Genomic DNA, 57,671 nt, shown 5'->3' with positions numbered 1-57,671 from the left:
GGACTGTTCCCTCACACCGCTGCCGAGTTCACCTGTGGTATAGATATTGCGGCAAATTTCCTGTGCCTCAGAAACCTCAATCAACCTTGCCTGTGAAGCTATTTCGTTTTTCAGACGTTTCGAGAACGAGACAGGTACATAGACCTCAATTTCTGGATTTGTATTCAACAAAGCAAAGAGTCCCCCGGTGTGGTCTCCATGCTCATGAGATAATATTACTTTTGTAATCTCCTGTGAAGAGATGTCGAGCATTCTCAGATTATGAAGCAGTGCTCTGCCATCTCCACCGGTATCGAAAAGGATATTCTCTTCTTCTGTCTTGATATGGCAGGAAAATCCCCAACCTCTGATGAGGCCCTCTTCTGCTTCGTTATCATAAACTATTGTCAATTTCAGCTTTTCCACTCCCTATTGGATCTGTTTTTAAGATAATAATCGGGATATAGTGCGAACAATGGATTATGTGCAAGCAATTCCATCTTTAGCCGCTATAGTTGTCACAGGTGCATCCGAGTGTTGAGTAAAAAGGGCATCATGACCAATACACAATCCAAGTATGATATAAGTCGGTCCTTTATTTCCTCATTTGAACATATCATGTAAGCTTTTCCCTGACATTTTCCCAGATATTTTTGACCTTGTTCGAAAACTCACCATCAGAATATTCTATAACAGTCATCTCTTGAATCATAGCTTTGGTTGGTGCATCGTCATAAGGCAGTTTACCCACAACCTCAATTCCACGGTCTTTGCAATACTCCTCGATAATAAGAGAGTTCTTCTCGTTTATATCGTATTTATTTATACAAACCACAGCCGGAATATTGAAATGATCTGCCACATCCAGTATTCGTTCAAGATCATGAATGCCAGATACACTCGGTTCAGTAACGACCAGAACCATATCGACACCAGCAATAGAAGCAATCACAGAGCACCCGGTTCCCGGAGGCCCATCTATAATGATCAGATCTCTATCATATTTTTCTGCAAGCTTTCTGGCATTGTCCCTAACAACTGCGACCAACAGGCCACTTGCCTCCTCTGCAATACCAAGCCTTGCATGTGCCATTGGCCCGAATCTTGTTTCGGAATTATAGGCATCTCCTGCTTTTCTCTCGATCATACTGATTGCTCTTTCCGGACAGACATATGCACAGACACCACAACCCTCGCATCCGTAAATATCAATCCTGATATCATTGGTTATTGCATCGAACCTGCAGGCATCCTTGCAAATGCCGCATTTGATGCAGAGTGTTTCATCAATAGACGCGACTTTTAATCCGCTAAAATCGATGGTCTCAATTATTTCAGGCTGCAAAATAAGATGCATGTCTGCAGCATCCACATCACAGTCAGCAATCACAGCATTTTCTGCAAGCGAGACTAATGCCGCTGCAATAGTCGTTTTGCCGGTGCCACCTTTTCCACTTATTACCGTAAGCTCTTTCATATCCCTGCCTCTATGAGTTAAATCTGTGCCTGTATCTTATCTAATAGCTGTACAAATTTTACCTTCCACTCTGGCATCCTGTTAACAAAAGGGATTCCTTCAGAATACAACCGCGCAATCTTTCGGTCATGTGGTATCTTCATAAGAACAGGAATTCCCTCCGTATCGCAGTATTTCTCCACCCTATCATCACCGATGTCGCAGCGATTGATTATTATGCCAAAAGGTATTTCCAATTTCCTTAAAACATCAAGAGCAAGCAGCAGATCGTGGAATCCAAAAGGCGTTGATTCGGTAACAAGAATGCAGTAATCCGCACCTTGGACAGAGCTAATAACCGGACACGCTGTGCCAGGCGGCGCATCGAATATTGCAGTTTTGCTTTCATCGACATGTTTCTTCAAAGCTTTGATAACAGGAGATGCCATCGCTTCTCCGATATTTAACACTCCGCGATAGAACTCTATGTTCCCACCTTTGGATTTTTCAATTATTCCAATGCTTCTGTTCTCATAAACGATTGCGTCTTTTGGACAGACCATGGCACATCCACCACATCCATGACAGAGTGCAGGGAATACAAGTACATCTTCTGGCAGTACAGCGATTGCATTGAACTGGCAAAACTCAGAGCACTTGCCGCAGAAATCACATTTGGTCTTGTCCACGACAGGTGTTAAAATATTTATATCTTCAACCTTCTCAAGATTAAATCCCAAAAATAAATGACAGTTAGGCTCCTCCACATCACAATCAAACAGCTGCACATTTTCAATTGAAAGGACAAAATTAACAGCTACCGTTGTTTTCCCTGTCCCACCTTTCCCGCTTGCGATTGCAATTTTCATATACTTAACCCTTAATTTTTTTTGGTTGATTTACTCTGTAGGTGATGTGAGTGTACTCAATTCTGAAATCTTCCCCACAATCTTTTCAACATCTTCCACTGCCTCCGGCATTTGGAGCATCTTCACAAAACTATCGCGAAGCGTGTGGAATGGTCCCTCGCCAATTTCGCCCACGATTACGACATTGACACCCCGACTTTTCAGAAACTCTGCAGTCTTCACACCCCTTTTCCTATCCAGATCGGCAGTAGGGCTCTCGCTGACATCCCAGCTTTTTATTTTATCATCTTCAAGCTCTATAATGATATAATACGGTGCTTTGCCAAAATGCTGAACAACGAAATCTTCTAAACCATTTTGTCCCACTATAGGAGTAACTATTTTTATCAAATAACAGATTTAATTGATTGAAATTTTGTAGACATTGGTATTTTTTTATCTGCGACTACCCATTCCTCGGCCTCTGCCACGCCCCATTCCTCCACCTCTACCCATACCAGCATAGGCAGGTTCAGTTGGGCCAGTGGTTGCTTGCAATTCACCTTTATTGTACTGTTCGATTGCATTTGCAACCGAACCACTGGCTCTTGTTACCACTTTGATACCAGCAGCAGAGAGGATTGGTAATGCATTGGGACCAATTTCTCCTGTTATCAATATATCAATGCTTTTGTTCACTATAGCCTGTGCCGCCTGTACTCCTGCACCACCTGGTGCTGAAATACTTGGATTCTTAAGAGCTTCGAATTCCATTGTCTCAGAATCAACGATGACAAAATACTGGCATCTTCCAAAACGCGGGTCAACGACAGCATCTAAACTGCCAGCCGTAGCTGTTACACATATTTTCACTTATTTACCCCTAATGTATTATTCAGGTAGTTTTTGTTATAGTTTTTGATTGCCACCTACATTGTATTGAATTTTTGTTGTCATTTATAGAGGAATTCTACAGAGCTGAAGTCTCTTAACAATATAATGGGAAAATATTTAATTGGAACATTTATCAATTCTAATTGGGGTACAAGATGGAAAAGATAAGAAAAAGGGACGGTAGAATCGTAGCCTTTGATTCTGCAAAGATTACTTTAGCAATACAGAAGGCCATTTTGGCGGTGAGGGAAAATAACGGCGACCTGGCCAAGAAAATATCCCGGCAGGTGGTGGAAGCTCTTGAAGATAAGTTCAAAGACAGGGTTCTTGGTGTAGAAGATGTACAGGATATAGTTGAGGAGATTTTAATCAGGAATGGATACGCCAAGGTGGCCAAAGCCTACATTCTGTATCGCCAGAAAAGGACAGAGGTGAGGGAAGCAAAGAAGCTTTTGGGTGTGGAAAAAGATGATCTCAAGCTTAGTGTCAATGCCATTAGGGTACTGGAGAGAAGATATCTACTGAAGGACGAGGAAGGCAACATCATAGAGACCCCTGCCGGGATGTTCAAGAGGATGGCCAAGGCTGTAGCCTCAGTTGATAAAAGATACGGAGGGGACGTGAAAAAGACAGAAGAGGAGTTCTACAGGATGATGGCAGATCTGGAGTTCCTGCCCAACACTCCAACCCTGATGAATGCTGGTACGGACCTGGGGCAGTTAAGTGCGTGTTTCGTGTTGCCTGTGGAGGATTCCTTGAAGAGCATCTTTGGGGCTTTGACTAACATGAGCCTGATACACCAGTCGGGGGGTGGAACGGGCTTTTCTTTTTCGAGATTAAGGCCCCGGGGGGACATAGTAAGGTCTACCAAGGGCGTGGCCTCGGGGCCGGTGTCCTTTATGAGAATCTTTGACTAGGCTACTGAAGTGATAAAGCAGGGTGGGAAGAGGAGGGGGGCTAACATGGGAATCCTGAGGGTTGACCATCCGGACATAATCGAATTCATAATCTCTAAGGAAAAGGAGGGTTTCTTGGACAACTTCAATATCTCCGTGGGCATTACAGACGAATTCATGAAAGCGGTTGAAGAGGACGGGGAATATAACCTCATAAACCCTAGGACGGGAAAATCCACAGAAAAGCTGAGGGCTAGGGATGTTTTTGACTTGATAGTAACCATGGCCTGGCGTACTGGGGATCCGGGGATGGTCTTTTTGGATGAGATTAATCGAAAACATCCCACCTCTCATGTTGGTATCATTGAAAGCACCAATCCATGCGGTGAGGTACCCCTCCTTCCATACGAATCCTGCAACCTCGGGTCTATCAATCTGTCCAAGATGGTAAGGGACGGTGAGATTGACTGGGAGAAGCTAAGGGAAACCACGAGGTTGTGTGTGCATTTTCTGGACAACGTGATTGATGCCAATAGGTATCCCTTGAAAGAGATTGACAGGATCGCAAAAAATAACCGTAAGATTGGCCTGGGTGTGATGGGGTTTGCTGAGATGTTCGCCATACTTGCAATACCCTACGATTCGGAGGAAGCCATAAACACCGCCGAAAAAATTATGAAGTTTATCAGGAACGAATCGGTGAAGAAATCAGTGGAACTTGGTGCGAAGAGGGAATCCTTTCCGAACTTCAAGAGTAGCATGTGGGAGAATGATTACAAGGCCATGAGAAATGCCACTGTAAATACCGTAGCTCCCACTGGGACCATAAGCATAATTGCCAATACGAGTTCCGGTATAGAACCCATCTTTGCCCTATCCTTTGTAAGAAATATCATGGGGACGCAGTTGCTGGAAGTAAACCCGGTGTTCGAGAAAATCGCAAAGGAGAGGGGATTCTACAGCACCGACCTCCTGATAGAGATATCCAAAACAGGGTCTATTAAGAACATCCCGAAGATACCCGAGGATATTAAGCGTGTATTTGTCACATCTTTGGACATTGCCCCGGAATGGCATGTCAGGATGCAGGCGGCTTTCCAGAAGTATGTGGACAATGCTGTTGCCAAAACAGTTAATCTGCCAGCCAACGCCACCCTAGAAGACGTCAGAAAAATCTATATGATGGCATATCAGCTGAAGTGCAAGGGAATCACGGTCTACCGCTACGGGAGCAAGACCAAGCAGGTTTTAGTGATAGGTGGTTTAAGAAAAGATAAGGAGGAGGGAATTGTGGCGGATTCAGAATTCTCTGGAGATTGTATTACCGGGGAGTGTCCCCTCTGAGGTGTTTAAGTGGGTAAAGGCATGGTATATCTTACACAGGGGAAGGTGAGGAGAAGACCACAAGCGCCTTTGGATTGACTCTTAGGACGGTGGGCCACGGGTACAAGGTCATAATTATCCAGTTCATGAAAGGTAGAAAATACATAGGGGAGTACAAGATAAAGGATAGATTGTCACCAGAGTATGAGATTCACCAGTTCGGGATGAAGGAGTTCATAAACTTCAAGAATCCTGATCCTGAGGACTATAAGCTGGCGGCAGAGGCCTTGGAATTCACAAAGAAAGCCATCAAGAGGGGACCTAGGCTCTTGATACTGGACAAGATGAACCTTGCGGCCCACTTCGGCATTCTGAAGACTGAAGACATCCTCAAACTGTTGGAGGATATCCCGGAGGAGACAACACTAGTTCTGACAGGAAGGAGGGCTCCCAAGGACAGTAGTTCACCAATATTCAACCCCTTATATAATAATCCTCCTTTATCTACAACATTCAACTGTTAACATCGGTTTTAGCTTCCGTCTCACCCATTCCGCAACAAAATGGATGAATATATCAAATCTGAACAAGTCACTTTTGATAGTATGAGGACCTCTTTTATCAATTATAAAATGTTTTCTTTGCAATGCTAACCACACGTTTTTAAGAAGAAATGAAATCAAAGCATAGAAATATCGAATTGGAGAGGCTTTCTTTTGCGATTGGAAATCCATGCGGAGGGAATTTTACCACATATAAATGTATTGTATGATGTCGTTTATATGAGTTTAAACTGATATTAGCGAACTGCTGTAATTGTCTTGAGTTTATTGTGCAGTTTCACTTTCTCTACAATTCGATGATGGTTGTTTGTTGTGATGGCTCTTCTATCCTTTTTGTACATTTCTGCTCCGAGATGCTTGTGTGGCAATCATATCTGGTTCGACATTAGGTGCGAGTGGGAGAGATTTATCTGGGTTTCGTATGCAACATAGAAAGAGTGAATCTAGAGGCACATGTGCGGATCGAATCCATGATAGGTTAACATTGAGTACATCAAGAGCAGACTCTGGTTTTAATTAAGTGCCTGCCGGTATACCTCTCCAGTCTTCTTTGCTATATCTTGCCAGTCAAATAATGATATAACCCTCTCACGCCCCCATTTTCCCATCAGGCACCTCCTTTCCGGATCATGATATAATCTATCGATCGCTTCTGCGATACTTGCACCGCTTTCCGGCTCCACCAGAAGCCCGGTCCTGTTGTGGTCAATGATATATGGTATCCCTCCGACCCGTGCCCCAATGCACGCGGTCTCACATGCCATGGCCTCCAAGAGCACAATGCCGAAAGGCTCGTAGATGCTGGGCAGCACGAACACGTCGGAGAGAGAGTATAATTTAATGAGTTCATGCTTCCCCACATGCGGAAGGCAGAGGATATGCCTGTCATGATATATATCCGGCTGGCCAACCATGACCAGCATTATCTCAGGAATGTGTCTCCGGAGCTTTCGCACGGCATCAACCAGATACCTCACACCCTTTTGCGGATCAGCCCTTCCAACAAACAGCACAACGAATCGGTTATCAAGTTTGTATTTTCTGAGGATGTCGTCCGCATTCTGGTGTTTGAATGTCTCAGTATCCACACCGTTTGGAATGATCGTGATCCTATCATGTTCGATTTCAAATGTTTGCTCAAGTTCTTCTTGTATGGACTTTGATACTGCAATGAACCTGTCCACCATACCCACCACATTTTTCTCCATCATAACACTCAGCCCGTCTGGCTTCGTTCTGTTGATATCTATACTGTGAGCTGTCATCACCAGTGGCAGCCGGGTGCTCTGCTTTGACAATGCAGCAGCTAACTGGATCAAACCACCATGCGAGTGCAACAGATCCAGACTGCCATTTAAAAACTGTTTCTTCACCATCGCAGCCACATTGATGTTGGTCAGTATCTTTTTATATACCGCACTGAAATCATTAGATGCCTGATAATGAAGTCCTAGTGGTCCATGTACCCATAAATTTCTGATCAACTGTTCGTTCAATCCCTGTACATTGGATGTAAACACATGTACCTGATCATTTCCGATTGCAAGACTTTTGGTTAGCTCATCTACATGGATACCCACTCCACCAAAAAAATTTGGCGGATACTCATAAGAAAGGATACCTATGTTCGCACCAAAGTCGGGCTTTTTTAGACTAAAACCCATACTTATACCCCCACACTTCATTCTGTTATAATATCACAGCTAATTGGATATCTTGACCCTTAAAATTAGAACCCCGATAATTTAATGGCGTCATTTCTCGTTTCCCATAAAGCAGGAAACTACTTTAGCTCATGATGTACATTTATACGTGTGAATTTATGTTAAAGGTGATGCTCAAATGCCTAAACCACTCGTTGTTGGAAACGGATCACTGCTGGTGAATCTTGATATGAATGCAAGCATCCGGGACATGTACTTCCCCCATATAGGAAATGAGAACCATGTGAATGGACGACATTGCAGGGTAGGGGTGAAAGTGGAAGGAAAAAATCTTGGTATGGTCTCTCTGATCGGGGATGATTGGAGCCACAAACTTGGTTACCAGAAAGATCGGTTGGTAACTGATACCTACTATCGCAATGATCGTCTTGAAGTTGAGTTGAGGCTCAACGAATGTGTACACCCTTTTGAGAATGTATTCATTCGAAAGATAGCAATAACCAATACCGACACCATAGATGTGGACCTGAAGCTACTTTTCAGCCATGATATTGCCCTTTACGAGAACCCGAATGGTGATACGGCTATCTTTGACCCTGCATTGCAGTCCATAATACATTATCAGGACTCGCGCTACTTCCTTATTAGTGGCTCACCAAACTTTGACCAGTATGAAGTAGGTCCAAAAGGGACGGATGAATCTGGTGTTATTAAGTCCGGAGAGCTTAACATGAACCCCATTCAAATTGGGGCGGTGAACAGTTTCATCAGTTTCTCCCGGCATCTGGCAGCGGGGGAAACAAAAACGATATATTACTGGATTGCAGCAGGTGAGACCTTCTTTGAAGTCAAGCGACTCAACGAACTTGTCCTTAACAGAACACCTGAAAAGATGATAGGTGAAGCAGGACAGTACTATTATTCATGGGTGAACAAGGAAAAGTACGATTTTTTTGATCTTCCACCAAAAGTGGTAGACCTATTCAAACACAGTCTGCTTATTATAAGGTCACAGATCGATAACGATGGCGCGATCATAGCTGCCAATGACAGTGATATTCTTGAAAGGTTCAACATGGATTCATACAGTTACATGTGGCCGCGGGACAGTGCATTTGTCGCCATGGCACTGGACATAACACGTTTCTCAGGGATTGTGCAAAAATTCTTTAAATACTCCCAGGGACTTCTCCATGATCACGGATATTTCCTGCAAAAATACAATCCTACAGGTACCCTTGCAAGTGGTTGGATGCCTTGGGTAACACCTGATGGACAGATCCAACTTCCGATACAGGAAGATAGCACAGCACTTATTATCGTGGCTTTGTGGAATCATTATAAAATTACAAGATCGATCGAGAACATCGATCCGGTTTATCACTCAATGATAATACCGGCTGCCGAGTTCATGACCAAGTACAGGGATCCTTCTACTGGACTCCCCAAACCCAGTTATAATCTGTGGGAGGAGAAAAGAGCGGTTCACAGCTATACATGTTCAACAGTGTATGCGGGGCTCATATGTGCTGCCAAGTTTGCAGCAATGTATGGAGACAATAACCTCGCAGAGAGCTACAACAAGGCTGCCATGGAAATAAAACGGGGGATCGAGAATCACCTGTATGATAAGGAACTGGGGAGGTTCCTGCGAAGCATCAACCCTAGGGATGAGACCGTCGATGCCAACCTCTACGCCGTATCCCAGTTCAGGGTGCTCCCCCCCGACGATGCCAGGGTGGTTAGCACTATGAAAAGTATAGAAAGCATACTATCGGTGAAGACTGAGGTAGGGGGTATCGCTCGCTTCTATAAGGATAAATATCAAGAAGTTGCGCAATACGATCCGGAGATCATTCCAGGTAATCCTTGGTTCATATGTACCTTATGGGTAGCACAATGGTATATACAGATGGCAAAGAGCATCAGTGACCTGCAAAAAGCAAGGGAGATAATACTGTGGGTCACAGATAGAGCCACAGAGACCGGTATGCTGGCAGAGCAGCTGAATCCGTTTGATGGGAGTCCTTTAAGTGTGAGTCCTCTCACCTGGGCACATGCCACTTTTGTACTAACTGTCATGGCCTTTGTCGAGAAAGCAAGATCACTGGAGTAACGACAGAGTTAAGCATCGATTTCCGATTAAAAATATCTATTTCCGAGAATTAATGTAAATAAGCTGGATATTGGAATCTTTAAATTGCTTTTAGGATTATTATTAAAGGATTAAATATTAGTGAACTGCTGACATTGCATTACATGAAGCAAAATGTCAAGAGCGATAAGCCGTTTACTCTCAATGCTCATGTGAGGGAAGGGGTGAAATTCTTCAGCGAAGGCATCTGAAGGTTGATGACTTTGAGTATGTTGGCAAGGAAGCAAACAAGGCATCTTTTTGATCATCATAAGAGTGCGACTACGATAACTGCACAAGTTATTGACATTGACATGCGATTTTTTTAAGTAGTATACTATTGATAAATATCAATAGAGGTTAATAGGGGGAGTTGATGTTGGCATTGATGAGTATCTGGATTTTTTTGCTCATGCTTTCAATAGGTATCTTTTCCGTTCTTGCGGTGCTTTTGCACAAGAACCTGTTTGAGGCATTGAAGCTTGGATTGTATCTTGCGATCTTTGATTTTTTTCTTCGAGAACCTGGGTGGTCACTTTGGCCTGTGGACCACCAAAAACAGTGTTCTTTTCCTGGGTTTTGTACCGATAGAGGTATTTTTCATTGCAACCCTTGCAGGAGCAACCTATTATCTCCTGTTCCCTAGGACCTGGGATACGGCTACCGCCCTATCTACAAGCTTTCTGATTGCTGTTGTGGGCGCAATGCTTGAAGCTGGACTTGTTTCTGTCGATTATTTGGAGTATATGAACTGGTGGAACTCGTATTTGGCGGTTGTTGCATATTTCCTGACATTTTTGATGATGTATAAGGTGAATCTGTTAATTACAAAAAGCTGAAGATTTTGATGATGATGAATTTGTTTTAAATGTTTTTTAGAAAATGTAATCCAAGACTGTTTAAAATAGAAATTAAACTTGCATAAATGCATGGAGGTTGGGAACAAAGATTTTCCATCGTTATAATTCTTTTTTTAATTTCTATGAAAATTTTTCGAAAGGCACTCCTATTTGTTTTGTAATATCTTTTCTGACAAAAAGACTGCAGTGAAAACATAAAGAATGGAACCTAAAACATCTACGACATTAGATTATAATGTTTTCCTGTAAAGGCAGACCTTTTACCGGAGCAGATACATGCAGCCTTTATCTGGGTACATATATACAGTACGGCTCTTCGGCCATGTAGTCGCCTGTAGCAGCATAAGCACGAGCACGGCAGCCACCGCACACTCTTTTATAGCTGCATTTCCCACACTTGCCACCCAGACTGTCAAAATCCCGAAGGTCATTGAACAATTTGGAATTTTCCCAGATCTCCCTGAAGCTCTGCTCCTTTATGTTTCCTGCAACAACAGGCAGGTAACCACATGGTTGAACGTCACCTGTGCTTGAAACAAAACAGAAACTTGTACCTCCAAGACAACCACGGGTCATTGCCTCATAACCATGGGTCTTGACGGTGACCTCTACGCCTTCCTTTTTAGCACGCTGGCGCATTATTCTGAAATAATGAGGGGCACAGGTTGCCTTTAGCTGGATACTGACATGCTTCTGCTGATCATAGAACCAGTTGAGAACACGCTCATATTCAACCGGAGGTATCTCTTCCTTTTCAAGGTTCTTGCCTCTGCCTGTGGGGACAAGGAGGAATATATGAAGAGCCTCTGCACCGATCTCAGTTGCCAGGTCAAGTATTTCAGGGATCTCGTTAATGTTCCTTTTTGTGATCGTGGTGTTTACCTGGAACCCAAGCCCACCTTTTTTGAGATATTCGATCCCACGCATCGCACCTTCGAATGCACCGGGAACTCCACGGAACTCATCGTGCGTCTTTGCTGTCGACCCGTCAATGCTAATGCTTACTCGCTGAACCCCGGCATCTTTGAGCTTTTTCACAACGTCCTCATCAAGAAGGGTACCGTTCGTGGCAAGAGCAACACGTAACCCCTTATCAGTCGCATATCTTGCGACCTCGTAAACATCCTTTCGGGTAAGTGGTTCCCCACCGGTTATAATGAGGATCGGATCGCCAATTTCAGCGATCTCGTCAACGAAGTGCTTTGCCTCATCTGTAGAAAGTTCACCTTCGGGTATTTCTGAGGTTGATGAGCCCCTGCAATGGACACAAGAAAGATTGCAACCCCATGTCAGTTCCCATGCGATAAGTCGTGGAGGTTTTACCATATCAGACAGTTCTCCTTTATGCAATATATATAATGTAAGAGTACAATAGAACATTCGTTCAATTTACTTAAATAGTATGGCAATATACTACACAGAACCCATATTAAACCGTGTCGTCAAGGCATGGATCACACATAGGAAACCACATATTTCCAACGACAAAAATCGATGCAAGGTGAACGCGCATGGCACTGGGAATACAGGCATTTCAGACAGCTTTTGTAATTACATGGATAGTGCTAATATCATACATTATTTATCTGATATACAACCGTTCACAATTGGTTTCCAAAATTCGGAAGCTTAAATGATAAAGGTGTTTGCACATGGATAAAAAACGAAAGACGATCTTCACCATAATTGCAATAATAGCAGTGATGGCGATCGGACTCTGGGGTGTAGATGTCGAGCAGGGATATTACACGGTATCTGACATCACAGCCAATCCACAGGAACATTTAGGCCAAAAGGTCAACACCATGGGAATTGTGAAGAATGGAAGCCTTAGCATTTCACCTGAAATGACCACATTCACACTGGCAGATGCAGAAGATGAGAACTATGAGATAAATGTAGAATATTCCGCAGACCTTCCTGCAAACCTGGCAGAAGGAAAAAGTATCAGTCTGACAGGAACCATGGTATCTGAAACAATGATCGATGCAGAACAGATAGTCATGGGCTGTCCGTCAAAGTACTCCGAATAAAATAAAATTCCAGAACAAAAACAAAATTTCCATATATGAGGGCATGCGATGAACATCGAAGAATGGGAAGAATACCAACATATCAACGATGCTATGAACGATATGATCAACAGTATGGACGATTCATCCCAGATGAAATCAGTGGTCGGTCATATTTGCAGATCCGGCGGCAAAAGGGTCAGACCAATTATACTGATGCTTTCTTCCCAAATATGCGGAAGCAATTCTGAAGATGCAGTTAATGCTGCCCTTGCCATCGAACTTATCCATTCGGCATCCCTTATACACGATGACATCCTTGACGAGGGAGTCATAAGAAGAGGTGTTGAATCCGCGCACAAGAAATTCGGACCCGCAGCTGCAATGCTTGCAGGTGACTATATGATCTCAAAGTCCATCGAGCTTATATCATCATATGATGCCCCGGTGGTCAGGGCATTCGGACGTGCAGGAATGGCAATGGCCGAAGGGGAGACCATTGACATAAAAAGCACAACCGGAACCTTTGAAGACAATAATTATTTTGACTGCATTGATAAGAAAACAGCATCCCTTTTTGCTGCAAGCGCAACCATGGGAGCTTATATCGCAGGAGCTGATGAAGCTACAGCAGAACTCTTAAAAGACTATGGGGGAAAACTGGGAATAGCATACCAGATCGTTGATGATCTGCTGGAATATACAGAGAGTACAGATGATAAAAGATCATGTCATGAATCCATTTCCCTGCTACAGATATATCAGAAGGAGATGACACAGGGGCAGGCTGTGCAAAAAGCAACCGAAATTGCAATGGAATATGTGAAAATGGCAAAAGAGATACTTTCAAACTTTGAGCCATCGGATGCAAGAAACAAACTTCTTGAGATCACCGACTACATAACCATTGAGATGCTTCCAAAATAAAATCAATCATAAAAACCCAGGTGAAGATATGCGGGTATATGAAAAATCAGTAATCAAAGTAAATGCAAGTACAGAGAACGGAAAAGTCGTTCTGGATATAGAAGGACCTCTTTCAACAATAGCAAGTCCTGTTATCAAAAGGATCAATAAGATATTCCAGGAAGAGAAACCGATCAGAGCAGATGAGGAGAACATCATTTTTTCCACATGGTCCCCACCGATACCAAGCACTGCGTTCAACAGGCTCATAAGTGCACAGATCGGTGCCATTATGAAAAAAAGAATTCCGGACCAGTTCTCGATCGGGATCACTGATAAATGTCCTTACAATTGCATTCACTGCGGTGCTGCAGGAATCGTTGCCGACCCTGAACTGAGCATTGATGAAATTAACAGGGTAGTAGGAGAAGCTATTGAACTTGGAACATATTCTGTACAATTCGATGGTGGCGAAACAATGCTCAGAACCGATATTGCGGACATGGTTGCCAGTGTCGATAAGACAAAGGCTATTGCCACATGTTTTACCTCTGGTTTCAGGTTAACAGCTGAAAGAGCACAGGACCTTAAGAATGCCGGTCTTTTTGCGACACATATTAGCATTGACAGTCCATTTGAAAGTGAGCATGACCGTGTTCGCGGAAGAGAGGGGGCATACCAAAATGCGATGGATGGAATTCAAAATAGTCTTGATGCAGGTATTCTTACAGATATGTTCGTTGTGGTTTCCCCGGACAATATTGACGACCTCGAAGATTTCTATGGCCTGGCAGAGAGCCTTGGAATGCATGAGATGTCCATCTACGAGATCATCGCTGTTGGCAGATGGCTTGAACGCGAAGATGAAACGATCAGCCAGAAGGATGTTTCAAGGCTGGAGAAGTTCCAGAAAGAAAAGAATATGGCAGCAGATGGACCAAGAGTTACAGCATTCCCTTATTTCATGGGACCTGACCAGTTTGGCTGTTTTGCCGGTAGAAGATGGATCCACGTGACATCCGGTGGCGACGTCATGCCATGTGCTTACACCCCACTTGCCTTTGGCAACATCAGAGAGGACAGTCTTGCAGACATATGGAAGCGTATGGGCAAACACCGTGCATACAAAGGTTCTGCAGAGTATTGTATGATGCGAAACCCGGAGTTCAGGAAGGAATACATCCATACGATCCCCAAGGATGCAAATATACCTTTAAGGATCGACCTCCAGGAAAAGAACTGAATCTAATTTTACCCCTATATTGAGAGACAGGAATCTCAAAAAAGGTTCTGACAAACTGAACATCAGGTTTGCAGATAGTCAGAACTTAAGTATTTTTTGCAAATATCCCATGATAAATTATTAACATTTCCACAATCAGAAAGACGGAACCGAATAACTTATATGCATGCTTGCTATAGGGGTGAGTAAATCGCGCTAAGTAACAGTTTATAGATATATTGAGGATTTATATGGCTAAAGACAAAATATTATCCGAAATAAAGGAAGCAGAACAAAGTGCGGCCAAAATGGTGGAGGAAGGGCTCAAAAATAAGAGCGAGCGTATAATGAATGCTCGTGCTGAAGCCAGAGAGATCATCAAACAGGCAGAAGCTGATGCAGCGAAATCTGCACAGAGTGCACTTAAGTCTGCTGAAGAAACAATTAAACAGGAATCTGAAGAAATTATTACTAACGGCAACGGTGAAGCAGAAAGCATCAGTGAAAAAGCTGAAGCTAACGTTCATAAAGCCGTTGATAATCTAGTCACAGAATTCGAGAGGGCAATTCATGCTTAAGCCAAAACAGATGAGTCGTGCCGTCATTGTAGGTCACAAGGACATTATGGAAGAAACAATTGAGGCTCTCCATAGCAGCAATCTATTCCACCTTGAGAATTACAATGAAGATGGTTCCGGACTCAAACTTGGCAGACCTTTCGAAAACGCAGGTGATGTTTCTAAAAAGCTTATTCAGTTAAGATCTATTTCATCCTTCCTTGGTGTCAAGAAATCAGATGCACCTAAACAGAAGGTTAACACTGTTTTAAATGACCTTGAATCCAAACTTGATAAACTGGATGAAGAGGTTACTGCGAAAACAGAACAGAGATCAGAACTGGAATCACGATTAAAGGAACTTGAAACACTGGCGAAAGACCTTGCGCCATTCTCAGCAATTCCAATTGAGATGGAATTGTATCGTAATTATGAGAACATCGCAGTCTTTGCAGGTACTGTCAAGGAAAATGTTGGTCCTGCTATCTCAAAGGTTACATCGACCTACGAGATGGAGTATGACCAGAATACCGGAACTGTAGCATTGTTTGTCAAGAAAGAGGATGAAGCAACAGTTTCAGAGATCCTTTCAAACTTTGAGTTCAGAGAGCTCAGGATCCCTGAAATAAGTGGCATACCACAAACCTTACTTGCAGGCATTGAAAAGGAAGAAGCAGACATCCTTAAACAGATCGAATCACTGGAAACAGATATTTCATCGATCAAAGAGAAATATTCTGAATTCATACTTGCCAGTGAAGAACTGCTTGCTATCGAATCCGAAAAAGCAGAAGCTCCAGTCAAAATTGCAACATCTGAACACACATTCATGATAGATGGATGGGTTCCGGAAGATGGTGTTGCAGGACTTGAGAGCATCGTTAACACTGCAACAAACGGACGAGCTTTTGTATCAGTGCAGGAAATTACCAAACAGGATACGGACATCATACCAATCGAGTATGACAATCCAAAGGTCGCAAGGCCATTCCAGGAAATAATGAACCTGTATGCACGTCCAAAATACAATGAGATCGATCCAACAACACTGATATTCATATCATTCCCACTTTTCTATGGAATGATCCTTGGTGATATCGGATACGCATTGATCCTTCTGGCACTTGCCATGGGAATCAAAAAGATGGTCAAATCAGATGCAGTCAAACCTCTGATGAATGTACTTATCTACTGTCAGGTATCAACATTGATATTTGGTATCCTTTACGGCGAGTTCCTTGGATTCCCACTTGCAAGTCTGCACACAGATCACGGTACAGTGCCCGGACTGATCGCAGGATTCGAAACAATAACACTGTTCGCCTCCCCGATCGCCGGAGAAGTGATCACATATCCAATCCACCGTACACATATTGTTATGACAATGATAGCTGCAACAGCACTTATCGGTGTGCTTCATATCAATTTCGGATACGTGATTGGATTCATAAACGAGAAGAGAAACCACGGTTTTGCTGCAGCAATGTTTGAAAAAGGTAGCTGGCTTGTAGTAGAACTTGGAATAATCTTAGCAGTACTTGGTTACACCGGTACAGCACCTACACAAATAATAGGGATCATAGTGTTCCTTATAGGATTCGTCATGCTCGTTAAAGGAGAAGGCGTAAAAGGACCTATCGAATTACCTGCACTATTAAGTAATGCACTTTCCTACACTCGTTTAATAGCAGTAGGATTGTCATCAATTTATATTGCATCTACTGTCAATCTCATAGCTTTTGATATGATCCTGCCTCAGGGCGGAATCATAGCAGCAGTAGGCGCAATACTAGTATTCATATTCGGACATGCGTTAAACACAGTCCTGAGTATAATAGCCCCTGGATTACATGCACTCAGATTGCAGTATGTAGAGTTTTTCGGTAAATTCTACGAAGGTGGCGGAAGAAAATACAACCCATTCGGATATATAAGAAAATACACGGAGGAATGAATAAATGGTAGACCCAGTAGCAACAACAGCAATGATGGACCCAGCAGGATTAAAAGCAATTGGAGCAGGACTCGCAGTAGGACTCACAGGACTTGCATCAGGTATTGCAGAAAAAGATATCGGAGCAGCAGCAGTAGGTGCAATGGCAGAGAACGAGAGCCTGTTTGGTAAAGGTTTGATCCTTACTGTCATTCCAGAGACAATCGTCATTTTCGGACTTGTCGTCGCACTGCTTATCAGCTAAGTTAATTTGAGAGCAATTATATTGCTCTTAAATTCTCTGAAGGTGTCAGAGCATGGGACTCGAAACAGTTATAAAAGATATCATGGATGCTGCGCAAGCAAATGTTACCATGGTCAATGCAGAAGCTGATGCAGAAGTATCTCAGATACTTGATGAAGCTAGGCAGTCTGCAAAAAAGATCATGGGAGACAGTCTTGCAAAAGCTGAAGATGATATCAAAAGATTACGCCAACAGGAGACATCCAGTGCAAACCTGGAAGTCAAACGTGCAACGCTTAATGCCCGCAAAGAAGTCCTTGATAAAGTATACGACAATTCAGTAGAGTCTATTGTAGCCCTGCCTGCCAAAAAACAGGAAGAGTTGTTGAAGGCCATCATTGAACAGAATGAAGGCAACGGCAGCAAAATATATTCTAACAAAGACTCTGAGGAACTTGTCCGAAAACTCTCTTCATTGGAATATGCTGGCAATGTTGATTGTATTGGTGGCGTGGTCATTGAGAACAATGATGGGACAATTCGTCTGGATTATACATATGACATAATCCTGAAGAATGTTAATGAGCAATCATTGAAACAAACATCTGATATCTTGTTCGGGTGATATCAAAATGCGGCTTTTGCAAAAATTAAAAAGGAAAAGTAGTCCGACTCACCGCGGAAGTGGCTCCAATTATGCTTATGCGACAGCACGTGTTCGAGCGATGAAGAGCAATCTTCTTCCAAGGGAGACCTATCCCCGACTTATGAACATGGGCATTGATGAGATCACACGTTTCATCGAAGAATCACAATATAAGCAGGATGTCGACGAACTGGCAAGAGTATATGACGGCGTGGATCTGTTCGAGCATGCATTGAACAGAAACCTAGGTGTCACTTTTACAAAGATCATCAATATATCAGAAGGCGAGTTGAACTACCTGATCTCTGAATATTTAAAGAAATACGATATATGGAGCATCAAAACGATCCTACGTGGAAAGTATTGTAATGCATCAGTAGAAGAGATCAACGATAGTCTCGTAGCAGCCGGACAACTGTCTTATACATTTTTGTCAAGCCTTGCAGAAAAAGAATCCTATGAAAGTGTCATCGATGCTCTCAGTGGGACCGATTATTACCCGACATTAAAAGGATATGATGGGACAAACCTCTCTGCTATTGAAAACCAGCTTGACAAAGAGTACTATAACGGAATGTTCTACGCGATCGGCACTCCGGGGTCCAATGACCGCAAGCTGTTCTCAAAGTTCATCCGCACGGAGATCGATATAAAGAATCTCAGTACACTTTTTAGGTTAAAGAAAGCAGGTGTCGGCGAGGACGAAATTGCAGACCTCATTCTTGAGGGCGGTCTTCATTTAAGCATGAAAGAGATCGAAAAGCTATTGCCTCTTCCTTTCAGTGAATTTATCAATTCACTTGAAAAATATCCATATTGGGAAGACATCTCTGACATAGTGAGCCCGGAAATGGATTCACTGGTCGATCTGGAAACTCAACTCACAAGACACAGCATCAAATCCGCTGCAAGCTTTTCACATATGTACCCACTATCCATTGTTCCGATCATGGACTATGTCCTGAACAAGAAGAATGAAGTGAACAACCTGCGCATTATACTGCGTGGAAAAGCAGCGAATCTTGATGAGGAAATAATCAGGAACCAGTTGGTGATCTAATGGAATTAGCAGTAGTAGGTAACAGCGAGTTTGTTACAGGATTCAGACTGGCTGGTGTCAAAAAAATATACGAAGCCAAAGATGATGAGCTGGAATCCATGGTCACAAAGGTCCTAAAGGATTCCGATGTCGGCATTTTTGTCATGCATGGCGATGACGTTAACAAACTACCGGAAATTTTGAGAGACACTCTAAGTGAGTCTGTTGAGCCAACAGTCGTTACTCTCGGAGGAACTGGTGAAAGCTCAAACTTAAGGGAAAAGATAAAACAATCGGTAGGTGTAGATCTGTGGAAGTAAATGGTGAAATTTATCGTGTGGCAGGACCGGTCGTCACAGTTACAGGAATTAAACCGAGAATGTACGATGTGGTCAAGGTAGGTCACGAAGGACTGATGGGTGAAGTAATCAAGATCCAGGGCGCAAAGGCCACTGTTCAGGTATATGAAGATACGTCCGGTATCAAACCGGGAGAACCTGTAGTGAACACTGGTATGCCTTTATCCGTGGAACTTGGACCCGGATTATTAGAAAGTATTTATGATGGTATACAGAGACCTCTCCAGGTGTTGCAGGAAAAGATGGGCAACTTCATTGAGAGAGGAGTAACTGCAAACGGACTTGACCGTGAAAGGACATGGGAGTTCAAGCCAACAGTAAGCAACGGCGATGCTGTAGAAGGTGGAAGTGTTATTGGTGTTGTTCAGGAAACTGCAAACATCGAGCACAAGATCATGCTCCCACCAACAGTATCCGGCACAGTAAAAGAGATCAAGAGCGGAAGCTTCAGGGTCGATGAAACTGTATGTGTACTCGCTGATGGAACCGAGCTTCCAATGATGCAGAAGTGGCCGGTACGAGGTCCACGTCCTGTAGCTAAGAAGCTCATGCCAACCAAGCCTTTGATCACAGGTCAGAGGATCCTTGACGGAATGTTCCCTGTCGCAAAAGGCGGTACCGCTGCAATTCCAGGTCCATTCGGATCAGGAAAGACAGTTACACAGCAGCAGCTCGCAAAATGGAGTGACACAGATATTGTGGTCTACATTGGTTGCGGAGAGCGCGGTAATGAGATGGCTGAGGTACTGAACGAGTTCCCTGAACTCGAAGATCCAAAGACTGGCCGTCCACTTATGGAAAGGACAGTTCTTATAGCAAACACATCCAACATGCCCGTAGCTGCTCGTGAAGCATCAGTTTACACTGGAATCACAATTGCAGAATATTACAGAGACATGGGATACGATGTATCACTCATGGCAGACTCAAGCTCAAGATGGGCAGAAGCAATGAGAGAGATCTCATCCAGACTTGAAGAGATGCCTGGTGAAGAAGGTTATCCAGCATACCTTTCAGCAAGGCTCTCAGAGTTCTATGAGCGTGCTGGTTCCGTGAACTCACTTGCAGGACTTGACGGTTCAATTACAGTTATTGGTGCAGTATCACCACCCGGTGGTGACTTCTCCGAGCCTGTCACACAGAACACACTTCGTATCGTTAAAGTGTTCTGGGCTCTTGACGCAAAGCTCTCACAGAGAAGACACTTCCCATCCATTAACTGGCTGACAAGTTACAGTCTATACACTCAGGGTCTTGCAGACTGGTTCTCCGAAAATGTCGCACCTGACTGGACCGACCTCAGGGACAATGCAATGGACCTTTTGCAGCAGGAATCCGAGTTGCAGGAGATCGTACAGCTTGTAGGTTCAGATGCACTTCCGGAAGACCAGCAGTTGACCCTTGAGATCGCACGTATGGTGAGGGAATACTTCCTCCAGCAGAATGCGTTCCACCCTGTCGACACATACTGTCCATTTGAAAAGCAGTACAAGCTTCTCAAATCTATCACAAAGTACGGTGAGATGGCAACAGCTGCACTTGAGTCAGGAGTTCCAATGAACAAGATCATTACTATCGAGTCAAAGGATGAACTGGCAAAAGTTAAATACGAAGAGGACTTCGATGCTGCACTGGATGTAGTCATGGCAAAGATGGATGAAGAATTTGCTCAGCTCGGAGGCAACTGAACATGACCAAAGAATACAAAACGATCGTAGAGGTTTCCGGACCTCTGATTTTCCTTGATAAGACAGAACCTGTAGGGTATGGTGAACTTGTTCAGATCAACCTGCCGGACGGAACCACCAAGAGAGGTCAGGTTCTTGATACATCTGCAGATATGGTAGTTGTCCAGGTTTTCGAAGGTACAGTCGGACTCAACGAAGAATCCGGTGTAGTCTTCAGTGGCGAGACTATCAAGCTGCCAGTATCAAAGGACATGCTTGGAAGGATCCTTTCAGGTGCCGGTGAACCACTCGATGGTGGACCACGTATCGTTCCTGATGAGAGAGTGGACGTCAACGGTGCAGCAATGAACCCATATTCCAGGATGCCTCCAGAGGACTTTATCCAGACAGGTATCTCCACAATCGATGGTACAAATAGCCTTGTGAGAGGACAGAAACTTCCTATCTTCTCCGGAGCAGGTCTTCCACACAACGAGATCGCACTTCAGATCGCAAGACAGGCAAAGGTCCCAGGAAGCGATGAAGATTTCGCAGTGGTTTTCGCTGCAATGGGTATCACCAACGAAGAAGCGCAGTACTTCATGGAGGACTTCGAGAAGACAGGTGCTCTTGAAAGGGCTGTTGTTTTCCTTAACCTTGCAGACGACCCTGCTGTCGAGCGTATCATCACTCCAAGGATGGCTCTTACAGCTGCAGAATACCTTGCTTACGAGCATGACATGCACGTACTCGTTATCCTGACAGATATCACAAACTATTGTGAAGCACTGCGTCAGATGGGTGCAGCAAGAGAAGAGGTTCCAGGAAGACGTGGTTACCCAGGTTACATGTACACTGATCTTGCATCGCTGTATGAAAGAGCAGGTGTTATCAAAGGCTTAAAGGGATCTGTTACCCAGTTCTCTATCCTTACCATGCCTGGTGACGATATCACTCACCCGATCCCTGACCTTTCAGGTTACATTACCGAAGGACAGATCGTGGTTTCCCGTGAACTTCACAGGAAGGGTATCTACCCACCGATCAACGTATTGCCATCCCTTTCCCGTCTTATGAACTCCGGTATCGGAGACGGAAAGACAAGAGATGACCACAAGGCAGTGTCTGACCAGATGTATGCAGCATACGCAGAAGGTCGTGACCTTCGTGGATTGGTTGCTATCGTCGGTAAAGAAGCACTGTCCGAAAGAGACAGGAAGATCCTTGAGTTCGCAGATCTGTTCGAAGACAGATTTGTTCGCCAGAGCAGGGATGAGGACCGTACCATCGACGATACATTAAGAGTCGCATGGGAGATCCTTTCAGAGCTGCCTGAAGCACAACTCACAAGGATCGATAACAAGTACATTGAAAAGTACCACCCTGCTCACCAGAAGACCAGTGAGTGATACTATAGTGAGGGATCTATAATGGGCGCAAAAGACGTTAAACCAACTCGATCAGAACTCATTGACCTGAAGAAGAAGATCAAGCTCTCAGAAGGTGGCCACAAGCTGCTGAAGATGAAGAGGGATGGTCTTATCCTTGAGTTCTTTGATATCTTAAGCAAGGCAAAGGATGTACGTTCAGAGTTGGATGCTGCCTATGAAAAGGCCAATGAGAAGATCGGTATCGCAGAATCTGTGGAAGGCAGGATGACTGTCAAATCCACAGCATTCGCAATGAAGGATGCACCACAGATCGAGCTCGAAAGCCACAACATCATGGGTGTAGTAGTGCCAAAGATCGAATCCTCAAGTGTGCGTAAACCCATAAACAAGCGTGGATACGGAATTCTCGGAACAAGCTCCTACATTGATGAAGCCGTCGATTCATATGAGATCCTGGTTGAAAAGATCATTCTGGCAGCAGAGATCGAGACAACCATGAAAAAGCTTCTTGATGATATCGAAAAGACAAAAAGGCGTGTCAATGCACTTGAGTTCAAGGTAATACCTGAACTGAAGGAAGGTATGAGCTTCATCAGTCTTCGTCTTGAAGAGATGGAAAGAGAAAACACGTTCCGCTTGAAGAGGATCAAAGCATAAGGCTTTCTCATGCAGCACAAATCCTCTGATCGGCCAAACCTGGCCGACAGACTTTTTTTTATTTTAACACAGCCCGAGAATCTGGCTCGCATATTGAGATGGGCATGGATAGTTTCACTTGGCATGCTGGTTCTGGGCTATCTTTTGATTTATTTCAACCTTAAGTCTTACATAAACCTGTAAGTAGTGAAAGTGTCAGTTAATGCAAAGAACTTGGACTCATCACCATCATTATAATCAGTAAGCCTTAAATAAAAATCAAACATATAATAAGCAGAGCTATGCAAATTTAACAAAATCGTTGTGTCTTCTGAGGAACATAAAGAGCTTACTTACAAGCTCAAAGGCTCCGGAGAGCAATTATATTAAACTCAAAAGTTGGTCTGCAATGAGTGAACTGCCGTGGGGAAATAAAAAAGAAAAGGAACAGACTTCTCCTTTTGGAACAGAAGCTACAGCGGACGCTCCTTTTCTGGCAAATACAACTGTTACCCCGATAGGCGACCCGAAAAATAAAGATCCAGGGACTGTTGCAGATAGTACTATCCATATTAATCCAGTAGATCAACACGATCTTAAACCAGAAGTTTCTATCATCGATGGAATTGAGAATCGAAGCTTGGACTCGGTTAATATTGACACACCACTTTTTATTAACGATGAAAGGGAAGACGAGGATCTAAAAAAAGCTATCAATATTCAGGAAAATACAGCTGAAGGTCCGATCAATGGGATCACTGCCACAGCTAATGAAGAAATCACTCCTGAAAAAGGCACTGGATCAAGGAAGAGGTCATTACCCTTGTTTGAACCGGAGTTCCCGGCAGAGGATGACAACAGCTGCCCAGTTTTACCTTACGCAGATCAAGTATCCATTGATACTGATTCAAATAAACCGCCTCAGGAATTAGAAAGGGAGCCTTTCGAAGCCATACCGAAAAATACGACATATGATCCATTCAAACCACCTGAACCCAGAACGCAATCCCATACAAATACAGAAAGAAATTCTGTATCAGGAACACCATTATTCCCGCCAGCAACACCTGATATGAGTTCAAACCTGGAAAATGTATCACAGGAATCAGAGGATAAAGTTAACAAAAATGAGAAAGGGATCCTGGCATTAATTACAAACACCTTCAAACGATTCACTCACAAGAGAAAACTTCTTGATAGAATGGAAGAATGGCAACCTCCGGCATCAGAAGTTAAGATAGAGGAAGACGTTACTGAACCAGTAAAAATAAATGTGGATCTCACTTCCGGCAAAAAAGGAAGTTTACCTTATGAAAATATAAATACTCCGACATTAGAAGAGATCAGAACGGTAATTCCTATCGACCCGCAAAATATTGAGAATGCTCCCGAATGGAAACCACCTGGCATTCAATTTGACAAGTTATCATTAGAAGGAACAACTGAAGTGGGGGAAACGGAACATACAAATGCTCCCATTGGTCCGGATAACGATCTTAATATTGGATACTCCTCCAAAGAGATCCAGAAAATAAAAGATGAACTTGCGTATTCAAAGCAGGGTAATGGAGACCTCAGCAAGGATATTAAAAACATCTCTGGCACGATAAATACACTGGAAAGCTCTATCAATTCCATAAAAAGGGATGGGGATAAGTCCAGTTCCATTATCAATATGAGGGTCGATGAGTCTGCAGAACAGATAGAATTCCTGGAAGAACGTCTCAATGAGTTTGAGATCACACTGGAGAGCATTCACACTGATAATGTTGAGCTTAAGACCGGACTTAATACCATTGAGCAGAACATTGTGGAACTTACAGGCTCTTACGGCATTATGCTAAAACAGATGCAGAAATTAACTGAATTCGGCAATTCAAGGTCTGCAGAGATATTTGAGACAAATAACCGCATCGATGAACTGGACCAGACCCTGACCACAATGAACACCATACAGGTCGAATCCCAAAAAAGAATGCTTGAACTCCATTCAGTAACTTCTGACCTGATAAGAAGTGTAGAAAACACACATAATGCTAACAAGGAACTCAGGACAGACAGTGAAGCACAAGATCAACTGCTCAAAGATGAATTGCTATCACTAACAGATTTTGTTGAGAAAGAGTTCAAGAACCTTGGGGCAAGAAGCTATCGTGCAAATGGTGAAAATGTCCAGCTGAACAATATAATCAAAAACTCCACTAATATGAAGCTCTGTATGGAATGGCTTGAATTCCTTATGGAACTTGTCGGATGTAACCACCTCGTAGACATCCTTTCCTACTATGAGGAACTTGGGTGGATCAGCGAAGATATTCGCCTTGAACTTATGCGATATGCAGAAGGTATCGACTATTACATCGAGAAATCCGACTGGAAGCTCGCACCTGATGATCATGTGAAATCCATCTGGTTCATCGAACAGCTCGCAGGACTTAAAGTAGATAAGAATCGATTGTCAATAATCGAAAAAAATATCAAAAAAGTTAAGAAGGGTACAGAGATATATGGTATATGATAATCCATGCATCAGGAAATATCCCAGAAAGGAACAATGAAGAATATGAACAAACCTAATCTGCTTAATAGAAAACTTCGAAGAAATGACGAAGGACAGGTAACCATCGATTACCTGATGGGAATTACCATATTCATTGTTGCATTATTCTTCATATTCCAGTATTCAGCAGGACTCTTCACACCGTTCCAGTCCAATTCTGATGAGATCACACTTGTTGCTGACCGCGTTGCTACATCCATCACTGAGAAGGAGATCAGTGCAGGTAACATCAATACACCAAACCTTATTGATGGAGACAAGACTAATGATTATTTTGATCTGCTTTCCAACAATTATGAAAATGAAGCAGATGCCTTGGGGCTGAGAGGAGAATATCATAGATATGAACTTAATGTAACATTAGATAACAGTACAGAAGTACGTATGGCAGGAAAAACACTTCCATTTTCCGATAATATCGGACAAACCAAACGTATTGTCCTTATTGAAGATTCTGATACTGGAGAAACTGAAACAGCCATACTATCAGTAAGGGTGTGGTAATATGTGGACTCCAAGAATATCTGATATTGGGAATGATCAGGGCGCACAGATGCATACACTTGAAGCCATAATGGCTGCAACCATAATGGTAGCTATACTTTTATTCGCAGTCCAGGCAACGTCGCTTACACCACTCACTTCATCAACTGCAAATGCCCACATTGAATCCCAGATATACATAATGGGCCAGGATATGCTAACTGCACTTGACCATGCACCATATGGACAGAACTCCGACCTGAAAAATGAGATCATTAACTGGAATGGGGAAATGTATGTTTGGAACGGCACAAATTACCAGTCCGATGATAATAAGAGCAATTCGCTTAATGGAACTGTAGTAGATATGCTGGAACTCGTTGCAGTGGAGAATGGAATAGCTCACAATATCCAATTCAGTTATTCCACGGCTTCAGGAAGAGAAAATTACTATATATACAATGGAGATCCCTCTGACAATGCTGTAATTATCTCAAGGAAAGTATTACTGTCTGATTCAGATGTTGGAAATACTACATTTTATGAAACCACTACCAGCATACCAGACATTGATACTACAACTGCCCTCTACAATATAGTCGATGTGAAACTTACTTTATGGCGTATGTAAAATAAATAAGGGATGTTAACATGAGAAAGTTCGATGATTCCGCACAATTGCTGTTACTTGCTGCATTTGCCATAGGGTCCACACTGGTTATTTCAACAATACTGTTGAGCAATATCATCTATGCAAGCAACATGGCATCGGAATCCACCAGTGATATTAGTAATTATGAGATATCTAACATTGCCCAGATGGCAGATGAGGCGACAAGGGCTGCTTACTATAATGCTACAAATAATAGAACAGTACCGATCAATGAGTCTGTATTTACACAATATATGGACAGCTATGCAACTGAAGCATCAGCCCTGTATGCATTCCAAGGATATTCGTTTTCTTTCGATAACAGTACACTCAGTGATGCATATTTTACCGAGAATGGACTCTATGAAGGTAACCCTGAATGGGTTCTTGTCAAAAACATAAGTCAAACGAACAAGTTCATGATCGATCTGACAAATACATCCAAACTTGGAGATGCATCAAATGCATATGAAGTGCGTGCAATAAACCAATCCGGTACATCGATCTGGTTCATGAAAGTATACAATGATAGTAGCAATATCACTATAACTGTACCAGGTCAGACATACTCTAAGACCGGATCAAACATATACCTGAATATTACTGGCAATGAGATCAATGGCGGTGCATCGGACTTCAACTTTGGTGCATCTACAGCAAGTGATATCTATAAGATCAAATTTGTGAACTCAAGCAATGCTATGGGATATTACTCAATCTCCGGTGGACTTGCAGATGGAGACACGTTTGTTGAAGAAAGATACAAAGTGGTCAATGCAACAATAAGTGTCGCTTCCAGCAATAACAAGATCAATGTCTCAATACCTATCACAGTACCATGAGGATCTAACATGAAGCAAATATTCCATGACAACAAAGCTGTAGCAACATCTGTTGGATTCATACTTACTTTCTCAATAACAGTCATCACTTTTGTACTTGTAATGAATGCATCCTACAATATGATGGACCAGGCAGAGCATACGGTCATGAGAGAAGAATTTGAGATCCATGGAAATAACATTGCACTACAGCTTACAGAGATGGAAACTATAGTGAACATTACCAACACTGCAGGCGGAGAGGTTGATGAAATAAAATATGAGATGCTATTGCCTCTGAAAGTAGCAAATGACTATTATTCTGTTGAATTTTCAAACCAGACCAATGAGATGATATTTGAGTCTCATGGACGTGACGAAACAAGAGTGAAAATACCTTATGAAATGAGAAACATCCAGCTAATGAGTACTACCATAAGCAGTGCATCAGAGGAGCATTACATGATATATAACAGCACAGCAAATATGGTCGAAATCTACTGATCAACTCAAAGGTTCTGATATATATGGTAAGAAAAAATATAATTGAATCGGATAATGCAGTATCAGAAGTAGTTGATGTAGTACTCATACTTGGGATCATGCTCATTGCAATAACTGTAATAACAGTTGCAGGATTCCCTGCCCTTCAAAACCTGCAGGAAAGTGGACACAAAGAGAACATCAGGCAAAGTTTCATAGTTCTTGGAGAGAACGTAAATAAGGTCGTCTTTGACAATGCACCCTCCCAGTCCGTGGAACTAAAAATGTACGGAGGCGGAATTTGGGTCACCAGTGACAGCCATATGAATATGACATTGCAAACATGGAATTCCTCTATTCCTGCAAAGGAAAATCAGACAGCGATAGACAGTCAAATGAGATCTTTACAGAACGAATTTGAAGGTACAACCATATCATACGAGAATACTGGAGTTTGGGCAAAATACCAAACCGGCGATGCTGTAATGGTACGAGAACCCCAGTTTGTCTTTAACGATAATCTGCTTGTGATACCTTTTGCCCCAATTCGGGGAACAGATGGAATTGCAGGAGAAGGACTTATACGAGTAATAGCAAGAGAAGATGGGGTGCCTTCGGTCTACAGCTACCAAAATGTTTCAGCAGTTGACATTACTATCAAGAGTGTATACTATACCGCCTGGGAAGACTACCTGAGAGACACCCTGGAAATGCAGGTAGAAGTAAACAATACAGAATCCAGTGTACATGCACATAAAGATTATACTGAAAACATCGATGTACATGTACTAAAATCATCACTCGATATGAGTATCGAATGAGGTAGGTATAACAGATGAAATGCCTAAAAGAATTATACACTTCATGCAATGCCGTTTCATCTGTTGTTGGATCATTGCTCATATTCTCAATTACAATCATTTGTATTACTGTGATGTTTCTCTACAGCGTTCCCATGATTGCTGAAATGCAGGACGATGCTGAGGCACAAAAAGTCGAGCAGGCTTTTACAATTCTTGACTCACGTATAAGTAAAGTGGCACTTGGAGAATCCCCCCTGCAGACAACATCCATAACCCTTGGCGGAGGCAGTATAAATGTAAACGGCCCGGATGAAACTGAAAAGGGAAGGATGACGATCCAGATCATCAATCAAACAGATAATACAAAAGAAGAGTTCAATTGTTCACTAGGCACTGTAGAATATATCAAAGATGATCGAAAAATAGCATATGAAGGTGGTGGAGTATGGTCAAACTATGGATCAAAGGGTGGAACTATTATGGTATCTCCACCAGAATTTCATTATAATGGAGTAACTCTCACATTACCAATAATGACTATCAATGGCAGGTCATCATCCAGTGGCAAAGGTGATATTGACATTGCGGTCACTTCTGACAACAAACCACACATATTGTACCCGAATGTTTCAGCCTCTGTCCTAAGAAAGAATCCCGTTGTACATGACAAGGTCATTGTCTACATTGAAAGCCAGTACTACGATGCATGGGCTAATTATGCAGATACGTTGATCTACACCAGTGCAACAGTTGATGATGCAAACGAAACAGCCATCATTGAATTCCATACAACCCCTCCAATGGGAACATTTAGCCTCACAAATAAAATAAAAATGGGCCAGGTAAATAAGTCCAACTTGCAACCAGTCCACGATTTCAACTTTCATTTTGAAGCTGCAGAATCTCAGGGATTAAACCCAAAAAAGTATGAAATGAAAGCAACTTCTGGAACAAAGACTCTTACATATAATTTGCAAAAAAAGGGCGGTGCTAATCAATTAGAACTTTATGTCACCTATATGGATACATCGGTAGGTCCTGACTATATAGAACATTGGGAAGGGATAGAAGTATTTTCAATCGAAGGAGCACAAGCAGATGAGTTCTCAAGTGTAGATCTACTGAATGAATCTTTCATGATGAAATATAGTCCACCCACCCAGGATGGTGCAGATACAGATTTCTCATGGGGACCTTCCGGAACTACAAGTGAACTGCCAAATGTTGATATTAACGTTTCTGATCAATACGCACTGGATGAAATCACACAGCATTATATAAAACTGATGACAAAAGAAGATCCAATCGAATTCAGTCTGGATGGTGGTTCACAGGATCCTATGGATTATAGTACATCCAAGGTTACTCTCAATTATGATTCACTGGGAAATGTTATTACCTATCTACATGTCACTCAAAATGAGTTGAATGCATACGTAGTAAATTGAACTTTACATAATAGAAATACTGGATATCATACAACAAAAATTCCAGTATACTGCACAAAAAGATAAGTATGCTGAGAGTATAAATTAATGTAGTAAAACGTTTGATGACCAAGTTTATACAATTAGGGATTGGTGGATATGGGGACTAAACAAAGATCATTTGACTCTTGTAAAGCGGTTTCTTCAGTTGTTGGATTGTTATTGATGTACTCACTTGCCATCATTGCCGTTGGTATTATATTAGTATATAATGTCCCTGTACTCAATGATATGCAGGACAGTGCAAAGGCACAGAAAGTAGAGCAGGCTTTTACCGTTATGGATTCGCGTATTAGTAAAGTGGCACTTGGAGAGTCACCACGCCAAACAACGTCTGTGTCCCTTATGGGTGGTGAGATAAATGTAAACAGCCCCGGTGAAGCTGAACGGGGCACCATGACGATCCAACTCATCAATACTACAACTAATATGACAGAGGAGTTCAACTGCTCATTGGGTACTGTAGAATATGTTAAAGATGATCGAACAGTAGCTTATGAAGGTGGTGGGGTATGGTCAGACTATGGATCAAAAGGCGGAATTGTTATGGTGTCACCACCTGAGTTTCATTATAATGGAAAAACGCTCACATTGCCAATAATGACCGTAAATGGTAACTCATCTGTTACTGGTAATGGTAATACCGCGATCTCTGTCACATCTGACAATCAGCCATATATTTTGTACCCGAACACTTCACTTTCCGTCAGCAGAACAAATCCTACTGAGCACCTCGATAAAGTTGTCGTCTATATTAAAAGCGACTACTATAAAGCATGGGCAAACTACGCAAACTCGATGACCCAAACAAGTGCAACACTGGATGATGAAAACAAAACAGCCATCGTTTCTTTCACCACACAACCCCCAATGGGAACACAGCCACTCACTAACAGCCTAAAAGTAGGTCAAATTGATCCAGAACCAGAAGAACCAATACATGAATTCCATTATGATTTTGAAGCTGGAGATTCGACCGCTAAGGGACTAAAATCAATGAATTCTGAACTGAAAGTAACTTCCGGAACCCGGACACTCACATATGAGTTTCAGAAAAGAGAGAAGCCAGATAGAATTGATATTCATTCTGTCACCTATGAGGATGAGGATCCTGCCGTAGGTTCTAGTTATATAGAAGAATGGACGGGAATAGACCTATACACCATAAGTGGCGAAAAAGCTGAAGAAAGTGCAGTTGTGGATTTACTAAATGATTCCTTTATGATGAGATATGTTCCTCCTTCGAACGATGGTGCCAATCCAGACTTCTCATGGGGCTCTTCAGGACCTACAACAGAACTTCCTGATGTCGAGATATATCAAAATGATGAAAACTTTTCGATAAATGATCTGACACAACACTACATGAAATTGATAACAGAAGATGGTTCTGTCATAATCTATCTGGATAATGGTAAGGGTGGGAGTGACCCAGTAGACTACGGCACTTCCACAGTTACTCTGATTTATGATGGGCTTGGTAATTACATTACCTACCTGCACATCACTCAAAATGAGCTAGATGTTACTGTGAATTGAACCTCAAAAAACCTAGTCAAAAATCAAACCGGGTCATAGAACAATTAACCTATGACCCAAAAATAATATTTTAAATTCCTCACTCAACATCCGAGACTTCCGTATACTCAGCAGTATAGGACCCTTCTGCACCCATCTGTGATTCGAGAGCTGCCACCAATGCGAGGAAGTAAAAGGGCGTGGTCAGTAAAGAACCAACATAGATCATGCCACCTATTGCACTGATCACCCACAGGATGATTGCCAGCACAAGAGTGTCGACGAAATTGTTCTTGGAGATCTCAATACTTTCTTTTATGGAATCCATTACGCCATAACCCCTTATCACAAGAAGAGGGAGGGCATAGATCATAAGGATTGAAAGCACGATTCCCGGAAGTACCAGGAACATAAATCCTATTCCCACTATAATGGCAAATAAAATGAAGAACACCCAGCTCTTCACGAAATTATTGAAACCTTCGAACAGGTCATTGATCTCGACCTTTTCCCCACCCATGCCTTTCACAGCCATGTAGGCAAGACCATAGAAAAGCGGTGCAATGGTCACAATGAATATAGAACCAATAAAAGCTATCAATGTAGCTACGACATAAGCAGCAATGTTCTCCTTGAAAACATCCCATGCTCGTTTGAATATACCTTCAAAATCCACAATATCACCTCAAAAATAAAATGGGGGCATGAACATAAATAATTTTGCAACTGCCTCACTAAAAAAGAATGAAAAGAATGAACTTATTACTGCTTAAGGATCGTGTATGTGGGGAATGGTATGTCAATTTCCTCTTTCCTGAACTCTGAGTCTATCAGCGTGTTAACTTCATTTATGACACTGAACTTCTCTGAAGGATACCTCACCCATAAGATCAATGCAAAATCAAGGCTGAAATCCCCATGGTTATCAAAGCGTACCGATGGTTCAGGATAGTCCAGAACAAGGTCTATGCTCTTTGCGATGTCCAAAAGGACCCTTTTTACCTTTGCGACATCAGAACCATACGCAACTCCCATGGTTATTTTCACCATCATTTTGGGCTGAGGTGACGTATAATTTATGATCTTGTTGTTTGCTATTATGCTGTTCGGGATAATAATCATATTATTGTAGAAATCAAGGATCCTGGTACTTCTGATACCAACTTCTTCTACGATCCCGATCTGCCCGTCCCCTATCTCAATGCGGTCACCATTCTTGAAAGGCTTGTCATAATAGATGGAAAGACCGCCGAAGAACTGTGAAATAGCATCCTTGGCAGCAAATGCCACAGCAATACCCACAATACCTGCAGATGCAAACAAAGGAATAATATTCACTCCCCATATCCCTTCGAGGATCATGCCAATACCGACCAGAGCAATTACAAGATCTGAGATGCCTTTCAGAAGTGGGAGAACTTCATCATCGATCTTCGTCTCTGTTTTTTTTACTACCGATGGCATGACATTGTCAAACAGTATCTTGTTGATATTGATCAATGTAAAGATCCAGATCAATGCCAATATGGTCAGCAATATGTCATTGAAAAATAACAGGTAACTTTCTGCACCACTTATCACGGAAAGTGCAAGGAATGCTCCCATCAGGATCACAGTGTAATATATAGGACGTTTTACTGCCTTGATCACAAGGTCATCGATCTCAAATCTCGTCTTAGAGGTAAAATGCAGAAGAACTTTCTTGAAAATAATATCTACCAGATAAGCAAGTATCACCGATAATACCATTATCGAGGCTGCCAATGCTAACTTGTATTCAATTGCACCAAAAAGTGACCCGAATATTTGCTGGGCATATATGGATACTGTTTCATTGAATGTCATAAAGTACAATTGGAACGAAAATATATATTTATTTGGACACAACATCCGAACTTAGACGATGAATAGTATCAAGCAGGTCCTTTTTGCTGAAAACCCCTTTTTGCATAATGGAATTTACTTTCCTGTCCAGGAATAAACGATCCTTAGCTGTGATATCACGCGCAGTGCATGCCACGATCGGAATATTCCAGGTTTCAGGGTTTGAACTCAATACGGAGATCACATCAAATCCGGAGACCTGTGGCATCATGAGGTCAAGTATCACAATATCAGGCTGTTCTTCCGTACATATATCAATTGCATCCGTGCCTGAATATGCACGTAAAATGGAGAAGCCTTCCGGCTCCAGCATGGACGAGAGAAGCTCAACAACATAAGGCTCATCGTCAACTAACAGGATCTTCGGGTTCTTTCGTTCAAGTTTCTCTTTGTACCTGTCCATCAATTTTAAAAGATATTCCCGATCGAATGGTTTGGTCAGATGATCCACTGCACCACGTTCCAGAGCAGTTTCTTTCTGGTCCATCATAGAGATCATCACTACGGGTATCTCACGGGTAGATACGTCCTCTTTCAAATGGCGAAGTACCTCCCAGCCGTCCATCTCAGGTAACATTACATCAAGGGTAATAGCAAATGGTCTCAATTTTCTGGCAAGAGCCACAGCTTCCACACCATTTCCAGCAGACACAACACGATAACCACCATCAATAAAAGTTAACATCAAAAGCTCACGTGATCTTTCATCATCCTCAACAACGAGTACCAGAGGATCACGATCCGTGCACTTATCTGGAACTATTATTTCAGGAGCGACCTTTTCAGCCAGTTCATCGATCGCATCGATATCAATATGTCCGGAACTATCCTGAGCGATCTCCTGAACGGTTTCCGGAGCTATAGACTTCGCTGCACGAGGCGATGTGACTGCAATGGGTATATCAAAGAAAAAAGTGCTTCCTACGCCAGGTTTGCTTTTGACCCAGACATTTCCACCATGCATTTCCACAAAATGCCTGACAATTGCAAGGCCAAGACCGATACCACCGTAACCCCGACGGTGGGAGCCATCTGCCTGACTAAAGGACTTAAAAAGAGACTGACGATCCTCTTCAGAAATACCAATACCAGTATCTTTTACCTGAACCACTAACCTGCTTTCAACGAATCTTGCACTGAGATCAACAGAACCACCTGCCTGAGTGAACTTTATTGCATTGCTCACCAGATTTTGCAGGACCTGTTCGAACTTCTGCTTATCAGCATTAATGACGATACCCCGAGGATCTAATTCTGAATGCAGATCAACATTTTTCTTTTCAGCCATCGGAGCAAGCAGAGAGCAAACCACATCAAACGATTCCCAAACAAGGAAATGCTCGTAGTGCAATTCCATATTCCCGGATTCAACCCTTGAAATGTCCAGAATGTCATTGATAATACCAAGAAGCTTCTTACCACTGTCTGAAATGTTTTGCAGGTACTTCACATGCTTTTCATTAAGAGCCTCGGATGATTCTTCAAGCATAACATCGGAAAAACCGATGATCGCATTTAAAGGGGTCCTGAGCTCATGCGTCACATTGGCCAGGAATTCGTTTTTTGCAATAATCCCGGTTTCAGCATTAGCCTTTGCAACTGACACGTTTTCCTCTTTGTTCTTGCGTTCAGTGATATCTCTGGAAACAATGAGAATGGCGTCTTTGCCCTTGTATTCCATAAGACTGGCATTCATCTCTACAGGTACACTGGATCCGTCCTTTTTCAGGAGGAGGGTCTCAAAGATCGAATGCCCATTCTCGAGCACTTCCGCTATATGGGCTTTAAACTCCTCAAAACGATCGGGAAGTAAAAGGGATCCTGAATTGAGAGAAAGAAATTCCTCATGCGTGTAACCCAGAAGTTCAAGCCCGACCTTGTTAACCTCAAGGAAAGTTCCATCGGGCTTTTGCAGATAAACAGCATCACTTGATTCATCAAACAGTGTCCTGTACTTTGCTTCCGATTCCTTCAATTCGTTCTCAGCAGACTTTTTTTCAGTAATATCCAGAACGATGCCATGATAGCGATCACTAACACCATCTTCCACAATTTCCAGCTGAGAATGCTCAGATATCCAATGGACATCTCCATTTCTATCCAGAATACGATACTCTTTGGAGAAATGCCTTTTATTTTCTTTTAAGCATTCAAGAAGATCGGAATAATATCCTTCTACATCATCAGTATGAATAATATCAGCATAGAGGATCTCATGAGACATCAGGGTCGCTGCATCATATCCGAACTGGCTCACATTATCCGACACGAACTCAACCGGGAATCCTTTCTCGGTCTTCCACAGGAATGCAATGGCCGGACTGCTGTGATAGATGGAACTGAGCTCTCCATCTTTTCGTATTGGTTTATGGGATACTGGCGTTTCCGGCTTAATAACCAATGTGTCTTTCTCGAGTGAAAGGTTCTTTTCATCCACGTTCATGATAATGTTGTCATTCCTGTGCATCAGGTCGATGACCTCAGAACGAGAGAAAACATCAAAAGAGATAGTACAAAGCGACCTCATCCCAAGTTCACTGACCGTATCTTTTACAATATCGGTGTAAGATGTAAGGTATTCCAGCCCGGAACCTTCAATGTCGTGCAGATCCACATTAAAACGAAGACCATCGAAACCATTCAGTATAGCCTGATCCTGCATAAGTTTCCAGTGATCAAGCAGAAGAGAGGGCAATAATTTCAGATCATTTCCGGGTAATTCCGGGATGGGGATGATCTCAAGCTGGGATGTGCGAAGATAAGGATCGATATAGATGCCCCTTTCTTTGAGCATATCTTTTGCCTTTGTAGCACTTTCCGCATCAGGAGTCATCCATACGCATAATTCGTTGCCATCGAGACCTGACATGACGTAATCCTGCAGAAAATCGGCCAGCTGTGCCGTATCCTTATACACAAAGCAAAAATGACAGCCATTAGAAATGACAGACACGTCTTTGTCCGTTTTTCTTACTTGATCATCCATTGTTTCTTTCCAGTATCCCGGATACTGATGCTATGTGAGTAATAATTGAAATGATGTAGTGCAACTTCCAGAGGTGGAGAACTGCATCGAATAGATGCAACTTTGTTACATCATAGAGGGATTGTTTTTGCTATTATATATATTATAACCCATAGAAAAGGGACAGATTCTGTTTTTTGTCATTTTGATGAAACATCAGTAAAGGATAAACTGCAGTCAGGATAAATTATAGATCAAGAAGAAAGAAAAGAAAAAGATACCCGAATATTTATCAAAGAAAATAAATAAGTGAAAGTTATTCACCACTTATTATATTATCCAATACCGTATCAATATTATACAGCTTTTCTTTTACTATCTGATATAATTCGGCAAAATTATCTCCATTTTCAGTGGATCTATAATCTTTTGAACTGTATGAAATATAGGGTCCCGGGTCATTAGGCATGTACTTGATAGCATCAATAACATTTTTTACTTCATCATGATTTACATAATAAATTAGATAAAAGTCGCCGAGTTCCTTTTGTATTGACCATACATACGTTTGATTATACTTAAAAAATAGCGTATCTTGCAATGTTTTCACATCAGTGATCAATTCTTCAGAATTGAACATAGCATCTACAGCTTTCAGTATTTTGCTCATTTCGCACACCACGCACAAAAATAAAATATCTAACCAACAAACCAATTCCTACTAATCAAATAAATATTCTGCGGTCTATATTACGTTTAAAATTAAATATATAATTACAAAGGGCAAATAAATTAAAGGATTTGTTTGAAATCGAGGAATTAGAAACATTATAACGATCCATCCAATGCACTTTCCCCGCAGGATTATATATAAGATGAAAAAAGATATTCACGAGATCAGCTATTTTGGAGAGATCCGGTTGGAAAACATCAATCAAAAAGAAATTCTAGTCCTGCAGCTTCAAAGAATGTACTGGATTGAAACTGAAATGGAACAGCTTGCAACATGGGAAGCACGAATCGAGCTTGAAGGACAACATCTGGAAGCACTGGAAACCCTGTCTCATGATTCAGACAACCACGCCTTGATCCTTGAAAAATGGCTCAACATGGCAAACATTGAACTCCCAAGAACTGCACCCCGAGGAATTCCCCACAGAATGTTTGACTTTAACCGGACAAATATCTACGAGATGTTCAGTGAGATAAGGAAATATGAAGTCCTTGCAAGGGACATGTATCACAACATAACTGGAGCAGATGCCGATGTCCTGGAAGAAGTATTCCCTGATGAAGAGAACAGTAAAGAATTCATAAAAGATATGAAGCACCTAGTCGCAGAAGAAGAAAGACACAAAAAAATATGCGATGAAAAGATAGGTGGATTTACCAGAGTGCTCTGAAGTTTGGATTTTTCTTAAGAGAAATATTGTTGGGCCTCCCAAGACCCGTGAATCTTTTTTTACAATTTTACTGACAAGATCTCACGACATGCTTTGTGAAGATCAAAGCAGAAGTGACCGTGCTTGCATATTCATCAGGACGATCTAATGATCTTATTTTGTCCTGTGATGACTATGAGCTTATCACGAAGAATTGTCAGGTCTATATTCTTAAGATTGTGATCCATGGCACCTTTTACTATCAAAATGCAAAAACATTGCATATATTTATAATATGTCAGCTCAGTATAAGTTTACGTTAAGATACATTTATGAATACTATATCGAATATATTTTATGTGAAGATAAGAGGTTATCAATTTGAAATGGAAACATGACAGGGGACTTGAGGGCAGGATGTTGTTGACACTATTCCTGCTGGCGGCAGTGTACCTACTATTTCTGGCATTCCTGTTCTATTCGGGTGCTCCCCAGATGTTTATGCTGTTGTTCATAGGCGTATTCATGGGAGCACAATATTACTACTCAGACCGTCTGGTCCTCTGGACCATGCATGCAACCATCGTTTCCGAGCATGAGGAGCCTGAACTTCACCAGACCATAACCCGGTTATGTGCCATAGCGGACCTGCCAATTCCCAGAATTGCAGTGGTGAACACATCGATCCCGAATGCCTTTGCAACCGGCAGAGGTCCAAAGAATGCAGTGGTTGCTGTGACCACAGGCCTGATGGACCAACTAAACCAGGGAGAGCTGGAAGCGGTCCTTGCACATGAGCTGAGCCATGTCAAGAACAGGGATATGGCGATACTCACCATAGCCAGTTTCATATCGACCCTTGCGTTCTATATCGTCAGGTACAGTTTCTACTTTGGCGGCTTCGGTGGAATGGGAGGCAGACGAAAGGAGTCAGGCGGCATTATTGCGATCTGGATCGTTTCGTTGCTTGTATGGGTCATAAGTTTCCTGCTGATACGCGCTCTTTCAAGATACAGGGAATTTGCAGCGGACAGGGGTTCAGCGGTCATCACAGGCCAGCCCTCCAACCTCGCATCGGCACTTACGAAGATAAGCGGCATCATGCCCCACATCCCCCAGGATGACCTGAGATCAGTGGAGGGCATGAATGCATTTTTCATAATTCCTGCAGTATCAGGTTCTTTCATGAGCCTGCTCTCGACCCATCCGTCCACGGAAAAAAGGCTCGCAGCACTTGAAAAATTACAAAAGGAGCTTGAATTCTGATGGGACTTAAAGGCATGTTCGATTCCCTGCTCGGCAGGAGCAAGCTGCCAGTATCAAATACGGAGCGACTGTTCGCGATCTCAACTGCAGTGGTCACGATGGAAGTGAGCCTGAACCTGCACCCGTCCGGTCAGGCAGGCATCTGTTTTAAGTCCATGTCCCTTTCCCAGTATGAGAACACCAGAAAGGAGATAGAGGAGCTGTTAAGTTACAGTACAAAGGAAACCGGAACGAAGTTCCACATCGAGAAGGATAAGTACAACTTCCTCTGGGTGATACTGGATGATCCCGATTTCGAGGACCTTGTCACGAACATACATATGATCAGCCAGACCCTGATCGAGCAGGGTTTCTCAGAACAGATCCTGTGCGCAGTATACCGCTTTGAGAGCGAGGGACCTGTCTACTGGATCTATAATTTCAAGCAAGGCAGCTATTATCCTTTCGTACCCCGGGGTAAGCAGGAACGGGACAATTCTACGGAACTCAGGCTCAAAGCCCTTATAGAGAACGAGCTTCCGGTTGAGAAAAATGTGGAGAAATGGTATCCCCTCTGGGGAATGCCATTCTAAAAATTAAAGATGGTAAGTTCAGTCCTCGAGCAGACCGCTTCCGGTAAAGATCTCCTTTGCTTCCTGTAGGCTCAGGTCTTCAGGCGGGACAATGATGTTGGATTCCACAATGCTTGCATCATCAAGTTGCTTCCCGTTCGATTTGATCACATTAATGAGCCTTGAAAGCTCAGTCCTGTAATCAGCTTCATTTTCCTTGCCTACAAGGTCCACTATCCGGTTGTCAATGATGTTGAGCTCGTCGAACAGACTTCCGGGGACCTCAAACTGCCCTTCACCCATTATCCTGATTATCATTTTCCTTCCTCCATCCTGAGTTTTGCCAGCTCCGTCTCGACATTCGATTCCGCACTGATCTTTGCAAGTTCCCTATCGATGTCATCACCACTGCTTGTAATGTCATCAAGGGTACCTGTCTCGATGAGCTCATCAAGGGCAGAGGCACGTGCCTTCATATCTTCGGTCTTGTTCTCTGCTCTCTCAACAGCAAGACCGACATCCGCCATTTCCTCACTGATCCCTGATACGGATTCATTGATCTTCACCTGGGATTCAGCAGCCGTATATTGTGCCTTGATGGTCTCTTTCTTCGTCCTGAATATCTCCACCTTGGTCGAAAGACGCTTCTCAGCAGCCACCAGTTTATCCTGCTCCTTTTCAAGGTCCGCGATCTGCTGGTCAAGTCCCTGTACCTGGATCTCCAGTGCACCCTTGCGCTCAAGTGCAAGTCTTGCAAGGTCCTCCCTGTCACTCTTGATGGCATCCCTTGCCTGCCTGGAAAGCTTGTCAATGCTCTGCATCAGCTTTGAGCGCTGCAACTGCAACCTCTTCTTAGACGTCGCTACCTCAGCTACTCCTCTTTTTACACCCTGCAACATTTCCAGCTGCTTCTCATAGGAATAGTCAAGTGTCTCTCTGGGGTCCTCCATACGATTGACGATCTTGTTCATCTTCGCTTTAAGGACCGTTTCCATTCTATTAAATAGACTCATTTACTCCCTCCCGTTATTATGTGCATGTTAGTTATTGGTACTAACTATCATATGTTATTTAGGCGATTTACTATTTCTAATTTTAGTTCCAGTGGGTTTTCGGTACAATTAGTTGATAAGAAGATTATAATTTTGTGGAGGGAGAAGAAGGGATAGGGGACTTTAGAGTTTGAAAAGGTAGTCGTTGAAGCTGTTCGGGAAGCTGAACCGCTGAACAAGGAGTTTAGGGAGCTTGGAGTTAACAAGCGTGCATCTGTTCGGTCTGCTCATAACACAATGAGGTATAGCCGGGTTGTTGGATGAGCGATAGCTATGGAAGTGAAACCATGAATGATTTAGCATCATTTGAAACAGAATTTGTACGGACCGTGGAATATATGCCTATTACAAGTGATTTATTGATTGTAATTGTTGCTTCTGTCCTTGTTATAGGTATGTTAGTAGGCTATGGAATAGCTGTTGCCAGACATGAGAGGACTCCCACTTTACTGAGTTACAGTGAATACTTTCACCCCACATACCTTAAATTTATATAATGTGTTCTGTTACATATATATGATCAACAATGGTAGAGTATGAATATGCACTGGACAAGTGCGGAGATCCAATACATATTTCGAAGGCATTTTCAAAGAGGGTATATTATTGTCCAGACTGTGAATCTGAATTAATTCCTCGAAAAGGTGATGTTAATGCACATCACTATGCTCACAAAAACATTGAAGCTCATGCAGGGGGTGGGGTAGGTGCAAAAGAGTCAGCGTTACATTCCAACAGTAAATGCAAGGTATACGATCTTCTAAAAAATGCATTAAACAATCAACGACACATTACATTATTTAAAAAATGTCCTTTTGGTGAAACAGCCTATAAAGACATAACATACCCCGTATTACTTGATAATTATCCAAATATTAATCCCATGGACATTAACTGGCCTATGAATTATTATGATTTTGATTATAGTAATCTACACATAAAACCGGCAAACGAATTTTACTATAAAGTCACAGAAACAATTGATGAAGTCGTATTGGAAAAACAAGACCGGAGTGGGTATCGTCCAGATATATCTCTTTTAAAGGATGGAACCTTAATTAAAGCAATTGAAATTGTGCACACTCATGATGATTCGGAAGAAAAAACAAAATATTATCAAAGCAATAACATTGATGTAATTAAAATATTCGTACCTTCTGAGTCTGAATATAATTTATTGATGAAATGCACTAATAAATTACCTTCAAAAATTACATATACTTTTCTTTATAGTGGTTGTAGTGTTCCTTATATTACAACAAAACAGATGCTAATTTCAAACATTTACATACAAGAGATAATTAAAATTAGAAGAATGGCTCATGAGCTTTCTATAAACTATTCAGATCTAGAAAGCGATTATGCTGATTTATTGTTTGATATTAAATTGCATATTTCAAAAATTCACCAACATGTCGTAAGAGAAAAGGAAGAATCGATAAAAAATATGAGTTGGTCTAATGAGAAACTGCGTAAAGAACATGAATTATTTGAGCATGAAATTTTAAAAAAGATTAATGAAGAAAATTATGGACAAAACTGGTCTATTTCTGAAATATGTAGGCAAATCCAAGTCGGAGATTTTTATAAGCGAGTTAAAGAATTTGAGCGGCTGATGAACGCAGGTATCGTCTTTGTTGATGAAGATGGATATCATTCTATTTATTGATTAAGCTTTAATTATTACAATGTGTGCCTGACATCTTAGGAATGGGTTGAAAGGAGGATATGAATATGGATCTGGATAGATTTGATAAATCAGCACTATATGTCGATGCAGGGGTAAAAGCTGAAAATAATGGTGATATTCAATTAGCAATGAAATATTACAACAAAGCAATAGAATTAAACGTAAATAATTATGCCGCTTGGGATGCAAAGAAAGAGCTTTTGTTCAACTTAGAGGAATTTGAAAAAGCATTCCATATAAAACAACAAATGTCTGTGATTTTTTGAACTGATTATTAAACTAACTTTAAATCCTACTTCCCCAATCTTTTCTATTGAGATGGGTAGAAACGCATAGGTACGTTTCGGTTTTACACATAAAGGTAAGATATAGAGGGATTTGTTGAAATATTAGAAGATTTGAGATACAAATTAAATCATGGCTGAGTACAATAAAAGATGATGAATAGGCCAAGTTTGGACCTGCGTGGTGTATATATAATGACTTGTATTTTTGATAATATGGAATCATTAGAAGAAATAGATGATCAGCTTTTGATAGGTGAACTAAAAGACCGTGGCTATTCAGTAATAGGCAAAAAGTATTCTCAAACCGAATGTAGCAACTGCGGTGGTAAGATGTATTATACGGCTGAGGTTTTTGGTGACTTCCACTTTTATAAGGTTGGAACACGGTGCGAAAACTGCATGATGTTTGTGGGAACTGAGGGACATTTTGATTAAGGACATTCCTTCATATTTTGACAGATCGGGAGAATAAACGAATTACACATAATTGTCAGTATTAGGAGGGATATCATTTCGTCAACTATATATGAATTTTAATCTTATGGATATATATGGATTATAGTGTGGAAATTGATCCCTTTTTTGTTTGGAATGAATATAGGTATTTAGAGGATGACTTTTTGAAAAGCGTTAGGTATTTACCATTAGTTCCTGAGCATTATGATGTATGGTCAGCACATTTTGCAGACCTTCTTATAAGGATTGGTAGTGTTTTTGATTCTTTTTTAAAAAGAGCAATTTTTTGCGAATCTTCTGATGATATAGAAAACATTGACAATTATAGAAGCAAGTATTCAGATAATAAGATAAATATAATTGATTATTTTGATGTATTCGAACCCACATATAAATTATCTTCTAAAGTAGTATATGAGCTTCATGAATCAGAGTCTATAGAACCTTTTTCAAATTGGAATGAAACATATACACGTTTAGACTGGTGGAATGCTTACACGAGTCTAAAACACGACAGGTTTGTAAACAGAGAAGCTGCAACACTTGAAGCAATTCTTAATGCCCTAGGTGGACTTTTTCTTTTAAATGTATTGAATCCTGAAACAGCTCTTTTTCTTGTAGACTATAATGTAACAAAATGTGTGTTTGATAAAAGTGATGTTAAGAAAATAATTGTGGGAAATAAACAAACAGCTCTGCCTGTATATGTTAAAACTAAACTTTTTGGTTATGTGTATGAGCCAGGAGGTCCTCAATATCCTGAAGAGTATATACGGACCGTTTTGTCTCCTTCATATCCTGGATATGGCTAATTCTCACATTCATTCATAGGATGACTTGCATAACTAAATTTGTGAAGTGCAGAAATGTCAGTATTAAGGAACGGGCACAGGAAGTATATTTTAACTCCGAATACCTCTAAGTAAGTCATTAAGTGCATAGTTATTGACATTTCTTTTTTTTGACTTAAATAATGGTTAATACTTTCACCTTGCTCACTTTAAATTTATATAGGATGTCATATAAGGTTATACTATAAAATCCGGTGAAGTAATGTATTATAATTGGAACAAAACCTAATGATAAGTCGTATGAAAGATAGAACTGCAATTTTAGACGATGAGCATAAGATGAGGATGTATAATTTCATTGAAGATATTGATAATAGGCGTGATAGATTATGACTCAAGAAGATTTAATTAATTGTCCTCATCCAAGAATTCGTTGTTTAGCTGGACCTGGAACTGGTAAAACATGGTCAATCAAAAATCGAGTAGAACGGCTATTGGTTGAAGAAGGTGTAGACGGATCCAAAATATTTGCAGTCACATTTACAAGACTTGCTGCCTCACAATTAAAATCTGAACTCACTGATATGGAAATCGAGAATGCAGAGTCTATCACGGCATCAACTCTTCATTCACATGCACTGAAAATTCTTGGACATGAACAAGCAATAGAAGCATTAGGCAGATATCCACGCATTTGTTTTGAGCATGAAATTCAACCATTGCGTCATGATTTAAGCATTGAATTTAGTGGTCACGTTAAGCCAGTTAAGCAGTTGATGAAAGCGTTTGATACGATGTGGGCAAAGAATGATGATGAATCGGTCAGAGCTTCGTCGAATGCGAATGAGAAAAAGTTTGACATCGCATTTCATAATTGGATGGAATTTCATCAAGCAATGACTGTAGGAGAATTAATTCCACTAGCAATCACTTTCCTAAATCAAAATCCTGTAAATGATGCTGTTGATGCTTTTGAATATATCATTGTAGACGAATATCAAGATCTCAATAAAGCTGATCAAACCCTGATAAACATCCTCGGGGAAAATTCAAACATGTTAATAGTTGGAGATGATGATCAGTCCATATACTCATTCAGGCATGCCGAGCCAGAAGGAATTCGAAGATGGCTAGAACATCAGCCAGATCCTAAAGAAGATATTCATCTAAACATTTGCAGAAGATGTGATGGAAACATAATCTCATTGGCAAATTCGTTGATTAATCATAATTCAGGACGGACAAATAGCGATTTAGAACCCATGTCTGAGAAAGAAAATATTGGTGATGTGGAGTTAATTCAGTGGAATACAAGAAATAATGAAACAAAAGGAATCGCGAAAGGAATTCAAAAAATCCTTGAGAATGGACAAGTGCCAGATGGAGAAAAAATACTTGTGTTAGTTCCAAGGCGTGAGTTTGGGGAGTATTTATTAAAATCTCTAACTGATATTGGAGTCACAGATGTAAAATGCCATACTAAAGTAGATTGGAAGGATCAAGATATAGGTGAAAATTTGGCATTACTAATTTTACACGACACACCTACTGATCGTGTTGCTTTAAGGTATTGGTTAGGCCTTAATCATTCTAAATGGAGAAATGCTGAATACAAGAAATTAGTTGGTTACTGCAAAGAAACAGGCGCATTTCCAACAGATGTATTGGATAATTTAGATCTCTGTAAACAATTAAAACTTAAGGGTCTAAGAGAGCAATGGACTCTATTGCAAACTAAACTCACAGAACTAAAAAAACTGAATGATAATCAAATATTGGATCAACTTTTACCTGTAGACGGGCCAATGAAAGAAGTTTCAGAGCAAGTGCGGGCATTAAAACATTCTCTTAATGAAGATGATGAGATAAATCTTAGTGAGTTACTAACTCAAACAATTGTTTCACATGACAATAGCAATGATGAAGCAAAAGTAAACATAATGACGTTGTATGGAGCAAAAGGCTTGACAAGTCATACAGTTATATTAGCTGGTCTCATTAATGGTCTTCTACCAAAGATATCAAACCCAAGAACTATGGAAGATACTCGAAAATTGGAGGAAGATAGAAGGCTTGTTTATGTTGCTTTAACGAGAGCAAAAAAACAATTGATAATATCTTCTTTCAGGCAAGTACAGTATACTGAAAATCAAAGATTAAACCTTGGACTAAACCCTTCAGGAAATTATTGTAATACAAGTTCTAGTAGGTTTATTTCTGAATTAGGACCAGGCGCTCCTAATACATTAAAGGGGGAGGACTGGCTTTCATTGCTAGGTGTTTAATTAAGGGATTTAGTTTATTAGTTGAAATGAATCAAAACGACAATTTTCTTTTTTCTTCAGACCCCTTTTAATTTCTGGTGGAACTACTGGAAAAGAGATGTGTCTGTGGTACTATTCACCAAAGCCGTCTGATATCGATAAGCAAAAAACAGTAAAAATTTTTTGTGCTTGCCTTCGGCAATTTTTGCGGCACGTAGTGCCGCATGTGGCTTTTTTACCCCGTTCCCTTAGGTACACTCTTAAGAGCTATGTCTCACTATTGCGACATTCACCTTTAAATTACTCAAAATTACCTTTCAAAATCTCCATTTGAAATTTAGATAAGCATCATTTCGGACGTTTAGCTAAAGGCAAACGATTTAAGGCGCCTTGCCAACAACTGATAGATCCACCAAGATTATCACCTACATTTGAAATCACTTTATATGCAATAATGCATTTTATAGCTCATCGGAGGACGAAAAATAATGCACACAGTATATATAAAAGCAGTTAAAGATGAAAATATCTTCACCCCTTGCAATGTCAATGTTGATGCCATTAAATACATACATTGCATAGAGAACAAAGTGTTCCTTTCTTTAAATCCTGAAGACGTCGGAGCTATGATATGCATATATGCTGGAAAGGCCATCAATGGAGAAGAGCAAGTCGATAACATTGTATCTCTTATTGCATCAGCAAAAGCAAATTCTGAAAAACACGGCATGCCTATTTTACTCGATTTTTCAGAACAGATCGATCGACCAAAAGCTACAATGATGCGAGGTCCTGTTGTTATTGTAAATTGAAATACTAATTTTAAGTTGTGCCATCGGCACAACTATTCATTATCAATTTAGCTATAGATCTTCAAACAATCGATTTTATTATAGAATTTTCCATATAGATCAATTTTGTTAAAGGCTGAGGTTTGAATCATATCCCTCGTATCATTTTTCGGGGATATATACAACGTATAAAAAGTGTACGCTATCAAAAAGCACTTAGATTATTTATCACCCATTACTTCAAAGATTCCAAAGTCCCATAATAGAGGAAGTGTTCTTAGTTAAAGAGGATATGAATTAAATATTTCCAAATCATTCAGTATCAATATGACAAAAAGAAAGAAAGATACGAGTGAATACGAATTACCCGATATTCAAAAAAACGCCCTGGATAATTGGATAGCGTTAAATATACTCCCACAAAAAATATCAAATAAAAATTACACCAGTTATGCGCTTAAACTTCTTTTTGAACAAACACCAGATGGTTTCTTCATCACAAACAAGCAGTTTAAAGAAGCGATGATCAGATGTGATTTCTCACCTGTAAATAAAAATAAATTAAATTGGGATTTTCGAGTTTCTCTAAAATCTCCAGAGTTGAAATGATCTAAATGAGGTTCTAAACCTAACAGATATTAAAAAAGCTTATCCAATTTGATCTTATTTGCCGTTTTGGATCTTCTTTTTTGACTTAGCGTCCCCATATATCGGATGCTGTCTTGAAGTGCATTTTTGCAACTTCGTGTAACCTATCCCTGCCATACTTTTCAATGAACTTTGCACCAACCTTCTTAACCTTATCCGATGCACCCTTTGGAAATGTTCCGATATACTTCTCGTTCATTTCCTGTATAGCCTCAAGGAAAGCTGCACGTGCAAGGATTGATGCTGCAGCCACTGCAATTGACTGGTCTTCTGCTCTGGGTATCTGAACAGGCTTCACATCGATGTTCCATTGGCGAAGTTCATCCTCGACCATGCTGTCGTGGTATGAAAATTTATCAATTATGATGCTATCGCCCTGCTGGTACAGGTCTCTGATTGCACTTACATGGTTTACGGTAAGTATAATGTTCAGGTTCTGAACATTTTCATAGTATTTATTGTATGCAACTGGTTCAAGGATCTTCACGGAGAACATATCAGCTGAAATTGAGCTCTTTATCTGCTTTGCAATAGAAATGTTCTGATAATCGTTCAACTGTTTACAATCCCTGACACCGATCCCATCAAGAATTGATTCAATTTCTGGAGTGGTCTTTACTGCAGCTACCACAAGAGGACCAAAGAAATCACCCTTACCTGATTCATCAGAGCCAATTACACCATGTCCATTTGTAACAGGCAAGTCTATAGATGCTGTTATCTTTTCTTCGGGAATTGAAATGTTCTTATTTACAGGTGAAGGTACTACACCTTCTATGATTGCAACACGTATTTCTTCTGCTTCAGGTGAGGTGCCTAACTGGGACAGATCAACTTTAATTCCCTTCTTTCCATCGTATATTCTTATTACGCGGGAAAACTGTTTCTTTGATACGCTGAACTGAATACCGAAATTGATTTCCTTTGGTGTATCCACGTCAAACCCTGGAACAAGGATTGATCTTATCTCATTGTACTTGTCAGTTATTTTCATCTGATTCCCCTTATTATTATTTCGGTTCTGTAGAAAACATATCAAAATCACCATCAACAGGTGAATATAGGAAATAAGCATCAATATCTGCCATACATTTTGAATTATTGTTAACTTAAATTCTCGTCCAAATATTGAGGATTTCTACAAAGCCAAAATTAGACCCGATTTTAATTAACTACATTATGGTAAAAATAGAACCAATGACTGGTTAGTCTTGTAATAAGAAAGCCTCGGGTGGGATTTGAACCCACGACCTCGTCCTTACCAAGGACGCACTATACCCCTAAGCCACCGAGGCACCTTCAAAAATGGGGGTTGTGATGTGGTTCCCAGATACACAGAATCAATTATGAACCTTTCGGTCGGGTTTATAAATTCCAGCGGTCGTCCACCGGAAACTTCTCATTTATCCACATGAGGGTGTTGTTATCGTGTACTATGCGATATGACCTGGAAAGTGCTTTATTGCTGTCGAAAAGCGGTTCATCTTCGCTGATCTCGATGTTATCGAAGTCACGGCGAGTTTCGATGCCGCTGTTTCTGAGGATCTTGCCGATGGGGATATCCGCGCGCATGAGGTCCTGACGGATGTCTTCGGGCATCCTCTCAATAGGGGACAGGGATAGTGCCCTGACAAAGGGTCTTGCGCCTGCAAAAAGCGTCACAAGCCTGTAGTTCACATCAGATCCCACAGCAATATCGAGAAGGGATGCTGTCTCCTCATCTGCCTGTATGAGATGCTGTGCCTCAGTGACCACGGAGACATCCTTGCGGGTCATTATCTCAAGAAGGAATGTCACAGACCCATCGGTACCTGCACACACCCTCAGGCACGTCGGTATGTCAAATGACTTCAGGGCCTTAAGGAATTCCTTATTAACGAATGTCACAGATGATCAATATCCCCTGGATCAAAGCCCTTACTTGGATACTGCCTTCTTGGCCTGCTTAAGGCGTTCCTTAGCAGTATATCCTGTTGCCAGCAGAAGGAAATCCCTGAATCGCTTGTTCGTGTCAAGGATCATCTCATCATCGCCGAGAGTAGCGTCCGTGACAGTATCTACCACTAGCTTCTTGCCGTCCATATATACGGACAGTTCTGTGATCACACCATAAGAAACTAAAAGCTTGTCTTCCTCGCGTCTGATCTCGCTAGGAAAGCTTTTTTCAATCTCTTCATATATTCTTTCGATGTCCGGGGAAAAACCACGTTTCAATTTATATTCTTGCATTGCTATCGTATAACAGATAGCTATTAACACGAATAAATATTCCGGTATGGTAACCCATTTGAGAAGCTTTTGGTTTTGGGCTACATTGATAAATTCAGTTATTCTCAAGAAGCAGTTTTCCACCAACTCCTACGATCCGGACCTTTTGCACCTTCTCGAGTAGCATCTCACCAAGCTTTCGGACCTCATCCCATTCCGGAGTTGGCTTATCATGCCCTTTGAAAGGCAGGTCGAAATCAGGATTGCTCATGAACTGGTACAGCATGACCTCTGATGCATCCTCTATATCCGGCAGGATCCGAGCTATCGTTCCAGTATCGATAAACTCCGGTATGACCCTTATCCAGACCCTCAGCCATTTCTTTTTTGCAATATTCAGGGATTCACGCAGTAAAGACACATATTTGGTACTGCGCTCCTCCGACAGGCCTGTAAGCTCCATGATCGCAGGAATATCATCAAGAGGAGATTTTATCTCAATAACAAACCCCTTGACAAAGGGAAGTGCCTTCTCAAGGACATCCGGTTTCATGCCATTGGATTTAAGCAGTATGCTTTTGCCAGCAGCATGGAGTCCTTCGATCAGGGGAAGAAGGTCCTTCTGGAGTGTTGGTTCCGCACCACCCAGATAAACATCTTCACTTTCAGACCTCTTTGCAAGGTCCACAACATCCCCGATGGAATATTCCTTCATGGGCTGGCGGATGTGCACACAATATGGGCATCTCATATTGCATCCGGCAAATTCCACACGTAACTGTCCCAGATTATCAGATAGGCCTATCAGTCTCATTATGATTCACCCTGAATAATTCTAAAAAGATATCGTCATCTGAACATATAATACTTTTCTGCAATACAGGAACAGGAAAGACATATTCGTATATTTGATCGAAAAGTTCTCTAATTTCAGATACCCGGTATATAGGAACCAGCGATTACTATATATGTAAAATGTACCATCAGTTCTGTCATATAAAGGTGATTACAATGCCAAAAATGCTGACAATTGAAGACCTCGAAAAAAGGAAAGAGAATAAAGAGATCGAAGAGGAATTTGGAGAAGAGATCGAGGAGCTTTTCGACCTGGTAATGCCTCCAGGAACACCATCATACATCATCTATGATATTGTAGAAGAATTTGGCCTGCAACCGGTCGAAAGAAATCTCAACGTTGATATTGTAGAATGTGACAAAAGGGAAGTTATTGCTCTTAGAGGCAAGCTTGATGTCGTTAAAGAGGCAGAAGAATACTACTTCAAGGAAATGGAAGCATACATTGAATAATGCTGATATTTAAAAAAGAGAACCTGTTGAATTGATAACAGGTTCATTCCACATTTTCGGACCCTATATCTCCTGCTTCCATATCGATACCTGTAATGGTATCGGTGTTAAGATCAAAGACAACTGCCTTCTGGTCACCTGAATAGATATCTACTTTTTGGGAATCGTTGATCTCACCGATCACAACCGCAGCAATTCCAACATCCTCAAATATCCGGATACACTCATCACAGTTCTCTGGCTTTGCAGTTAAAATATAGCCGGTTGCAGGATAGATCTTAAGCCACTGTTCCAGCTCAAGGCCTTCCGGCATAGGGATCTTTGTAATATCTACAGATGCACCAACTTTGCTGGTCTCACATAGCATACCAAGCGTTCCCACAGTTCCCGGATTACTGATATCCTTTCCTGCTGTCAGCAAATTCTTCTCAGCGATCGTCTGCATTACAAGGAAACGGTCACGAACGGTTTGAGCATCCTTAAAAGAGGTAGTATCCCAGCTGTAAGGGGAATTCTTGCCCACACGGCCGTCCATATCATAGGCAACTATCACTGCATCGCCTGGCCTTGCCATATCACTTCTGACAATGCATTCCTTCTTTGCAACACCAATGATAGCAACACCAAGTGAATTATATGGAGTATCAGGATGAACATGTCCTCCAACCATGGGGACACCGAACTTCTTTACCCCGTCCTTGATACCACGCATCATCTCTTTGCATGCTTCAGAATCACAGGAGGACATGACATTGACCATTGCAACAGGCCTTCCACCCATTGCTGATATGTCATTGACGTTCACAACGACGGAAGTATATCCTGTCCACCAGGGGCTCTCAAGTGCGATCTTACCCCATATCGCATCGGCAGCAAACAGTATAACCTCATCCCCGCCAGTATCGAGTACTGCTGCATCATCTCCAAAATCCACGATGGTCTCACCATATTCACTGCGCACTTCATCGAACATATTGACAATGTCAGCTATGGGTTTCTTGCGGGTCACACCTTCAAAGTTTCGAAGGTTTGCAGCCAGTTGTTCAATATCCAAGTATATCATTCCCTTATGTGGTTCAGGCAGAACAGAAGAAGATCATTCTTCATGTTCCTTCTTTTTAATAGACTCCATCTTGATAACATTCCTGCGCTCCTCGCTCATCTGAGATAGGTCCTTGCCAAGAAGACCATATGCATCAGACCTGCACTGGCGACAGTGGCGCATCTGCTGTACATAAGGCTCACAGAGAGCCTGTACTTCTTTGCGCTCTTGATTGGAAGGTGGTTCCATGTCTGTAAACTTTGCCTGACAGATAAGAGGCATGATGTTCATGATGAAAACACCAAGCTCACGTACTTTCTTTGCGACCTCTATAATGTGATTCTTGTTGATCTCAGGAATAAGTACCGTATTGATCTTAACAACAAGTCCGGCTTCAACTGCCATCTTTATGCCTTCAAGCTGATTCTTGATGAGAATTTCCGCAGCCTCCACACCTGTGTAGGATTTACCCTTGTAAGCCACATGGTCCACGATCTTTGCCTGTATCTCAGGATCGATAGCATTGAGAGTAACAGTCAGTGTACTGACGCCAACCCTTAGAAGATCATCCATCTTATCCGGAAGTGCCAATCCATTGGTACTAAGGCAAAGGGTCACATCAGGGAATTCGTTCTTGATAAGTTCAAGGGTCTCAAAGGTCTCATCGTTGGCAAGAGGATCACCAGGACCTGCTACTGCAACTACCTTGATGAAAGGATAATCCTTGAGAACATCCCTTGTCTTTTCTAGTGCCTCCTGAGGGGTCAATACTTCACTTGTCACACCCGGACGACTCTCATTGACACAATCGAACTTCCGATCACAATAATTGCACTGGATGTTGCATTTTGGAGCCACAGCCAGGTGAATGCGGCCATATTTATGCTGCGCGTCCTTATTATAACAAGGATGTTCTGAGATCTTTCTCATAACATCAAGATCAACGCCATTCTCATCGTGACATTCTTCAGGGATTTTATCAGTATCAGGCAAAGTTTGTCCTCCAGCATTAATAATACGAAGTCTGCAATTCAATTAGAACCGTTATAGATATAGGTTGTGGAGAGATCACTCCAAACCATTCAGTTCACACCACTTACCATGGCCTTCCCATACCTTCACAGAAAGCGGATAACCAAGCTTTTCTGAGAGGTCTGCATGAATATGCTCACAGATATTCTCTGCACTTGGGAATGGGAGAATATCATTAAGGAGCCTGTGGTCATAGTTCTTTAGAGTTTCACGTACGGTCTTCTTGATCTCATAGAAATCCATGACCATGCCGTTTTCCTTTTTCTCACCCTCGAGAACTATCTCTATCTTATAAGTGTGACCATGGACAATGCCACATGTCTCGTGTTCAGGTAAATAATGTGCGCTATCTATGTATTCTATTATTCCAAGTCTCATTTTTGTCATTATAAACAACCCCACATCTTGTGTGTTTGAGGAATTATCAAAGTATCTATTGAATCAAGCAAATTTTTTTGTAATTCAAGCATAACATCAATATCAGGAGCAAGATGTTTCTGTGTCACCGGTTGAAGTACCACACAGGAAACATAACCTGAAATAGCATCAACAATACCCAGAACATCATCTGCTACTGTGTCCTTTGTGATAACCAGTTTAGAGAAACATTCCCTTTTCTTTGTATTCCGAAGCATGCGGAAACATTCTATGGTCCTGTCAAGGTGGGACGCAAAATCCTCACCCTCGAACTCATCAATAAGCTTCACATCCCCTGAAACATAGGAGACCTTGTCCTTGATCTTCTTTGCCATATGTGGAAGGGTCATATTAGACTCAAGGTATAGAGGCCTTGAAACATCCAGATTTGCAATAAAATCTGCCTCAAGGAGAGGCTCTCCGCCTGTAAGGGATATAGAATGGACATTCTCATAACTGCCCAGCAGTTCATTAACATCCTCTACGCTAAGAGGATTTGGTATGTCCTGGAATATGTTCGTTCCGGGAACCTTTTCAAATTTACAGACAGCTGGCGTCTCAACATTCGTGTCACAATATGAACAGTTAAGATTGCAACCGACGAACCTTACAAAAGCCTGCCTCACGCCCACATGAGGACCTTCACCCTGAACAGAGCAAAATATCTCACTGACAGGTACCTGCATCATACCACATCCAATGGTCGGGATTTGCGAAGGTCTTTTTCAATATCATCGATCTCGGCAACATATTTTTTAGATATCGCTCCAAGAAGTCCTACCGCCTTTACCTCATCGACACCAATATCCGCCAGATTACCATAAAAATCATGGGAAACATTGATCCCGAAGTGGATCTTCTGGGATACTGCAGAAGTACTTGCAATCGAAATTGTCAGTTTCCTGCCATTCACAAACAGGTCATCCCCCTGCCTTGTGGTCATTACACCATTCTCCAGAAGTGCCTCTGCCACAATTGCAGTGAACAGCCTCTGTCGTGCATAGATGAGCTTAAGGTCAGTAGAATCAAAGTGTTCTATAAGGAAATGAAGCATATCAGGAGAATAGATAGAGTCTCCCATCCTCTTGTCCTCAAGATCGATCATATGCTCGAGCTTCACATCACATCCACCTCTGAAAGCAACGATGGAATCCTGCTGGATACCTTTCAGGTTGTATGCCCACAAGGAAGAGATCTGGCTTCCGTCATAATCCATAATTTCATCAAGAATTATACATTCCATAATAAACACCTTTAGCACCTTTGATCATCCAACCCCAGTCTAACCATAAGAGGGTCCTTCAAACCGGACTCATGGAAAGCACGCGCACGTCTTACACAGCTTTCACATACTCCGCATGGCTCATCTCCACCGTGATAACAACTCCAGCTCCACTCAAGTGGTGCCTTTGCATCCATTGCCTCATGCACTATAGTTGCCTTGTCCATATCAATAAGGGGAGCAAGAACTTTCACACCGTTTGCAGTGGAGTAGGAAAAACACCTGTCAGACGCATCAACGAACTCTTTGGAGTTGTCAGGGAATGTCTTTGCCTCTTCCCCGTTGAATCCTGCAATGACATGATCGCAATCATAGCTTTCAGCAAAGCTTGCTGCGATATTCAAAAAGACACCATTCCTGTTGGGAACCCACACACTCTTTGCGGATTCTTCAGTAACGGCACCTGTATTTTTCGAAATATCTTCGACCGATAGCTCAGGAACATCCATGTCCTCGTTCACAAGAGATGTATTCGTAATGTCCTTTAACCAGTCCAGATGGATTATTCTGTGATCTATCCCATAATGTTCACAAATAACCCTTGAATGATCGATCTCCCTCTGAACAGAACGCTGACCATAGTCAAAGGTCAATGCCAGAACAACATCGGAGGTCTTTTTTGCAATTGCAAGAGCAGCGATCGAATCCAGACCGCTGCTTAATAATGACATTGATCTCATGAGGAAACTCCAAAGTATCAATCGGGTATTACCATAGTAATACCCCAGTATTATTTAAAACTGCCGAAGATCCAAGGATCAAATCCACAAGAGGATTTGTTTATAATAATTGACATATCAAAAGAAGAGGATAGAATACTAAAAGTAGTGATGCATTAAAGTAACAGTAATTTCAAAAACTGAAAAAGAGGAAGTTGATCAGGTCGATGCGGTTTGGTCGCTCCCTGAAGAACTTCCACCTGCAGATTCAAGGCAGTGTATAGTACAATACATGTGCTTCTTCACATGAGTATCATACACAATGATCTCGCTTCCACAGTTTTCACAATATACTTTTACAAGTTCCATTTGTACCACCACGGTTTATTTTTTTTCTTTGTAAAAGGAACATTAGTTCCAAATACTAATAATTGGAATTGCAATTGTCGGGATTCGAGAATCTCCTGCATTTCTTTAGTTAGATCCTCCTTAGGTGAATATACCCCACATATTCAGCTATGGACTTATATCAGTGTCATTCTCATTTGTTGCGGTCAGGGATACATTGTAAACTCCCGGTTTTACATAAACATATACAAACTCGGAAACGTTTGAATCCTCACCACCACCTCCATTTGTACCCAATTAAGATATTGGCGGGATTTGTATATAAATATATCTATAGAGAAGTGCATGCTCATAATAATGAGGTGTTTTTGAGAGGAAACAAATTGGAAGAAGGAATAAAAGAAGAATAGAACAGGAAATCAAATGAAACCTGTTCTTAAACTCGATTTAGTTAAACATCAAGAGTTACGAGAATCAATTATTGGTACAGAGTCCCTTCGTTATACATCTCTAACACATTTTTGAGTTGTTCCCCGGAATCAGCCCATGCTGCATCAACTTCAGGACCACTACTACCTAATGGATAATCTTCCATCCAGGCATCAGCTGCTTCAATGAAATAGACCAATTCACCATCCATTACATGAGGATAGTACGGATTACCGACCATGACGTTCAGTTTGGCTGGTAATAGTTGTCCAAACATGATGTACGGTTTATCCTGAACTGGAGAATTAAGGTAGTCTACAGCATCTTCCTTTGTGTAAGTAACATTGCCTATAGTGACATTAGTAACTCCTGCCGGCCAATTGTTGGATTTCTTCCAGTAGCCTTTACCGCCGACCATATCTTTGAGTTCTTCATTGGTTATACCGAAGTAGTAACTTGGATCCTCATCTGTTGTCAGGAATTCTACGTAAGAGCCAGTCACATTTCCAATGTTGCAGTACTGGTATTGAACAGCTGTACCACTGGCATTGAATATCCAGACCTCGCCGGGTTCGAAAACATCATCGCCATCATCACCATCCATATACAGCGGAGTGACACTGCTGTCATTATCCTGCACGTCTATGGTAAGGTTCACATTACCTGTGTTCTTAACTTCATATGTCCATTCAACTGGATAATCAAGTAGAAGATATGGACCTATGGGTTCATCAGCATCATGACCATCTGTGAACTTTTCAATATCAATTGATGCATTCACACCGAAGTAGTGGCTAAGATCCTCGTCGTAGACTTCGTCACCATCGTAAGATGCAGTGACATTAGCAAGGTTCACATACTGACCTTCTTCAGCAGTACCTGA

The 57,671-nt window shown here is 41.6% G+C and carries 62 protein-coding genes, 1 tRNA gene and 3 pseudogenes (1 of these 66 running past the window's edge); 37 read left to right on the top strand and 29 right to left on the bottom strand.

Annotated elements, in window-relative coordinates; all coding sequences use genetic code 11:
- From BMX02_RS02010 to BMX02_RS01985, 6 genes are all read right to left on the bottom strand, one after another.
- Positions 1 to 390, bottom strand: partial view of an MBL fold metallo-hydrolase gene (locus tag BMX02_RS02010; RefSeq protein WP_342210521.1) — the 5' portion only. The gene continues 261 nt to the left of window position 1, outside the view; 390 of the gene's 651 nt are visible here — the first part of the coding sequence; the start codon lies at positions 388 to 390; its stop codon lies beyond the left edge, outside the window.
- Positions 391 to 459: 69 nt separating this feature from the next.
- The gene (locus BMX02_RS12070; protein WP_394328877.1) at positions 460 to 558 is read right to left on the bottom strand and encodes a DUF1847 domain-containing protein; all 99 of its coding nucleotides are present in this window, start codon (positions 556 to 558) and stop codon (positions 460 to 462) included.
- A gap of 37 nt (positions 559 to 595) precedes the next feature.
- Positions 596 to 1,456 carry an ATP-binding protein gene (locus BMX02_RS02000; RefSeq protein ID WP_091688606.1) on the bottom strand — a complete coding sequence of 287 codons (861 nt, stop codon included), beginning with the start codon at positions 1,454 to 1,456 and terminating at the stop codon, positions 596 to 598.
- A 17-nt stretch (positions 1,457 to 1,473) separates the two neighbouring features.
- On the bottom strand, positions 1,474 to 2,304 hold the full coding sequence (locus tag BMX02_RS01995) for an ATP-binding protein (protein WP_091688604.1): 831 nt from the start codon (positions 2,302 to 2,304) through the stop codon (positions 1,474 to 1,476).
- Positions 2,305 to 2,334: 30 nt separating this feature from the next.
- Positions 2,335 to 2,694: a NifB/NifX family molybdenum-iron cluster-binding protein gene (locus tag BMX02_RS01990; protein WP_244624994.1), complete on the bottom strand. Its 360-nt coding sequence runs from the start codon at positions 2,692 to 2,694 to the stop codon at positions 2,335 to 2,337.
- 45 nt (positions 2,695 to 2,739) lie between these two features.
- On the bottom strand, positions 2,740 to 3,156 hold the full coding sequence (locus BMX02_RS01985; protein WP_091688601.1) for a NifB/NifX family molybdenum-iron cluster-binding protein: 417 nt from the start codon (positions 3,154 to 3,156) through the stop codon (positions 2,740 to 2,742).
- Positions 3,157 to 3,332: 176 nt separating this feature from the next.
- Between BMX02_RS01985 and BMX02_RS01980 the strand changes: the two are divergent.
- Together BMX02_RS01980 and BMX02_RS01975 are read left to right on the top strand one after the other, a co-directional pair.
- Positions 3,333 to 5,417 (top strand): annotated as a pseudogene (locus tag BMX02_RS01980) (vitamin B12-dependent ribonucleotide reductase).
- Between the two features lie 89 nt (positions 5,418 to 5,506).
- A complete protein-coding gene (locus BMX02_RS01975) occupies positions 5,507 to 5,920 on the top strand; it encodes a cob(I)yrinic acid a,c-diamide adenosyltransferase (RefSeq protein ID WP_245725349.1) in 414 nt (137 codons plus the stop codon).
- Here the strand turns inward: BMX02_RS01975 and BMX02_RS12065 are convergent.
- Together BMX02_RS12065 and BMX02_RS01970 are read right to left on the bottom strand one after the other, a co-directional pair.
- Positions 5,897 to 6,097 (bottom strand): annotated as a pseudogene (locus BMX02_RS12065) (ISH3 family transposase); the annotation flags it as partial. The gene BMX02_RS01975 and the pseudogene BMX02_RS12065 sit on opposite strands and share 24 nt — an antisense overlap.
- A 374-nt stretch (positions 6,098 to 6,471) precedes the next feature.
- A complete protein-coding gene (locus tag BMX02_RS01970) occupies positions 6,472 to 7,623 on the bottom strand; it encodes a glycosyltransferase family 4 protein (protein WP_167879273.1) in 1,152 nt (383 codons plus the stop codon).
- A gap of 178 nt (positions 7,624 to 7,801) precedes the next feature.
- Between BMX02_RS01970 and BMX02_RS01965 the strand changes: the two genes are divergently transcribed.
- Positions 7,802 to 9,739 (top strand): glycoside hydrolase family 15 protein, encoded by a 1,938-nt coding sequence (locus tag BMX02_RS01965; RefSeq protein WP_091688595.1) that lies wholly within the window; start codon positions 7,802 to 7,804, stop codon positions 9,737 to 9,739.
- 512 nt (positions 9,740 to 10,251) lie between these two features.
- Positions 10,252 to 10,596, top strand: coding sequence for a hypothetical protein (locus tag BMX02_RS01960; protein WP_135643976.1), 345 nt, complete (start codon positions 10,252 to 10,254; stop codon positions 10,594 to 10,596).
- A gap of 306 nt (positions 10,597 to 10,902) precedes the next feature.
- On the opposite strand, the gene ahbD is transcribed toward BMX02_RS01960, so the two are convergent.
- Positions 10,903 to 11,943: a heme b synthase gene (ahbD, locus tag BMX02_RS01955; protein ID WP_091688591.1), complete on the bottom strand. Its 1,041-nt coding sequence runs from the start codon at positions 11,941 to 11,943 to the stop codon at positions 10,903 to 10,905.
- 185 nt (positions 11,944 to 12,128) lie between these two features.
- Between ahbD and BMX02_RS12340 the strand changes: the two genes are divergently transcribed.
- The 21 genes from BMX02_RS12340 to BMX02_RS01850 all read left to right on the top strand — a co-directional run bounded on the left by BMX02_RS12340 (position 12,129) and on the right by BMX02_RS01850 (position 32,057).
- On the top strand, positions 12,129 to 12,254 hold the full coding sequence (locus BMX02_RS12340; RefSeq protein ID WP_091688589.1) for a CcmD family protein: 126 nt from the start codon (positions 12,129 to 12,131) through the stop codon (positions 12,252 to 12,254).
- A 15-nt stretch (positions 12,255 to 12,269) separates the two neighbouring features.
- Positions 12,270 to 12,650 carry a cytochrome c maturation protein CcmE domain-containing protein gene (locus BMX02_RS01945; RefSeq protein WP_091688587.1) on the top strand — a complete coding sequence of 127 codons (381 nt, stop codon included), beginning with the start codon at positions 12,270 to 12,272 and terminating at the stop codon, positions 12,648 to 12,650.
- 48 nt (positions 12,651 to 12,698) lie between these two features.
- Positions 12,699 to 13,556, top strand: coding sequence for a polyprenyl synthetase family protein (locus tag BMX02_RS01940; protein WP_091688585.1), 858 nt, complete (start codon positions 12,699 to 12,701; stop codon positions 13,554 to 13,556).
- A 28-nt stretch (positions 13,557 to 13,584) separates the two neighbouring features.
- Positions 13,585 to 14,778: a radical SAM/SPASM domain-containing protein gene (locus BMX02_RS01935; protein WP_091688583.1), complete on the top strand. Its 1,194-nt coding sequence runs from the start codon at positions 13,585 to 13,587 to the stop codon at positions 14,776 to 14,778.
- A 230-nt stretch (positions 14,779 to 15,008) separates the two neighbouring features.
- A complete protein-coding gene (gene ahaH / locus BMX02_RS01930) occupies positions 15,009 to 15,335 on the top strand; it encodes an ATP synthase archaeal subunit H (protein ID WP_091688581.1) in 327 nt (108 codons plus the stop codon).
- Positions 15,328 to 17,268, top strand: coding sequence for a V-type ATP synthase subunit I (locus BMX02_RS01925; protein ID WP_091688579.1), 1,941 nt, complete (start codon positions 15,328 to 15,330; stop codon positions 17,266 to 17,268). Before ahaH ends, BMX02_RS01925 begins: the two co-directional genes overlap by 8 nt.
- Positions 17,269 to 17,272: 4 nt before the next feature.
- Positions 17,273 to 17,512, top strand: coding sequence for a V-type ATP synthase subunit K (locus BMX02_RS01920; RefSeq protein ID WP_091688577.1), 240 nt, complete (start codon positions 17,273 to 17,275; stop codon positions 17,510 to 17,512).
- A gap of 52 nt (positions 17,513 to 17,564) precedes the next feature.
- Positions 17,565 to 18,116, top strand: coding sequence for a V-type ATP synthase subunit E (locus BMX02_RS01915; protein WP_091688576.1), 552 nt, complete (start codon positions 17,565 to 17,567; stop codon positions 18,114 to 18,116).
- A 7-nt stretch (positions 18,117 to 18,123) separates the two neighbouring features.
- Entirely contained in the window at positions 18,124 to 19,197 is a 1,074-nt protein-coding gene (locus BMX02_RS01910; RefSeq protein ID WP_091688574.1) for a V-type ATP synthase subunit C, read from the top strand.
- Entirely contained in the window at positions 19,197 to 19,496 is a 300-nt protein-coding gene (locus BMX02_RS01905) for a V-type ATP synthase subunit F (protein ID WP_091688572.1), read from the top strand. The genes BMX02_RS01910 and BMX02_RS01905 overlap by 1 nt, the downstream gene beginning before the upstream one ends.
- On the top strand, positions 19,487 to 21,223 hold the full coding sequence (locus BMX02_RS01900; protein ID WP_091688570.1) for an ATP synthase subunit A: 1,737 nt from the start codon (positions 19,487 to 19,489) through the stop codon (positions 21,221 to 21,223). Before BMX02_RS01905 ends, BMX02_RS01900 begins: the two co-directional genes overlap by 10 nt.
- A gap of 2 nt (positions 21,224 to 21,225) precedes the next feature.
- Complete coding sequence (locus BMX02_RS01895; protein WP_091688568.1) at positions 21,226 to 22,611, top strand: ATP synthase subunit B; 1,386 nt, start codon at positions 21,226 to 21,228, stop codon at positions 22,609 to 22,611.
- A 21-nt stretch (positions 22,612 to 22,632) separates the two neighbouring features.
- Positions 22,633 to 23,250: a V-type ATP synthase subunit D gene (locus BMX02_RS01890; RefSeq protein ID WP_091688566.1), complete on the top strand. Its 618-nt coding sequence runs from the start codon at positions 22,633 to 22,635 to the stop codon at positions 23,248 to 23,250.
- Positions 23,251 to 23,638: 388 nt separating this feature from the next.
- Positions 23,639 to 25,747 carry a FlaD/FlaE family flagellar protein gene (locus BMX02_RS01885; protein ID WP_091688564.1) on the top strand — a complete coding sequence of 703 codons (2,109 nt, stop codon included), beginning with the start codon at positions 23,639 to 23,641 and terminating at the stop codon, positions 25,745 to 25,747.
- A 45-nt stretch (positions 25,748 to 25,792) separates the two neighbouring features.
- Positions 25,793 to 26,293 carry a DUF7287 family protein gene (locus BMX02_RS01880; RefSeq protein ID WP_091689077.1) on the top strand — a complete coding sequence of 167 codons (501 nt, stop codon included), beginning with the start codon at positions 25,793 to 25,795 and terminating at the stop codon, positions 26,291 to 26,293.
- Between the two features lies 1 nt (position 26,294).
- The gene (locus BMX02_RS01875; RefSeq protein WP_244624985.1) at positions 26,295 to 26,903 is read left to right on the top strand and encodes a DUF7288 family protein; all 609 of its coding nucleotides are present in this window, start codon (positions 26,295 to 26,297) and stop codon (positions 26,901 to 26,903) included.
- Between the two features lie 20 nt (positions 26,904 to 26,923).
- Entirely contained in the window at positions 26,924 to 27,766 is an 843-nt protein-coding gene (locus BMX02_RS01870; RefSeq protein WP_091688562.1) for a hypothetical protein, read from the top strand.
- 9 nt (positions 27,767 to 27,775) lie between these two features.
- On the top strand, positions 27,776 to 28,249 hold the full coding sequence (locus BMX02_RS01865; RefSeq protein ID WP_091688560.1) for a DUF7266 family protein: 474 nt from the start codon (positions 27,776 to 27,778) through the stop codon (positions 28,247 to 28,249).
- 23 nt (positions 28,250 to 28,272) lie between these two features.
- Entirely contained in the window at positions 28,273 to 29,049 is a 777-nt protein-coding gene (locus BMX02_RS01860) for a DUF7289 family protein (RefSeq protein WP_244624983.1), read from the top strand.
- Between the two features lie 14 nt (positions 29,050 to 29,063).
- Positions 29,064 to 30,479, top strand: a complete 1,416-nt coding sequence (locus BMX02_RS01855) for a DUF7289 family protein (RefSeq protein ID WP_091688556.1) — start codon at positions 29,064 to 29,066, stop codon at positions 30,477 to 30,479.
- 138 nt (positions 30,480 to 30,617) lie between these two features.
- The gene (locus tag BMX02_RS01850; RefSeq protein ID WP_091688554.1) at positions 30,618 to 32,057 is read left to right on the top strand and encodes a DUF7289 family protein; all 1,440 of its coding nucleotides are present in this window, start codon (positions 30,618 to 30,620) and stop codon (positions 32,055 to 32,057) included.
- A gap of 79 nt (positions 32,058 to 32,136) precedes the next feature.
- On the opposite strand, the gene BMX02_RS01845 is transcribed toward BMX02_RS01850, so the two are convergent.
- From BMX02_RS01845 to BMX02_RS01830, 4 genes are all read right to left on the bottom strand, one after another.
- Positions 32,137 to 32,712: a YciC family protein gene (locus BMX02_RS01845; protein WP_091688552.1), complete on the bottom strand. Its 576-nt coding sequence runs from the start codon at positions 32,710 to 32,712 to the stop codon at positions 32,137 to 32,139.
- Between the two features lie 86 nt (positions 32,713 to 32,798).
- A complete protein-coding gene (locus tag BMX02_RS01840; protein WP_167879272.1) occupies positions 32,799 to 33,881 on the bottom strand; it encodes a mechanosensitive ion channel family protein in 1,083 nt (360 codons plus the stop codon).
- Positions 33,882 to 33,909: 28 nt separating this feature from the next.
- Positions 33,910 to 36,906, bottom strand: a complete 2,997-nt coding sequence (locus tag BMX02_RS01835; protein ID WP_091688548.1) for a response regulator — start codon at positions 36,904 to 36,906, stop codon at positions 33,910 to 33,912.
- A 295-nt stretch (positions 36,907 to 37,201) separates the two neighbouring features.
- The gene (locus BMX02_RS01830) at positions 37,202 to 37,555 is read right to left on the bottom strand and encodes a hypothetical protein (RefSeq protein WP_091688546.1); all 354 of its coding nucleotides are present in this window, start codon (positions 37,553 to 37,555) and stop codon (positions 37,202 to 37,204) included.
- Between the two features lie 205 nt (positions 37,556 to 37,760).
- On the opposite strand from BMX02_RS01830, the gene BMX02_RS01825 reads away from it, so the two are divergent.
- From BMX02_RS01825 to pspAB, 3 genes are all read left to right on the top strand, one after another.
- Entirely contained in the window at positions 37,761 to 38,288 is a 528-nt protein-coding gene (locus BMX02_RS01825) for a hypothetical protein (RefSeq protein WP_244624976.1), read from the top strand.
- A gap of 360 nt (positions 38,289 to 38,648) precedes the next feature.
- Entirely contained in the window at positions 38,649 to 39,533 is an 885-nt protein-coding gene (gene htpX, locus BMX02_RS01820; RefSeq protein WP_394328872.1) for a zinc metalloprotease HtpX, read from the top strand.
- Positions 39,533 to 40,105, top strand: coding sequence for a PspA-associated protein PspAB (gene pspAB / locus BMX02_RS01815; protein ID WP_091688542.1), 573 nt, complete (start codon positions 39,533 to 39,535; stop codon positions 40,103 to 40,105). The genes htpX and pspAB overlap by 1 nt, the downstream gene beginning before the upstream one ends.
- A gap of 18 nt (positions 40,106 to 40,123) precedes the next feature.
- Here the strand turns inward: pspAB and pspAA are convergent, their stop codons facing one another.
- Together pspAA and BMX02_RS01805 are read right to left on the bottom strand one after the other, a co-directional pair.
- On the bottom strand, positions 40,124 to 40,402 hold the full coding sequence (pspAA, locus tag BMX02_RS01810) for a PspA-associated protein PspAA (protein ID WP_091688540.1): 279 nt from the start codon (positions 40,400 to 40,402) through the stop codon (positions 40,124 to 40,126).
- A complete protein-coding gene (locus tag BMX02_RS01805; RefSeq protein WP_091688537.1) occupies positions 40,399 to 41,097 on the bottom strand; it encodes a PspA/IM30 family protein in 699 nt (232 codons plus the stop codon). The genes pspAA and BMX02_RS01805 overlap by 4 nt, the downstream gene beginning before the upstream one ends.
- A 299-nt stretch (positions 41,098 to 41,396) precedes the next feature.
- Here BMX02_RS01805 and BMX02_RS01800 point away from each other — a divergent pair, with 299 nt between their 5' ends.
- From BMX02_RS01800 to BMX02_RS01765, 8 genes are all read left to right on the top strand, one after another.
- On the top strand, positions 41,397 to 41,633 hold the full coding sequence (locus tag BMX02_RS01800) for a hypothetical protein (RefSeq protein ID WP_091688535.1): 237 nt from the start codon (positions 41,397 to 41,399) through the stop codon (positions 41,631 to 41,633).
- Between the two features lie 29 nt (positions 41,634 to 41,662).
- On the top strand, positions 41,663 to 42,805 hold the full coding sequence (locus BMX02_RS01795; protein ID WP_091688533.1) for a competence protein CoiA family protein: 1,143 nt from the start codon (positions 41,663 to 41,665) through the stop codon (positions 42,803 to 42,805).
- 65 nt (positions 42,806 to 42,870) lie between these two features.
- Complete coding sequence (locus BMX02_RS01790) at positions 42,871 to 43,092, top strand: hypothetical protein (protein WP_091688531.1); 222 nt, start codon at positions 42,871 to 42,873, stop codon at positions 43,090 to 43,092.
- Between the two features lie 234 nt (positions 43,093 to 43,326).
- Complete coding sequence (locus BMX02_RS01785) at positions 43,327 to 43,548, top strand: hypothetical protein (RefSeq protein WP_135643973.1); 222 nt, start codon at positions 43,327 to 43,329, stop codon at positions 43,546 to 43,548.
- Positions 43,549 to 43,664: 116 nt separating this feature from the next.
- On the top strand, positions 43,665 to 44,381 hold the full coding sequence (locus BMX02_RS01780) for a hypothetical protein (protein ID WP_091688527.1): 717 nt from the start codon (positions 43,665 to 43,667) through the stop codon (positions 44,379 to 44,381).
- Positions 44,382 to 44,749: 368 nt separating this feature from the next.
- Positions 44,750 to 46,645 (top strand): ATP-dependent helicase, encoded by a 1,896-nt coding sequence (locus BMX02_RS01775; RefSeq protein WP_091688525.1) that lies wholly within the window; start codon positions 44,750 to 44,752, stop codon positions 46,643 to 46,645.
- A gap of 467 nt (positions 46,646 to 47,112) precedes the next feature.
- A complete protein-coding gene (locus BMX02_RS01770; protein ID WP_091688524.1) occupies positions 47,113 to 47,436 on the top strand; it encodes a hypothetical protein in 324 nt (107 codons plus the stop codon).
- Positions 47,437 to 47,742: 306 nt separating this feature from the next.
- Positions 47,743 to 48,024 (top strand): hypothetical protein, encoded by a 282-nt coding sequence (locus BMX02_RS01765; protein WP_091688522.1) that lies wholly within the window; start codon positions 47,743 to 47,745, stop codon positions 48,022 to 48,024.
- Positions 48,025 to 48,109: 85 nt separating this feature from the next.
- On the opposite strand, the gene BMX02_RS01760 is transcribed toward BMX02_RS01765, so the two are convergent.
- The 5 genes from BMX02_RS01760 to BMX02_RS01740 form a co-directional block, all read right to left on the bottom strand.
- On the bottom strand, positions 48,110 to 49,057 hold the full coding sequence (locus BMX02_RS01760) for a ribonuclease HIII (protein ID WP_167879271.1): 948 nt from the start codon (positions 49,055 to 49,057) through the stop codon (positions 48,110 to 48,112).
- A gap of 229 nt (positions 49,058 to 49,286) precedes the next feature.
- A tRNA-Thr gene (locus BMX02_RS01755) sits at positions 49,287 to 49,358 on the bottom strand.
- Positions 49,359 to 49,428: 70 nt separating this feature from the next.
- Complete coding sequence (locus BMX02_RS01750; RefSeq protein WP_091688518.1) at positions 49,429 to 49,950, bottom strand: chorismate--pyruvate lyase family protein; 522 nt, start codon at positions 49,948 to 49,950, stop codon at positions 49,429 to 49,431.
- A 30-nt stretch (positions 49,951 to 49,980) separates the two neighbouring features.
- Entirely contained in the window at positions 49,981 to 50,292 is a 312-nt protein-coding gene (locus BMX02_RS01745) for a DUF5611 family protein (RefSeq protein WP_091689070.1), read from the bottom strand.
- 94 nt (positions 50,293 to 50,386) lie between these two features.
- Positions 50,387 to 51,085 (bottom strand): radical SAM protein, encoded by a 699-nt coding sequence (locus BMX02_RS01740; protein WP_091688516.1) that lies wholly within the window; start codon positions 51,083 to 51,085, stop codon positions 50,387 to 50,389.
- Between the two features lie 197 nt (positions 51,086 to 51,282).
- Here BMX02_RS01740 and BMX02_RS01735 point away from each other — a divergent pair, with 197 nt between their 5' ends.
- Positions 51,283 to 51,579 carry a hypothetical protein gene (locus tag BMX02_RS01735; RefSeq protein WP_091688514.1) on the top strand — a complete coding sequence of 99 codons (297 nt, stop codon included), beginning with the start codon at positions 51,283 to 51,285 and terminating at the stop codon, positions 51,577 to 51,579.
- Positions 51,580 to 51,622: 43 nt separating this feature from the next.
- Here BMX02_RS01735 and BMX02_RS01730 read toward each other — a convergent pair whose 3' ends face one another.
- The 9 genes and pseudogenes from BMX02_RS01730 to BMX02_RS01700 form a co-directional block, all read right to left on the bottom strand.
- Complete coding sequence (locus tag BMX02_RS01730; RefSeq protein WP_091688512.1) at positions 51,623 to 52,633, bottom strand: methanogenesis marker 2 protein; 1,011 nt, start codon at positions 52,631 to 52,633, stop codon at positions 51,623 to 51,625.
- A 42-nt stretch (positions 52,634 to 52,675) separates the two neighbouring features.
- Positions 52,676 to 53,551 carry a nitrogenase cofactor biosynthesis protein NifB gene (gene nifB, locus BMX02_RS01725; protein WP_091689068.1) on the bottom strand — a complete coding sequence of 292 codons (876 nt, stop codon included), beginning with the start codon at positions 53,549 to 53,551 and terminating at the stop codon, positions 52,676 to 52,678.
- 138 nt (positions 53,552 to 53,689) lie between these two features.
- Positions 53,690 to 54,040, bottom strand: a complete 351-nt coding sequence (gene queD / locus BMX02_RS01720) for a 6-carboxytetrahydropterin synthase QueD (RefSeq protein WP_091688510.1) — start codon at positions 54,038 to 54,040, stop codon at positions 53,690 to 53,692.
- Positions 54,040 to 54,756: a 7-carboxy-7-deazaguanine synthase QueE gene (locus BMX02_RS01715; RefSeq protein ID WP_091688509.1), complete on the bottom strand. Its 717-nt coding sequence runs from the start codon at positions 54,754 to 54,756 to the stop codon at positions 54,040 to 54,042. Before BMX02_RS01715 ends, queD begins: the two co-directional genes overlap by 1 nt.
- Positions 54,756 to 55,313: a DUF366 family protein gene (locus BMX02_RS01710; RefSeq protein ID WP_091688507.1), complete on the bottom strand. Its 558-nt coding sequence runs from the start codon at positions 55,311 to 55,313 to the stop codon at positions 54,756 to 54,758. The genes BMX02_RS01715 and BMX02_RS01710 overlap by 1 nt, the downstream gene beginning before the upstream one ends.
- Positions 55,314 to 55,324: 11 nt before the next feature.
- A complete protein-coding gene (queC, locus tag BMX02_RS01705; protein ID WP_091688505.1) occupies positions 55,325 to 56,032 on the bottom strand; it encodes a 7-cyano-7-deazaguanine synthase QueC in 708 nt (235 codons plus the stop codon).
- Between the two features lie 198 nt (positions 56,033 to 56,230).
- Entirely contained in the window at positions 56,231 to 56,380 is a 150-nt protein-coding gene (locus tag BMX02_RS11765) for a hypothetical protein (RefSeq protein WP_167879270.1), read from the bottom strand.
- A gap of 147 nt (positions 56,381 to 56,527) precedes the next feature.
- Complete coding sequence (locus BMX02_RS12220; RefSeq protein WP_177165235.1) at positions 56,528 to 56,656, bottom strand: PKD domain-containing protein; 129 nt, start codon at positions 56,654 to 56,656, stop codon at positions 56,528 to 56,530.
- 181 nt (positions 56,657 to 56,837) lie between these two features.
- Positions 56,838 to 57,671: pseudogene (locus tag BMX02_RS01700) on the bottom strand (hypothetical protein); the annotation flags it as partial.

The organism is Methanococcoides vulcani (assembly GCF_900111645.1).
In the GTDB taxonomy this organism is placed as follows: Archaea; Halobacteriota; Methanosarcinia; order Methanosarcinales; family Methanosarcinaceae; genus Methanococcoides; species Methanococcoides vulcani.
The sequence above is the reverse complement of the archived record's forward strand: the minus strand, read 5'-3'. Positions and strand labels throughout refer to the sequence as shown.

Excerpts from the sequence above, each read along its gene's own strand:
- BMX02_RS02000 (WP_091688606.1), bottom strand. The coding sequence starts at position 1,456 with ATGAAAGAGCTTACGGTAATAAGTGGAAAAGGTGGCACCGGCAAAACG.
- BMX02_RS01995 (WP_091688604.1), bottom strand. The coding sequence starts at position 2,304 with ATGAAAATTGCAATCGCAAGCGGGAAAGGTGGGACAGGGAAAACAACG.
- BMX02_RS01970 (WP_167879273.1), bottom strand. The coding sequence starts at position 7,623 with ATGGGTTTTAGTCTAAAAAAGCCCGACTTTGGTGCGAACATAGGTATC.
- BMX02_RS01965 (WP_091688595.1), top strand. The coding sequence starts at position 7,802 with ATGCCTAAACCACTCGTTGTTGGAAACGGATCACTGCTGGTGAATCTT.
- ahbD (WP_091688591.1), bottom strand. The coding sequence starts at position 11,943 with ATGGTAAAACCTCCACGACTTATCGCATGGGAACTGACATGGGGTTGC.
- BMX02_RS12340 (WP_091688589.1), top strand. The coding sequence starts at position 12,129 with ATGGCACTGGGAATACAGGCATTTCAGACAGCTTTTGTAATTACATGG.
- BMX02_RS01945 (WP_091688587.1), top strand. The coding sequence starts at position 12,270 with ATGGATAAAAAACGAAAGACGATCTTCACCATAATTGCAATAATAGCA.
- BMX02_RS01940 (WP_091688585.1), top strand. The coding sequence starts at position 12,699 with ATGAACATCGAAGAATGGGAAGAATACCAACATATCAACGATGCTATG.
- BMX02_RS01935 (WP_091688583.1), top strand. The coding sequence starts at position 13,585 with ATGCGGGTATATGAAAAATCAGTAATCAAAGTAAATGCAAGTACAGAG.
- ahaH (WP_091688581.1), top strand. The coding sequence starts at position 15,009 with ATGGCTAAAGACAAAATATTATCCGAAATAAAGGAAGCAGAACAAAGT.
- BMX02_RS01925 (WP_091688579.1), top strand. The coding sequence starts at position 15,328 with ATGCTTAAGCCAAAACAGATGAGTCGTGCCGTCATTGTAGGTCACAAG.
- BMX02_RS01920 (WP_091688577.1), top strand. The coding sequence starts at position 17,273 with ATGGTAGACCCAGTAGCAACAACAGCAATGATGGACCCAGCAGGATTA.
- BMX02_RS01915 (WP_091688576.1), top strand. The coding sequence starts at position 17,565 with ATGGGACTCGAAACAGTTATAAAAGATATCATGGATGCTGCGCAAGCA.
- BMX02_RS01910 (WP_091688574.1), top strand. The coding sequence starts at position 18,124 with ATGCGGCTTTTGCAAAAATTAAAAAGGAAAAGTAGTCCGACTCACCGC.
- BMX02_RS01905 (WP_091688572.1), top strand. The coding sequence starts at position 19,197 with ATGGAATTAGCAGTAGTAGGTAACAGCGAGTTTGTTACAGGATTCAGA.
- BMX02_RS01895 (WP_091688568.1), top strand. The coding sequence starts at position 21,226 with ATGACCAAAGAATACAAAACGATCGTAGAGGTTTCCGGACCTCTGATT.
- BMX02_RS01890 (WP_091688566.1), top strand. The coding sequence starts at position 22,633 with ATGGGCGCAAAAGACGTTAAACCAACTCGATCAGAACTCATTGACCTG.
- BMX02_RS01885 (WP_091688564.1), top strand. The coding sequence starts at position 23,639 with ATGAGTGAACTGCCGTGGGGAAATAAAAAAGAAAAGGAACAGACTTCT.
- BMX02_RS01880 (WP_091689077.1), top strand. The coding sequence starts at position 25,793 with ATGAACAAACCTAATCTGCTTAATAGAAAACTTCGAAGAAATGACGAA.
- BMX02_RS01875 (WP_244624985.1), top strand. The coding sequence starts at position 26,295 with ATGTGGACTCCAAGAATATCTGATATTGGGAATGATCAGGGCGCACAG.
- BMX02_RS01870 (WP_091688562.1), top strand. The coding sequence starts at position 26,924 with ATGAGAAAGTTCGATGATTCCGCACAATTGCTGTTACTTGCTGCATTT.
- BMX02_RS01865 (WP_091688560.1), top strand. The coding sequence starts at position 27,776 with ATGAAGCAAATATTCCATGACAACAAAGCTGTAGCAACATCTGTTGGA.
- BMX02_RS01860 (WP_244624983.1), top strand. The coding sequence starts at position 28,273 with ATGGTAAGAAAAAATATAATTGAATCGGATAATGCAGTATCAGAAGTA.
- BMX02_RS01855 (WP_091688556.1), top strand. The coding sequence starts at position 29,064 with ATGAAATGCCTAAAAGAATTATACACTTCATGCAATGCCGTTTCATCT.
- BMX02_RS01850 (WP_091688554.1), top strand. The coding sequence starts at position 30,618 with ATGGGGACTAAACAAAGATCATTTGACTCTTGTAAAGCGGTTTCTTCA.
- BMX02_RS01840 (WP_167879272.1), bottom strand. The coding sequence starts at position 33,881 with ATGACATTCAATGAAACAGTATCCATATATGCCCAGCAAATATTCGGG.
- BMX02_RS01835 (WP_091688548.1), bottom strand. The coding sequence starts at position 36,906 with ATGGATGATCAAGTAAGAAAAACGGACAAAGACGTGTCTGTCATTTCT.
- BMX02_RS01830 (WP_091688546.1), bottom strand. The coding sequence starts at position 37,555 with ATGAGCAAAATACTGAAAGCTGTAGATGCTATGTTCAATTCTGAAGAA.
- BMX02_RS01825 (WP_244624976.1), top strand. The coding sequence starts at position 37,761 with ATGAAAAAAGATATTCACGAGATCAGCTATTTTGGAGAGATCCGGTTG.
- pspAB (WP_091688542.1), top strand. The coding sequence starts at position 39,533 with ATGGGACTTAAAGGCATGTTCGATTCCCTGCTCGGCAGGAGCAAGCTG.
- pspAA (WP_091688540.1), bottom strand. The coding sequence starts at position 40,402 with ATGATAATCAGGATAATGGGTGAAGGGCAGTTTGAGGTCCCCGGAAGT.
- BMX02_RS01805 (WP_091688537.1), bottom strand. The coding sequence starts at position 41,097 with ATGAGTCTATTTAATAGAATGGAAACGGTCCTTAAAGCGAAGATGAAC.
- BMX02_RS01800 (WP_091688535.1), top strand. The coding sequence starts at position 41,397 with ATGAGCGATAGCTATGGAAGTGAAACCATGAATGATTTAGCATCATTT.
- BMX02_RS01795 (WP_091688533.1), top strand. The coding sequence starts at position 41,663 with ATGGTAGAGTATGAATATGCACTGGACAAGTGCGGAGATCCAATACAT.
- BMX02_RS01790 (WP_091688531.1), top strand. The coding sequence starts at position 42,871 with ATGGATCTGGATAGATTTGATAAATCAGCACTATATGTCGATGCAGGG.
- BMX02_RS01785 (WP_135643973.1), top strand. The coding sequence starts at position 43,327 with ATGGAATCATTAGAAGAAATAGATGATCAGCTTTTGATAGGTGAACTA.
- BMX02_RS01780 (WP_091688527.1), top strand. The coding sequence starts at position 43,665 with ATGGATTATAGTGTGGAAATTGATCCCTTTTTTGTTTGGAATGAATAT.
- BMX02_RS01775 (WP_091688525.1), top strand. The coding sequence starts at position 44,750 with ATGACTCAAGAAGATTTAATTAATTGTCCTCATCCAAGAATTCGTTGT.
- BMX02_RS01770 (WP_091688524.1), top strand. The coding sequence starts at position 47,113 with ATGCACACAGTATATATAAAAGCAGTTAAAGATGAAAATATCTTCACC.
- BMX02_RS01765 (WP_091688522.1), top strand. The coding sequence starts at position 47,743 with ATGACAAAAAGAAAGAAAGATACGAGTGAATACGAATTACCCGATATT.
- BMX02_RS01760 (WP_167879271.1), bottom strand. The coding sequence starts at position 49,057 with ATGAAAATAACTGACAAGTACAATGAGATAAGATCAATCCTTGTTCCA.
- BMX02_RS01745 (WP_091689070.1), bottom strand. The coding sequence starts at position 50,292 with ATGCAAGAATATAAATTGAAACGTGGTTTTTCCCCGGACATCGAAAGA.
- BMX02_RS01740 (WP_091688516.1), bottom strand. The coding sequence starts at position 51,085 with ATGAGACTGATAGGCCTATCTGATAATCTGGGACAGTTACGTGTGGAA.
- BMX02_RS01735 (WP_091688514.1), top strand. The coding sequence starts at position 51,283 with ATGCCAAAAATGCTGACAATTGAAGACCTCGAAAAAAGGAAAGAGAAT.
- nifB (WP_091689068.1), bottom strand. The coding sequence starts at position 53,551 with ATGAGAAAGATCTCAGAACATCCTTGTTATAATAAGGACGCGCAGCAT.
- queD (WP_091688510.1), bottom strand. The coding sequence starts at position 54,040 with ATGACAAAAATGAGACTTGGAATAATAGAATACATAGATAGCGCACAT.
- BMX02_RS01715 (WP_091688509.1), bottom strand. The coding sequence starts at position 54,756 with ATGCAGGTACCTGTCAGTGAGATATTTTGCTCTGTTCAGGGTGAAGGT.
- BMX02_RS01710 (WP_091688507.1), bottom strand. The coding sequence starts at position 55,313 with ATGGAATGTATAATTCTTGATGAAATTATGGATTATGACGGAAGCCAG.
- queC (WP_091688505.1), bottom strand. The coding sequence starts at position 56,032 with ATGAGATCAATGTCATTATTAAGCAGCGGTCTGGATTCGATCGCTGCT.
- BMX02_RS11765 (WP_167879270.1), bottom strand. The coding sequence starts at position 56,380 with ATGGAACTTGTAAAAGTATATTGTGAAAACTGTGGAAGCGAGATCATT.